At 66.4% G+C, this 55,391-nt stretch carries 55 protein-coding genes and 1 riboswitch (1 of these 56 running past the window's edge); of the genes, 37 read left to right on the plus strand and 18 right to left on the minus strand.

What is annotated here, in order from left to right; all coding sequences use genetic code 11:
• Positions 1–241 precede the first annotated feature (241 nt).
• Together GTW51_RS08955 and GTW51_RS08960 are read left to right on the plus strand one after the other, a co-directional pair.
• Complete coding sequence (locus GTW51_RS08955; RefSeq protein ID WP_163043584.1) at positions 242–739, plus strand: hypothetical protein; 498 nt, start codon at positions 242–244, stop codon at positions 737–739.
• A 224-nt stretch (positions 740–963) separates the two neighbouring features.
• Entirely contained in the window at positions 964–1,497 is a 534-nt protein-coding gene (locus tag GTW51_RS08960; RefSeq protein ID WP_163043585.1) for a hypothetical protein, read from the plus strand.
• A gap of 77 nt (positions 1,498–1,574) precedes the next feature.
• Here GTW51_RS08960 and GTW51_RS08965 read toward each other — a convergent pair whose 3' ends face one another.
• Both GTW51_RS08965 and GTW51_RS08970 read right to left on the minus strand, forming a co-directional pair.
• On the minus strand, positions 1,575–2,357 hold the full coding sequence (locus tag GTW51_RS08965) for an SDR family oxidoreductase (protein WP_163043586.1): 783 nt from the start codon (positions 2,355–2,357) through the stop codon (positions 1,575–1,577).
• Positions 2,357–2,680 (minus strand): nuclear transport factor 2 family protein, encoded by a 324-nt coding sequence (locus GTW51_RS08970; protein WP_163043587.1) that lies wholly within the window; start codon positions 2,678–2,680, stop codon positions 2,357–2,359. The genes GTW51_RS08965 and GTW51_RS08970 overlap by 1 nt, the downstream gene beginning before the upstream one ends.
• Before the next feature lie 69 nt (positions 2,681–2,749).
• Between GTW51_RS08970 and GTW51_RS08975 the strand changes: the two genes are divergently transcribed.
• From GTW51_RS08975 to GTW51_RS08985, 3 genes are all read left to right on the plus strand, one after another.
• On the plus strand, positions 2,750–3,121 hold the full coding sequence (locus tag GTW51_RS08975) for a winged helix-turn-helix transcriptional regulator (RefSeq protein WP_163043588.1): 372 nt from the start codon (positions 2,750–2,752) through the stop codon (positions 3,119–3,121).
• A 165-nt stretch (positions 3,122–3,286) separates the two neighbouring features.
• Positions 3,287–3,994: a L,D-transpeptidase gene (locus tag GTW51_RS08980; RefSeq protein WP_484463063.1), complete on the plus strand. Its 708-nt coding sequence runs from the start codon at positions 3,287–3,289 to the stop codon at positions 3,992–3,994.
• A gap of 342 nt (positions 3,995–4,336) precedes the next feature.
• Positions 4,337–5,017: a L,D-transpeptidase gene (locus GTW51_RS08985; protein WP_246232850.1), complete on the plus strand. Its 681-nt coding sequence runs from the start codon at positions 4,337–4,339 to the stop codon at positions 5,015–5,017.
• A 69-nt stretch (positions 5,018–5,086) separates the two neighbouring features.
• On the opposite strand, the gene GTW51_RS08990 is transcribed toward GTW51_RS08985, so the two are convergent.
• On the minus strand, positions 5,087–6,316 hold the full coding sequence (locus GTW51_RS08990; protein ID WP_163043589.1) for a metallochaperone AztD: 1,230 nt from the start codon (positions 6,314–6,316) through the stop codon (positions 5,087–5,089).
• A gap of 138 nt (positions 6,317–6,454) precedes the next feature.
• Positions 6,455–6,671, plus strand: a riboswitch (cobalamin riboswitch).
• 107 nt (positions 6,672–6,778) lie between these two features.
• Here GTW51_RS08990 and GTW51_RS08995 point away from each other — a divergent pair.
• Genes GTW51_RS08995 through GTW51_RS09005 form a run of 3 tightly spaced genes read left to right on the plus strand, consistent with a single transcriptional unit; the run spans position 6,779 to position 9,649 of the window.
• Positions 6,779–7,603, plus strand: a complete 825-nt coding sequence (locus GTW51_RS08995) for an ABC transporter ATP-binding protein (protein ID WP_163043590.1) — start codon at positions 6,779–6,781, stop codon at positions 7,601–7,603.
• Entirely contained in the window at positions 7,596–8,549 is a 954-nt protein-coding gene (locus GTW51_RS09000; protein WP_163043591.1) for an ABC transporter substrate-binding protein, read from the plus strand. The genes GTW51_RS08995 and GTW51_RS09000 overlap by 8 nt, the downstream gene beginning before the upstream one ends.
• Before the next feature lie 38 nt (positions 8,550–8,587).
• A complete protein-coding gene (locus tag GTW51_RS09005) occupies positions 8,588–9,649 on the plus strand; it encodes a FecCD family ABC transporter permease (protein ID WP_163043592.1) in 1,062 nt (353 codons plus the stop codon).
• Positions 9,650–9,658: 9 nt separating this feature from the next.
• Here GTW51_RS09005 and GTW51_RS09010 read toward each other — a convergent pair whose 3' ends face one another.
• Positions 9,659–10,324 carry a DUF502 domain-containing protein gene (locus GTW51_RS09010; protein WP_163043593.1) on the minus strand — a complete coding sequence of 222 codons (666 nt, stop codon included), beginning with the start codon at positions 10,322–10,324 and terminating at the stop codon, positions 9,659–9,661.
• Between the two features lie 188 nt (positions 10,325–10,512).
• Between GTW51_RS09010 and GTW51_RS09015 the strand changes: the two genes are divergently transcribed.
• Positions 10,513–10,812, plus strand: coding sequence for a hypothetical protein (locus tag GTW51_RS09015; protein WP_163043594.1), 300 nt, complete (start codon positions 10,513–10,515; stop codon positions 10,810–10,812).
• 45 nt (positions 10,813–10,857) lie between these two features.
• Here GTW51_RS09015 and GTW51_RS09020 read toward each other — a convergent pair whose 3' ends face one another.
• Together GTW51_RS09020 and chrA are read right to left on the minus strand one after the other, a co-directional pair.
• A complete protein-coding gene (locus GTW51_RS09020) occupies positions 10,858–11,793 on the minus strand; it encodes an FAD-dependent oxidoreductase (RefSeq protein WP_163043595.1) in 936 nt (311 codons plus the stop codon).
• 250 nt (positions 11,794–12,043) lie between these two features.
• On the minus strand, positions 12,044–13,267 hold the full coding sequence (chrA, locus tag GTW51_RS09025) for a chromate efflux transporter (RefSeq protein WP_163043596.1): 1,224 nt from the start codon (positions 13,265–13,267) through the stop codon (positions 12,044–12,046).
• 190 nt (positions 13,268–13,457) lie between these two features.
• Between chrA and GTW51_RS09030 the strand changes: the two genes are divergently transcribed.
• Together GTW51_RS09030 and GTW51_RS09035 are read left to right on the plus strand one after the other, a co-directional pair.
• The gene (locus GTW51_RS09030) at positions 13,458–13,883 is read left to right on the plus strand and encodes a hypothetical protein (protein WP_163043597.1); all 426 of its coding nucleotides are present in this window, start codon (positions 13,458–13,460) and stop codon (positions 13,881–13,883) included.
• A gap of 185 nt (positions 13,884–14,068) precedes the next feature.
• Positions 14,069–15,115: a histone deacetylase family protein gene (locus GTW51_RS09035; RefSeq protein WP_163043598.1), complete on the plus strand. Its 1,047-nt coding sequence runs from the start codon at positions 14,069–14,071 to the stop codon at positions 15,113–15,115.
• A gap of 76 nt (positions 15,116–15,191) precedes the next feature.
• Here GTW51_RS09035 and msrB read toward each other — a convergent pair whose 3' ends face one another.
• The 3 genes from msrB to GTW51_RS09050 form a co-directional block, all read right to left on the minus strand.
• Complete coding sequence (msrB, locus tag GTW51_RS09040; protein ID WP_163043599.1) at positions 15,192–15,599, minus strand: peptide-methionine (R)-S-oxide reductase MsrB; 408 nt, start codon at positions 15,597–15,599, stop codon at positions 15,192–15,194.
• A 176-nt stretch (positions 15,600–15,775) separates the two neighbouring features.
• Positions 15,776–16,423: a bifunctional nicotinamidase/pyrazinamidase gene (gene pncA, locus GTW51_RS09045; RefSeq protein ID WP_163043600.1), complete on the minus strand. Its 648-nt coding sequence runs from the start codon at positions 16,421–16,423 to the stop codon at positions 15,776–15,778.
• 85 nt (positions 16,424–16,508) lie between these two features.
• Positions 16,509–16,859 carry a hypothetical protein gene (locus tag GTW51_RS09050; protein WP_163043601.1) on the minus strand — a complete coding sequence of 117 codons (351 nt, stop codon included), beginning with the start codon at positions 16,857–16,859 and terminating at the stop codon, positions 16,509–16,511.
• 521 nt (positions 16,860–17,380) lie between these two features.
• On the opposite strand from GTW51_RS09050, the gene GTW51_RS09055 reads away from it, so the two are divergent.
• The 4 genes from GTW51_RS09055 (at position 17,381) to GTW51_RS09070 (ending at position 19,823) form a co-directional block, all read left to right on the plus strand.
• Positions 17,381–17,749 carry a hypothetical protein gene (locus tag GTW51_RS09055; RefSeq protein ID WP_163043602.1) on the plus strand — a complete coding sequence of 123 codons (369 nt, stop codon included), beginning with the start codon at positions 17,381–17,383 and terminating at the stop codon, positions 17,747–17,749.
• A 250-nt stretch (positions 17,750–17,999) separates the two neighbouring features.
• Positions 18,000–18,524, plus strand: a complete 525-nt coding sequence (locus GTW51_RS09060) for a hypothetical protein (protein ID WP_163043603.1) — start codon at positions 18,000–18,002, stop codon at positions 18,522–18,524.
• 353 nt (positions 18,525–18,877) lie between these two features.
• Positions 18,878–19,024, plus strand: coding sequence for an ABC transporter (locus tag GTW51_RS09065; protein WP_163043604.1), 147 nt, complete (start codon positions 18,878–18,880; stop codon positions 19,022–19,024).
• 151 nt (positions 19,025–19,175) lie between these two features.
• Positions 19,176–19,823: a DUF2291 domain-containing protein gene (locus tag GTW51_RS09070; protein ID WP_163043605.1), complete on the plus strand. Its 648-nt coding sequence runs from the start codon at positions 19,176–19,178 to the stop codon at positions 19,821–19,823.
• Between the two features lie 107 nt (positions 19,824–19,930).
• On the opposite strand, the gene GTW51_RS09075 is transcribed toward GTW51_RS09070, so the two are convergent.
• Positions 19,931–20,698, minus strand: coding sequence for a GntR family transcriptional regulator (locus GTW51_RS09075; RefSeq protein WP_163043606.1), 768 nt, complete (start codon positions 20,696–20,698; stop codon positions 19,931–19,933).
• Between the two features lie 92 nt (positions 20,699–20,790).
• Between GTW51_RS09075 and dctP the strand changes: the two genes are divergently transcribed.
• The 10 genes from dctP to GTW51_RS09125 all read left to right on the plus strand — a co-directional run bounded on the left by dctP (position 20,791) and on the right by GTW51_RS09125 (position 33,037).
• Positions 20,791–21,780 (plus strand): TRAP transporter substrate-binding protein DctP, encoded by a 990-nt coding sequence (gene dctP / locus GTW51_RS09080; RefSeq protein ID WP_163043607.1) that lies wholly within the window; start codon positions 20,791–20,793, stop codon positions 21,778–21,780.
• A 78-nt stretch (positions 21,781–21,858) separates the two neighbouring features.
• Positions 21,859–22,398, plus strand: coding sequence for a TRAP transporter small permease subunit (locus tag GTW51_RS09085; RefSeq protein ID WP_163043608.1), 540 nt, complete (start codon positions 21,859–21,861; stop codon positions 22,396–22,398).
• Between the two features lies 1 nt (position 22,399).
• Positions 22,400–23,725 carry a TRAP transporter large permease gene (locus tag GTW51_RS09090; protein WP_163043609.1) on the plus strand — a complete coding sequence of 442 codons (1,326 nt, stop codon included), beginning with the start codon at positions 22,400–22,402 and terminating at the stop codon, positions 23,723–23,725.
• Positions 23,725–25,077, plus strand: a complete 1,353-nt coding sequence (locus GTW51_RS09095) for a malonyl-CoA decarboxylase (protein ID WP_163043610.1) — start codon at positions 23,725–23,727, stop codon at positions 25,075–25,077. Before GTW51_RS09090 ends, GTW51_RS09095 begins: the two co-directional genes overlap by 1 nt.
• A complete protein-coding gene (locus GTW51_RS09100) occupies positions 25,074–26,603 on the plus strand; it encodes a malonate--CoA ligase (RefSeq protein ID WP_163043611.1) in 1,530 nt (509 codons plus the stop codon). The genes GTW51_RS09095 and GTW51_RS09100 overlap by 4 nt, the downstream gene beginning before the upstream one ends.
• A 168-nt stretch (positions 26,604–26,771) precedes the next feature.
• The gene (locus GTW51_RS09105) at positions 26,772–28,754 is read left to right on the plus strand and encodes a putative bifunctional diguanylate cyclase/phosphodiesterase (RefSeq protein WP_246232853.1); all 1,983 of its coding nucleotides are present in this window, start codon (positions 26,772–26,774) and stop codon (positions 28,752–28,754) included.
• 215 nt (positions 28,755–28,969) lie between these two features.
• A complete protein-coding gene (locus GTW51_RS09110) occupies positions 28,970–29,302 on the plus strand; it encodes a response regulator (protein ID WP_163043612.1) in 333 nt (110 codons plus the stop codon).
• A gap of 573 nt (positions 29,303–29,875) precedes the next feature.
• Positions 29,876–30,874: an ABC transporter substrate-binding protein gene (locus GTW51_RS09115; protein WP_163043613.1), complete on the plus strand. Its 999-nt coding sequence runs from the start codon at positions 29,876–29,878 to the stop codon at positions 30,872–30,874.
• Between the two features lie 215 nt (positions 30,875–31,089).
• Complete coding sequence (locus GTW51_RS09120) at positions 31,090–31,977, plus strand: ABC transporter permease (protein ID WP_203565988.1); 888 nt, start codon at positions 31,090–31,092, stop codon at positions 31,975–31,977.
• Positions 31,970–33,037, plus strand: coding sequence for a quaternary amine ABC transporter ATP-binding protein (locus GTW51_RS09125; protein ID WP_163043614.1), 1,068 nt, complete (start codon positions 31,970–31,972; stop codon positions 33,035–33,037). The genes GTW51_RS09120 and GTW51_RS09125 overlap by 8 nt, the downstream gene beginning before the upstream one ends.
• A gap of 24 nt (positions 33,038–33,061) precedes the next feature.
• On the opposite strand, the gene GTW51_RS09130 is transcribed toward GTW51_RS09125, so the two are convergent.
• The gene (locus GTW51_RS09130; protein ID WP_163043615.1) at positions 33,062–33,424 is read right to left on the minus strand and encodes a hypothetical protein; all 363 of its coding nucleotides are present in this window, start codon (positions 33,422–33,424) and stop codon (positions 33,062–33,064) included.
• Positions 33,425–33,520: 96 nt separating this feature from the next.
• Here GTW51_RS09130 and bmt point away from each other — a divergent pair, with 96 nt between their 5' ends.
• The gene (bmt, locus tag GTW51_RS09135) at positions 33,521–34,531 is read left to right on the plus strand and encodes a betaine--homocysteine S-methyltransferase (RefSeq protein ID WP_163043616.1); all 1,011 of its coding nucleotides are present in this window, start codon (positions 33,521–33,523) and stop codon (positions 34,529–34,531) included.
• Positions 34,532–34,652: 121 nt separating this feature from the next.
• Entirely contained in the window at positions 34,653–37,865 is a 3,213-nt protein-coding gene (locus GTW51_RS09140; RefSeq protein WP_203565989.1) for an EAL domain-containing protein, read from the plus strand.
• A gap of 21 nt (positions 37,866–37,886) precedes the next feature.
• Here GTW51_RS09140 and GTW51_RS09145 read toward each other — a convergent pair whose 3' ends face one another.
• Positions 37,887–39,446 carry an adenylate/guanylate cyclase domain-containing protein gene (locus GTW51_RS09145; protein ID WP_246232897.1) on the minus strand — a complete coding sequence of 520 codons (1,560 nt, stop codon included), beginning with the start codon at positions 39,444–39,446 and terminating at the stop codon, positions 37,887–37,889.
• A gap of 251 nt (positions 39,447–39,697) precedes the next feature.
• On the minus strand, positions 39,698–41,281 hold the full coding sequence (locus GTW51_RS09150) for a trimethylamine methyltransferase family protein (protein WP_163043618.1): 1,584 nt from the start codon (positions 41,279–41,281) through the stop codon (positions 39,698–39,700).
• 277 nt (positions 41,282–41,558) lie between these two features.
• Here GTW51_RS09150 and GTW51_RS09155 point away from each other — a divergent pair, with 277 nt between their 5' ends.
• Positions 41,559–42,248 (plus strand): corrinoid protein, encoded by a 690-nt coding sequence (locus tag GTW51_RS09155; RefSeq protein WP_163043619.1) that lies wholly within the window; start codon positions 41,559–41,561, stop codon positions 42,246–42,248.
• Between the two features lie 126 nt (positions 42,249–42,374).
• Here GTW51_RS09155 and GTW51_RS23535 read toward each other — a convergent pair whose 3' ends face one another.
• Complete coding sequence (locus tag GTW51_RS23535; RefSeq protein WP_203565990.1) at positions 42,375–42,521, minus strand: entericidin domain-containing protein; 147 nt, start codon at positions 42,519–42,521, stop codon at positions 42,375–42,377.
• A 90-nt stretch (positions 42,522–42,611) separates the two neighbouring features.
• Here GTW51_RS23535 and GTW51_RS09160 point away from each other — a divergent pair, with 90 nt between their 5' ends.
• The 9 genes from GTW51_RS09160 to GTW51_RS09200 all read left to right on the plus strand — a co-directional run bounded on the left by GTW51_RS09160 (position 42,612) and on the right by GTW51_RS09200 (position 50,835).
• Positions 42,612–43,244 (plus strand): DUF1638 domain-containing protein, encoded by a 633-nt coding sequence (locus GTW51_RS09160; RefSeq protein ID WP_163043620.1) that lies wholly within the window; start codon positions 42,612–42,614, stop codon positions 43,242–43,244.
• A 311-nt stretch (positions 43,245–43,555) separates the two neighbouring features.
• Positions 43,556–44,239 carry an exopolysaccharide biosynthesis protein gene (locus tag GTW51_RS09165; RefSeq protein WP_163043621.1) on the plus strand — a complete coding sequence of 228 codons (684 nt, stop codon included), beginning with the start codon at positions 43,556–43,558 and terminating at the stop codon, positions 44,237–44,239.
• Between the two features lie 100 nt (positions 44,240–44,339).
• Positions 44,340–44,639 (plus strand): virulence factor, encoded by a 300-nt coding sequence (locus tag GTW51_RS09170; RefSeq protein WP_163043622.1) that lies wholly within the window; start codon positions 44,340–44,342, stop codon positions 44,637–44,639.
• Entirely contained in the window at positions 44,636–45,517 is an 882-nt protein-coding gene (locus GTW51_RS09175; RefSeq protein ID WP_163043623.1) for a methylenetetrahydrofolate reductase, read from the plus strand. The genes GTW51_RS09170 and GTW51_RS09175 overlap by 4 nt, the downstream gene beginning before the upstream one ends.
• Before the next feature lie 37 nt (positions 45,518–45,554).
• Positions 45,555–46,499 carry a methyltetrahydrofolate cobalamin methyltransferase gene (locus GTW51_RS09180; protein WP_163043624.1) on the plus strand — a complete coding sequence of 315 codons (945 nt, stop codon included), beginning with the start codon at positions 45,555–45,557 and terminating at the stop codon, positions 46,497–46,499.
• A gap of 153 nt (positions 46,500–46,652) precedes the next feature.
• On the plus strand, positions 46,653–47,021 hold the full coding sequence (locus GTW51_RS09185; protein ID WP_163043625.1) for a hypothetical protein: 369 nt from the start codon (positions 46,653–46,655) through the stop codon (positions 47,019–47,021).
• Positions 47,022–47,052: 31 nt separating this feature from the next.
• Positions 47,053–49,137, plus strand: a complete 2,085-nt coding sequence (locus tag GTW51_RS09190) for an ASKHA domain-containing protein (RefSeq protein WP_163043626.1) — start codon at positions 47,053–47,055, stop codon at positions 49,135–49,137.
• Between the two features lie 165 nt (positions 49,138–49,302).
• Positions 49,303–49,668, plus strand: coding sequence for a DUF6481 family protein (locus GTW51_RS09195; RefSeq protein WP_163043627.1), 366 nt, complete (start codon positions 49,303–49,305; stop codon positions 49,666–49,668).
• Between the two features lie 228 nt (positions 49,669–49,896).
• A complete protein-coding gene (locus GTW51_RS09200) occupies positions 49,897–50,835 on the plus strand; it encodes a GlxA family transcriptional regulator (protein ID WP_425483236.1) in 939 nt (312 codons plus the stop codon).
• 31 nt (positions 50,836–50,866) lie between these two features.
• Here the strand turns inward: GTW51_RS09200 and GTW51_RS09205 are convergent, their stop codons facing one another.
• The 4 genes from GTW51_RS09205 to GTW51_RS09220 all read right to left on the minus strand — a co-directional run.
• Entirely contained in the window at positions 50,867–51,760 is an 894-nt protein-coding gene (locus GTW51_RS09205) for a DUF1194 domain-containing protein (RefSeq protein ID WP_246232858.1), read from the minus strand.
• Between the two features lie 118 nt (positions 51,761–51,878).
• On the minus strand, positions 51,879–54,392 hold the full coding sequence (locus tag GTW51_RS09210; RefSeq protein WP_163043629.1) for a GcvT family protein: 2,514 nt from the start codon (positions 54,390–54,392) through the stop codon (positions 51,879–51,881).
• Positions 54,393–54,519: 127 nt separating this feature from the next.
• On the minus strand, positions 54,520–55,275 hold the full coding sequence (locus GTW51_RS09215) for an FkbM family methyltransferase (protein ID WP_163043630.1): 756 nt from the start codon (positions 55,273–55,275) through the stop codon (positions 54,520–54,522).
• A gap of 9 nt (positions 55,276–55,284) precedes the next feature.
• Positions 55,285–55,391, minus strand: partial view of a hypothetical protein gene (locus tag GTW51_RS09220; RefSeq protein ID WP_163043631.1) — the 3' end only. It continues 1,111 nt past the right edge of the window; only the last 107 of its 1,218 coding nucleotides appear in the window; the start codon falls outside the window, past its right edge — the gene reads right to left on this strand; the stop codon is at positions 55,285–55,287.

A 55,391-nucleotide genomic window follows, 5' to 3' on the forward strand; every position in this document is an offset into this window, starting at 1 on the left:
GACTACGACGACATCGTCGCCCACTGCTGTGACGCTTGGAACAAGCTCGTCGATCAGCCCTGGAAAATCATCTCAATCGGAATGCGGGACTGGGCGCATGAGTTCTGATCAGCGCACGTTGGTATAAGCCGCAAAAATGAGCAAGCCCCCTCTCCGCCAGAGTGTCGCGGCACCCTCCCTCTGGCATCCTTCCCTTCCGTTCGACGTTCTACACCGAACCAACCGACGCGGGAGGACGGCGATGACGGAGACGGCGGAGAAGAGCGATCCCAAGCTCTGGGAAAAGGTGAAGGCGAAGGTCACGAAGGGGTCCAAGGGCGGCAAGCCGGGGCAGTGGTCGGCGCGCAAGGCGCAGCTGGCGACGCATGAATACCAGGCGGCCGGCGGCGGCTATGTCGGCGAAAAGGCCGACGACAACAGCCTGCAGCAATGGACCGACGAGGACTGGGGCACCAAGTCCGGGGCCGAGAGCGGCAAGAGCGGCGAGCGCTATCTGCCGAAGAAGGCCCGCGCGCATCTGAGCGACGCGGAATACCAGCGCACCAGCGACAAGAAGCAGCGCGACACAAAGAAGGGTCGCCAGTTCTCTGCCCAGCCGAAGGACATCGCGAAGAAGACCGCCCGGGATCGCGGCGGGGCTGCGAGCAAGGCCGATCTCTATGGCGAGGCCAAACGGCGCGACATCGCGGGACGCTCGAAGATGTCCAAGGCCGAGCTGGAGAAGGCGTTGCGCGCGTGACCTGCGGGCTGGCTGCCAGATCGTGTTCCCGTTTGCCCGAACGTCGATCCTGAGAACCCACCGTTACATATCTTAACGTCAAGGCCGAAAATCGACCGCAGATTCCGGGTAGCTATCCTCCATCGACAGAACGGGAGGGGCCCTTGAAGGGACGACTGACGATCAGCACGGCGAAGCATCCTGGCCGCCGGCTGGGGATCCAGACGCTGATATCGGGAACCGTCATGGTTGGCCTGACGCTTGCGGTGAACGTCGATCTCCCCTCACTGCTGTGGCCGCTGGGGGGAGAGATGCATGTGCCGGCCGTGTCGGGCGTTCCGGCCGAGCCCCGCTACGACAGGGATGAAGTCCCCGGCCGCGGCAATCTGAAGACCGCCAGCGTCATGGCTGCCGGAAAGGGTCAGCGCCTGCCAGCGCTGGCGAGTCAGGCGGCGGTTGCGCCATCGCCCAGCGGGCCGACCCGCCCCATCGTCGAGGCTTCGCTGCCCAGCGACGTCGTCCTGTTCGACCAATGCATGCCGTCATGCGAGTCGCAGGATCCGCTGCTGGCCGCCAACCGCGCTTTCCCGGACGCGACGCCTTCGCCTGCGGCTCCCGCCATCCAGATTACGCGATACGTCGAGGAGAAAGTGCAGGTGACCGCGACGCGAGGCGGGGAAACAGGCCTCGTCGAAGCCGTCTCCTCGCGCCTGGCCGCGGCCGGACAGGCTGGATTTCGTGTCGTCGCGGGCGGGCTGACTTCCCTGTCGCCCTGGTAGCTTGCCGAATGCCATACGGGCCGTGAACGAGACCGCCATGCATCGCCTGGTGGCGGGAAGTTCTCCGGAGCGGTGCGTCACACGGTCGGAACCGTGCCTCCGTCGATCACGTATTCCGTGCCGGTGATCGCGGCGGCGCGCGGCGATACCAGGAATGCAATGAGGTCCGCCACCTCGCCCGGCCTCGCGGGACGGCCCAGCGGAATGCCGCCCAGGCTGTCCATGATGATCTTCTGGCCGCCCTCGTAGTCGGTTCCGGCCTGGTCGGCGAGACGCTCCGCGAGCCGGACCGCGGCATCCGTCTCCACCCAGCCCGGCGAGACGCGGACGACGCGCACTCCCTTCGGCGTCACCTCTTTCGACAAGGCCTTGCTGTAGGTCGCCAGCGCGGCCTTGGCCGCCGCGTACGCCATGGTGGATTCCGGCAAGGGGAGTTCGTGCTGGATCGAGGTGACGTGGATCACAACGCCGTGGCCACGGTCCGTCATGCCGGGAACCAGGGCCCGGTCGAGCCGAACCGCCGCCATCAGGTTCTGGTCGAGTTCCCGCGTCCAGGTCGCGTCGTCGAGGGCTGAGAAGCCGCCGCCGGGCGCGCTCGAGCCGCCCACCACGTTGACGAGAATGTCGACGCCCCCCATCGTTGCCTCCGCGAATCCTGCGAGTTCGGCGCAGCCGGCGGGCGTCATCAGGTCGGCGGCCACGAAATGAACCGCTTCCGGCAGATCGTCCGGTTTCGACCGGGCGCTCGTTGCGACGCGGGCACCGGCGGCGATCAAGGCCAGGACGACGGCTCTGCCGACCCCCTTGGTCCCGCCGGTCACGACGGCACGATGACCGGCAAGGTCGATCCAGCCGGCCATCACTTGATCGCCAGCAAAGCGATCCGACCGTCGCGTAGCGTGAAGGCGTGGTCGAGCGTCACCGGACTTCCGGGAAACGCGCCTGTGACCTCCGCCGGCACGATCATCTCGTCGTTCCTGGTCTCGACGGAAAGCGGCCGTGACGTGAAGGGCGTGCGCTGCATCGTATCGAGACGCCAGGCCCGGATCGCGGCGATGCCTTCATGTTGCTTGCCTTCGTCGTGCACGACGGCATCTTCGGTGAAGATGGCGGCCAGTGCATCGAAATCAGCGTCCGGCGCACTCGCGAAATAGGCTTCGATGGGTTTCGGCAGGATCGTCATCAAGCTCTCCTTGGCGTCAGGCGCGACGCGCCTGTTGCGATGAAAAAGAAATCGCCATAAGCCAGTCCGATGACAAGTACGCACGAAGAAGTCGGGTACTTACCCCCGAGTAAGCCAGTCGAGCATACCCCCATTTCTGCCGCTTCCGGGGTCGAGGAAGTGATCCGGATGCTGGAGGGGCGCTGGAAGCTGGTGATCCTGTTTCACCTCTTCGGCGGCAAGCTCCTGCGGTTTTCCGATCTCGAGCGGGCCATCCCCGCGATCTCGCAGAAGATGCTGATCCAGCAGCTCCGCCAGATGGAGGCCGACGGCATTGTCACCCGGCTTGTCCACCACCAGGTCCCGCCGAAGGTCGAGTACGGGTTGACCGACTGGGGCCAGTCCCTGTGTCCGTCGCTCGATGCGCTGCTGAAATGGGCTGCTGCCCGACCAGGTAGCTGAGGCCTTTTGGCAACAAACAGTTGCCTCACCGACACGTGTCCGCCCTCGCCGCGACAATATTGGTAACGACTGACGGTCATGATCGCGGAACGACGAGTCGGGCTCACGCCCGACGACGCGACCGACATGGCGCCTTCGCCGCTTGCATTGCAGGAGACCTCTTCCTTGTCCTTCCCAAAAAGCGCCTTCTCCCGGCGCCATCTTTTGCTCGGCCTGTCGACCCTGGCGCTGTCGGGCTGCGTGAGCACGCCGCCTGCGGCGACCGTCGCGCCGACCCCGGCAGCGCCGCCGCCGACACCGCCACGCCCGATGATGTACGACGCGATGCCGAACGAGCAGTTCTTCGTTCCGGCGGTCGACGTCTCCAAGGTCGATCCGGCGTTCTGGCGCACCCAGGTGCCGAACACCACCAACGAGCCGCCCGGCACGCTGGTCGTCGATACGGACGCGAAGTACCTCTACTTCACCCAGGCCGACGGCTCGGCGATGCGCTACGGCATCGGCGTCGGCCGTGACGGGTTTTCCTGGTCGGGCCGTGCGCGCGTTCAGTACAAGCGCAAATGGCCGAAATGGACTCCGCCGGACGAGATGGTGGCGCGCCAGCCGGAGCTCCAGCCCTACTCGATCGCCAATGGCGGCATGCCGCCCAGCCTGACCAACCCGTTGAGCTCGCGGGCGCTGTACATCTTCCAGGACGGCAAGGACACGCTCTACCGCATTCACGGCACGCACCAGGAATGGTCGATCGGCCGCGCCGTCTCGTCGGGCTGCATCCGGATGCTCAACCAGGACGTCGCCGATCTTCATGATCGCGTGCCGGACGGCACGCCGATCGTCGTCCTGCCGTCCCGCGCGGCACCGATGGCCGTCTGATCGGAATTTGATGCAAGGCACGCCAGCGGGACGACCGTCGTGGTCGTCCCGCGAATGTACCGAGACGTCGTGCTGGCGCTGCGGAATGGCAAGCGAACCGTTGCATGGCGACAACATCGCGCGCCTCTTTGCGGTTTTCGGCACAGCTTTCCGTCACCCGGCGGCGACGATCTCGAATTCGACGATATCCTGACAGATCAGGGACCTGCGCTAGCCCAGCGTGAGCGCGCTGTCAGGCAACACTCATCCCGATGCGGGCCGCTGGCCACGCTGCATTCCGGGACCGACTCGCGAAACCCGCGGGTGAAAAGACCGACAGCGCCAAGGCGGAGCAGGAACGACATGATCGTCAACAACATCCATCGCGCCGGCCTCCTCGCCGTGACGCTGCTCATGCTCGGCGGCTGCTCGACCGTCACTGACGCGCCGCGTGCCATCCTCGGCTATGCCGCCCCTGGCCTCGTCGGCGATTCCCGCTACGCCGCGTTCGAAGACAATGGCCGCAATATTCCGGCGATCCCGGCCACGTTCCTCACCGACGAGAACGTCCGGCAGGTGGTCGATTTCTACGGCTCGGAAGCGCCCGGCACGATCGTCGTCGATCCGGCTGCGCATTTCCTCTATCTCGTCGGGGAAAACGGCAAGGCGCTGCGCTACCGCGTCGGTGTCGGCAAGGCCGGCTTCGCCTTTGCCGGCAATGCCACGGTCGCGCGCAAGGCCGAATGGCCCGGCTGGACGCCCACCGCCAACATGCTTCGCCGCGAGCCGGAGCGCTTCGGCCCCTATGCCGGCGGCCTCGAAGGCGGGCTCGGCAACCCGCTTGGCGCCCGTGCCCTCTATCTCTACCGCGGCGGCCGCGACACCTATTACCGCATCCACGGCACCAACGAGCCCTCGACCATCGGTCGCTCGGTGTCGTCCGGCTGTATCCGGATGTTCAACCAGGACGTCATCGATCTCGAGAGCCGCGTGCCCGTGGGCGCGACGGTGGTCGTGCGCAGCGCGGCAGGACCCGTCGCCTAGCGGCGCCTTCCGGCTCGGCTTTCTCAGATCACGGGGCCGAACCCGGCCTCGTGATCGCTCAACCTGGGTTCAGTGCGTCGCACCCGACCCGCCGACCGCGACGATCGTGTAGGGCACGCCCTCGACCGCGATGGTCCGCTCTTCCTCGAAATTGTCGCTCGACACGAGCCGCACCAACCCTTCGCGCGGATCGGTGATGGCGATGTGGTCCCCTGCGACGGCAAGGCGCGGACGCGGATCGCGCCAGTGGCCATCCATCGAATAGGGTTCCGTCACCCGCGCGCTCTTCTCGATCGTGCCCGAGACGACGTCCAGATGATGCAGCTGTCCGTCCTCGGTCAGGATGTAGGCGTCGCGCGGCTTGGCCGGATCGAGGGCGAAGTCGACGCGCCGGGTTGGCAGGTCGATTTTGCGGAATACCTCGTCCGCGCCCGGCTCGATCACCACGACGGCGCTCGGCCCGTAATTGCCGAGGAAGAACTGCATCGCGGTTCCGCCCTTGAGGGTCGACACGTTGCCCTCGCCGAGATCGGCCGTTGCGATGTGCTCGAGCGTCGGCGCTGCTGATCCACGCGATGGGGTCGCGACGACGATCCCGTCCTTGCAACCGAAGGCGAAGACCCGGGCCGACTGCGCCTGGCCGTGCACGCCGGGGCACGCGACGATTTCGCCGACCCGCTCACCCTCCGCATCGAGCACCATCAGCCCAACGCGCGGCGCTTCCGGATCCGCGCCGGGCACGGAGACCACGAGGAAATCGCCCATCGGCGCGGCGAGGCCATGATGCGCCGCTCCCGGCGTCAGGGTGCGCGGCTGGAACTTGCCATCCAGGAGTTGGCTCTCGGGAAAGAGCGTGATGTTGCCGCTCCCGTCGTCGAAGACCGCGATCGTGCCCGAGCCCTCGATCACATGCGCCGGCTTGACGCCTTCGATCGTGGTGGGCAGCAGCCTGGCGTCGCCGACGTCGATGTCGCCGTGGTCGCCATGGTCTTCGAACGAGATGCCCGTTGCGATGACTGCCACCTTGCCGGCATCACCCTGCACAGCGAAGATCGTGCGGCCACTGGCGCTTGGGTACAATGCCGGCGTCTGTTCGATCGCGAACTCCCCAGCGCTGGACCCGTCCTCGACTTCGACGGCGCGGACGACGCCGTCGACATGATCGCCGATGAACAGCCGGTAATGCGTCTCGGCGCCGCGGTCGTGGGCGTGGTCCTGCGCCGCAGCGCTCCCCATCGCCAAAGCGCCAAGAGCCGTCGCCCCGAACAGCAGTTTCGTCACGGATGTCAGACCGTTCATGTTCTCAATCTCCAGGCTGCAATGCCCATTTGTTACGGTATAACAATACAAATGACCAGCCCCGATCGAGCCGCTCGCGCTGAAAACGCTCTCCCAGAGGATGCCGAAACGGTGATTGACAGCCCGCCTCCGACCGCTCCATACCGTGCCGTCGAACGGTTCCCCGCCCGCCTTCGAGGCGGATGGGGATGAAAAGGGAATACGGTGCGACGTCCCTACAGGACGCAAATCCGTGGCTGCCCCCGCAACTGTGAGCGGATAGCTCCTTCGAGAACGCCACTGGCCGGAAGGCTGGGAAGGTTCGAAGGCGCCGTGACCCGCGAGCCAGGAGACCTGCCTTCGACACGAACGAAACCCGGCCGGGGTGCGCCGAGGGGGATGGAATGCTGACTATACCGAATCCTGTTTCGTGCATGGCGACCTCGTCGCCGGGCAGCGGATGGCTCGACGCGGGCCGCTGCCATGATGATCTCTAGGCACCTCCTCGGTGATCGCCCCGCCGCGCTGGCCGCTCGCGATCTCACCTGGGGCGTTGACCGGTCCGAGCCCATCATCTCGGGCATCTCGTTCGACGTGGCACCCGGCGAAACGCTGGCTGTCGTCGGCCCTAACGGCGCCGGCAAGTCGTCGCTGCTGCGTTGCCTCTATCGCTACCACCGCCCGACCACTGGAACGGCCTCGCTCGACGGCCAAGACCTGTGGAGCCTGTCGGCGCGCGACTGCGCCCGTCGTGTCGCCACCGTGCTGCAGGAGCCGGCGTCCGATTTCGGGCTGACCGTCGCCGAGATCATCGAGCTCGGTTTAACGCCGCATCGTCGATCGTGGGCCCGAACGGACTACGAACCCGTCGAGGACGCGCTGGCGCTGATGCAGCTGACGCATCTCGCCGGGCGCGATCTGGCGACCCTCTCCGGCGGCGAGAAGCAGCGCGTGATGGTGGCGCGGGCGCTGGTGCAGAAACCGGACCTGCTCATCCTCGACGAGCCGACCAACCATCTCGACATCCGCCATCAGCTCGAGGTGCTGGCGATGCTGCGCGCCCTGCCGGTGACCGTCGTGGTCTCAATCCACGACCTCGCCCTTGCCTCGTCGCACGCGGACAGTGTCCTCGTTCTTCACGCAGGGCGGATGGCTGCGTTCGGCGCGCCGCTCGACGTTTTGACGCCGGCAGCGATTAGCTCGACCTTTGCGGTCGGCACGAGCATCGACCGTCATCCCGTGACCGGGCAGCCGCGCTTTTCCTTCCACCTCAATGATCCAGAAACGGCAGGGGATACCTATGCTTGAACGCTCAGCCATCATCGCCGCGCTCGCATTCGGAGCGACCGGGGCTGCCGCCTCGGACTTTCCGGTCACCGTGGAGAGTTGCGGCAAGGCCTTGACCTTCGAGGCAGCCCCGGCCCGGGCGGTCTCGAACGACGTGAACCTCACCGAGATGATGCTGGTGCTCGGCCTGGACGACCGCATGGCCGGCTACACCGGCGTCTCCGGCTGGTACAAGCTCGACGAGGCTCTGCGCGATGCCGCCAAGGCGCTGCCGGAGCTCACGCCCGACTATCCCACCAAGGAAGTGCTCCTCGGCGCAGACGCCGATTTCTACTTCGCCGGCTGGAACTACGGCATGCGGGTCGGCGGCGAGGTCACGCCGGATACGCTGGCACCCTTCGAAATCCCCGTCTACGCACTCACCGAGAGCTGCATCCACATCATGGAGAAGCCAAAGGCGTCGATGGACGATCTCTATGTCGACCTCATCAATCTCGGTCGCATCTTCGGGGTCGAGGAGCGGGCAGCCTCGCTGGTCGACGGGTACAAGCAGGAACTGGAAAGCCTGGCCGCGAGCCTCCCTGACGATCGGATGCCACCGAAGGTATTCGTCTACGATTCGGGCGAGGACAAACCTTTCACGGCCGGCGGCTACGCGATGCCGACGGCGCTGATCGAGGCGGCGGGCGGCACCAACATCATGGCCGACGTCGAGACCAGCTGGGTCTCCATAGGCTGGGAGCCGGTCATCGAGCGCACGCCGGAAATCATCGTCATCGTCAATTACGGCGACGTCACCGCCGACCAGAAGATCGCCTTCATGAAGGGCAATCCGGCCTTTAGGGACATTCCCGCCGTCAGGAACGATCGCTTCGTCGTGCTGGAATATGTCGAGGCAACCCCCGGTCCCCGCAATATCGAGGCGGTGAAGAAGCTCGCCGCCTACTTCCGCCACCCGCAAGGATGACAGCGCGATCGTCGCTACGCCGGCTGCCGCCTCTGCCCATGTCCCACAAGCATCTCGTTCACGGTTCCCGACACGCCATCCTCCACCATCTGGGCTGGGTCGTCGCCGCTCTCTGCCTGCTGCTGCTCTGCGTCATGGCGCTGGCGGTCAGCATCGGTGCGGTCTCGATCCCCCTCGATGTCGTGTCCGGGGTCGTCGCCAACCGGCTGGTGCCGGATCTCGTCCCGGTCACCTGGTCGGCAGGGCGAGAGAATATCGTGTGGGAGGTTCGCCTTCCCCGCGTGATTCTCGGCGCGATCATCGGCGCCAGCCTGGCGCTGGTCGGCGCCGCCCTGCAATCGGTCACGCGCAACCCGCTGGCCGATCCGCATCTCCTCGGCATCTCGTCAGGCGCCGCGCTCGGCGCGATCATCGTGCTGCTGCACACCGGCCTGTTCCTCGGGCCGGTCACGGTACCGCTGTTCGCCTTCGCCGGCGCCCTGGCGACAACCGCGCTGGTCGTGGTCATCGCCAATACCGTCCAGGCGACGAATGCCAGCCGGCTGGTGCTGACCGGCGTCGCCGTCTCCTTCATCATAACTTCAGCAGGCAGCCTCGGGATCTTCCTGGGCGATCCCCGTGCCGCACACACGGTGATCTTCTGGATGCTGGGTGGCCTCGGTCTGGCCCAGTGGTCGCAACTGCCCTACCCGCTTGCCGCGCTCTTCCTCTGCGGTGCCTGGCTCCTGCTGCAGGCGAGCCAGTTCAACGCGATGACGCTCGGCGACGAATCGGCAACGACGCTCGGCGTTCCGGCGTCACGCTTCCGGATGGTGGTCTTCGTCGTCTGCGCGATACTCACCGGAACGGCCGTGGCGTTCTCGGGGGTCATCTCCTTCGTCGGGCTGATGATCCCGCATGTCGTACGGATGATCGTCGGCGGGGACTATCGCCGCGTCCTGCCGCTGACGGCGCTGGTGGGGGCCATCTTCCTGATCCTCGCCGACCTCGTCGCACGCTTGGTCATCCCGCCGCAGGACGTGCCGATCGGCATCATCACGGGCCTTGCCGGTGGCATCTTCTTCATCGCGCTGATGTGGCGGAACGCCCGGATGGGCTAGCGGTCGATGTCAGGGCAGCGTGGCGGGAGCCGCTTGGTTGCCGCTGAACGGGACCTGGTCCGGTGCCGTCGCACCGGCCGAGACGATGAACTGCATCGCCTCGTCGGCCGTCCAGTCGACATAGGTCAGATCGTCGACCGGCACGATCTCGATGAAGCCCGAGGTCGGGTTGGGCGCCGTCGGCACGTACACGGCGGCGAGCAGCCGCTCCGGGTCCCCGGCATCGGCGAAGGTCCGGGTGACGAAGCCGAGCGTGCGCATGCCGGAATTGGGGAAGCTGATCAGCACGACGCGCTGCATGTTGGCCTCGGTCGACTGGAACACCTCCAGCATCCGGCGGACGGAGCTGTAGAGACTGCGCACGAAGGGCAGCCGCTCGATCATCCGGTTGACCAAAGAGATGACCTTGCGTCCGATCACGGCCTGGGTCAGCGCGCCGAGGACGTAGAGCCCGACCAGGACGAGGGTCAGCGCCAGCACCGACTGGAAGACGTCGGCGCGCAGCAGATCGGCAAGCCACGGCGAATAGGATTGCGCCCAGAAGGCAAGCGCCAGCACCAGCGGCCGCCCGAAGCCGATGAGCGTCGTCAGGACCAGGTTGAGGATCCAGATCGTCACCACGACCGGGATCAGCGTCAGGATGCCGGCAATGACGTTGCGCTTGACTGATTCCACCGATGATCCCTCGCGAATTGCCGCAGCACAGCAAAGCCCGGACCGGTGCTCGCCGCAATGCCGCATGAGACGCCATCTGGCGACCGACACCGGCTTTCGGCCTTGGTGTGTCCCACTGGACGGCTTCCGAACAGACGCCAGTTCACCATGCGCCGCGTTCGCGGCCGACGTCCGGGAGGCGAAACGCCATGAACACCGCTAATCTTCAACTTGAAGGGCTCTACACGGCCATGCAGTCGGTCCTCTGCGCGCTGCGGGACAAGGACCTCATCACCGCCGACGAAATCGACCGGGCGCTGGCCGAAGCCGAAACCGTCGCGGGTACTGATCCGCGGCGTCCGACGGAACTGTCAGGCGCCAATCGCGAGGCCGTACTGTTTCCGATCCGCTATCTCAGGGTCGCCAACCGGCTCTGCGGCACGGGTCCGCTGCCGACCTTCAGCGAGGTTGCGACGCGGGTCGGGCGAGAGAATCGGCCGGGCGCCTGACCGGTCGCGAACTGCCAGCCGGGTTCGCCAACGGTGCGGGCCGACCTACTCGTCTTCGGTCGGGTACTCGCAGCGATTGTGGATGTGAGTCGCCGCGAACGCTGCCTGGCCCATGCCGACGACGATCTGGTCCAGGCCGATGACAACATCGCCGATGGCGTAGAGCCCTTTCACGCTGGTCTGGCAGTGCTCGTCGACCCACAGCGCCTTGCGCTCGTCGTGGCGGGCGCCGAGCGCCAGGGCGAGTTCCGAGCGGTAACGCAGGCCGAGCGCCGAATAGAGGATGTCGAAGTGCAACTCCTGCTGCGCCGTCCGCATTGCACCGATCGCGTCGCCCTCGTGGTCGAGCCCGACAACGGGTTCAGGGACGATCGTCACACCTTTCTCGCGTAGATCCTCTTCCTGGCCGGGCTCCAGGTCCAGCTGCTCGCCCAGCGTCAGCAGCGTGACGTCATCGCTGTAGGTGCGGCGGATGAAGATCGCCTCGCCGACGCCGCGATCGCCCCGCGCAATGACGGCGACGCGCTTGCCGATGGCCTCGTAGCCGTCGCAGATCGGGCAATAGCGCACGAGACCGCGGCGCACGGCATCCGGCACGTCCGGCAGGTCGGGCTCGACATCGACCGCGCCGGTGGCCAGGACGACACGCCGGGCGGCGACCTCGCGGGCTGCTCCGTTCGGCGACTCGATCGTCGCGCGGAAGCCGCCCTCCGACTTCCGGACGTCGGTAACGCGACCGGTCTCGGCGACGACGTCGTAGCGGGCGGCATGTTCGCGCTCGCGGGCGAGGATCTCCTTGCCGGAAATGCCGTGCGAGAAGAACGGGATGTTGTGGCTCTCGGGGATCCAGGCGGCGCGGCTCTCGCCGCCGTCGACGACGAGCACCGAGCGGCGGAAGCGCTTCAGATAAAGCGCCGCGGTCAGGCCGGCCGGGCCGCCCCCGACGATCAGGCAGTCCACGATGGCGGGATCGTCGCTCACGAGGCCTCTTTCAGCAAACGCCGGTTTCGCGGGGTGCGCGCCGGTCGATGGGTGCGAGATAGGGGTGCGACGAAACAATGTCGATCTGCCGGGACGGAAAGTCGATTACCAGCGACCAGGCATTGTGGGATGGACAAGCACCATGCGCCCGTCGATTGCCACCGGCGCGCTTCAGCGCGTTTGGCTCGACATTCCGCGTGTCGGTCCTGACCGTCCCATCGCCGTTCGCTCGTTGGTCCGCGAGGGCGCGTCAGAGGGCGACGAAACCGGCAACGCCCGCCGCGATGACCACCGCCCAGGCTGGCACCCGCCATGACGCCAGCAGCACGAACGCGACCGCGGCGATCGCCATCGTGCCCTTCGAGGTGACGCCCTCGGTGAAGACCGGGTCGTAGAGCGCGGCTGCGAGCAGCCCGACCACCGCCGCGTTCACTCCGGCCAGCGCCCGCTGCGACAGCGGTGCGCGCCGCAGCCGCTCCCAGAACCGCAGGGCGCCGACGATCAGCAGCGCCGACGGCAGGAAGATGGCGACGAGCGCGATGGCCGCGCCGGCGATTCCCGTCGGCGGCGCGTTCATGACTGCCCCGAGATAGGCCGCAAAGGAGAACAACGGGCCCGGCACCGCCTGCGCCGCGCCGTAGCCGGCGAGGAATGCGTCGCGGCTGACGAGGCCGGGATCGACGACTTCCGCCTGCAGCAGCGGCAGGACCACGTGGCCGCCGCCGAACACCAGCGCGCCGGCGCGGTAGAACCCGTCGAAAAGCGTCACGGCAGCGCTGCCGGTCGTCGCCGAGAGGACCGGCAGCAGAACGAGAAGCGCGGCGAACATCGCCAGAGCGCCGAACGCGGCGGCGCGGCTCACAGGCACTTCCAACCCGCCCGAATCCGACGTTCCCGGTGCAACGCCGCGCAGCCAAGCCAATCCGAGCACGGCGCCGAGGGCGATGACGAGCACTTGGCCCCCTGCGGACGGGATCAGCAGCGCCAGCACCATGCCGGCGACGGCGATGGCGGCGCGCTCGCGATCCGGCGTCAGGGTCCGCGCCATGCCCAGCACGGCGTGCGCCACGACGGCGACGGCGGCGGCCTTCAAGCCTTCGATCCAGCCCGAACCGCCATCCGCGCCGAGCGCCGAGGCGCCGTAGGCGAAGGCGACGAGCAGGATGGCCGATGGGAGCGTGAAGGCCGTCCAGGCAGCCAGGAGGCCGAGGTAGCCCGCTCGCTGCAACCCGATCGCCATGCCCACCTGGCTCGACGCCGGCCCCGGCAGGAACTGACAGAGCGCGACGAGATCGGCATAGGCCCGGTCGCCGAGCCATTGCCGGCGCACCACGAAGGCCTCGCGAAAATAGCCGATATGGGCGACCGGCCCGCCGAACGAGGTGAACCCCAGCACGAGGAAGACGCGAAAGACCTCGAGGGGCGAACCCGGACGACCTTGTCCGACGGCAGCGGCACGGTCGCTGGCACTCATGACCCGCATGCTCGGGTCAGCTCGCGCCGATTCCAAACGATCGATCCACCTGCCGTCATGATCACTCCCTCGCCTCGCCAGCACAAAAGCCGAGCACTTCCGTCGACGCAAGAGCGCGGACGGGTTGCTTGTAAGCGTCGCGGGAAGACGGCAGCATGACGATCTCCATAACCGGGATCGAGACCGGCCCATGAAGCGCACCCTTCTGCCTCTGATCGTCCTTCTCGCCTGGACCGCATCGGCCGAGGCAAGGTCCCGGGCCGCCGACTATCTGGTCGCCGAGCAGATTGCCGAAGCCTGCAATGGCGGCCGTGGCACGATCGAGCCCGCCGGCGTCATCGAGCGTGACCTCACCGGAGACGGCGCGGCGGACCTAATCATCGCGCACGAGGCGATCGCCTGCACCGGCGGCGGCCATACCGGGCGCAGCCTGTTCTGCGGGATGCAGGTCTGTTCGGTGCATTTCTACGTCCGGCGCGGGCCGCTGCTCCAGCCCGTGCTGGAGATGCTGGGCGGCGGCGTCGCCGTCGGCCCGGGCGACGTGCCCGACATCTCGATGTACGCCCATGGCGGCAGCGAAGGCTCCGTACGGTGGAACGGCCGGACCTTCGACTAGCGCCCATCGACGCAGGTCAGCGCTGCCGATGGCATCCCTCGCCGCTTGCCTGCCGGCCGGATCGGCTTGCCATGGATGGGCGACTCAACGACCGTATGGCGGCAAGACATTCGCGCTGGTCATCAGCGGCCGGCGGCCGTCGCGACCGGCGGTCCCGTCATCGGTATCCGCAAAGGCTGACCCGCATGCGCCTGTTCTTTTCGCCCGAGCAGCTCGCTCATCGCCCCACCCAATACGGCGTTCATGGAAAGCTGATCAAACCGCTGGAGAACCCCGAGCGCGGCGAGACGCTGATCGCTTCGCTGGCCGAACTCGGCCTCGTGGCAGAATTGCCGGCACCGATCGCGCGCGAGACCGTGACCGGTGTCCATGCCGACCACTATGTCGAATTCCTCGAATCGGCCTTCGAGCGGTTCCAGGCACTGCCGAATGCCGGGCCGGAAGTCCTGCCGAACGTCCACCCGTTCTATTCCGGCGCGACGCAGCTCGGTGCCCGGCCGCGGCCCCGCACGACGGGGATACTCGGCCAGGCCGGCTGGTACATCGGCGACCTCTCCTGCGCGATGACGGCGGGCACGTTCGGCGCGGCGCTCGCATCGGCAGCTTCCGCGGCGTCGGCGGCGCAGGCGGTGCTGGACGGTGAGACATCGGCCTTCGCGCTCAGCCGGCCGCCCGGTCACCACGCCTATCCGGACCGGGCCAACGGCTTCTGCTTTCTGAACAATGCCGCGATCGCCGCACAGCTTCTGCGCCAGCGCTATGCCCGCGTCGCCATCATCGACTTCGATACCCATCACGGCGACGGCACACAGGCGATCTTCTACGACCGCGATGACGTTTTCGTCGGCTCGACCCACACCGATCCGTCGGCCTACTACCCGCATTTCTTCGGCTACGCGGAAGAGCGCGGCGTCGGCGCAGGCGAAGGCTTCAACCTCAACCTGCCGCTGGGGCCTGGTTCAGGCGACGACGCCTTCGTTGCGGCGGTCGAGAAGCTCGCGGAAGCCGCCGAACGATTTGGCGCCGAGGCGTTAGTGCTCTCCGCCGGCTGGGACGCGCATCGCGACGACCCGCTGTCGAAGCTCGACGTCACCACGGCCGCCTACCCGCGCGTCGGGAAACTGCTGGCGAACATGAAATTGCCGACGGTGATCGTGCAGGAAGGCGGCTATTCGCTGGCGGCGGTCGCCGAGGCTGCGCCGGCGTTCGTCGCGGCGTTCCAGGAGGGCTAGGAAGCGCCCGTGACGCAACCTGCCGGCGTGCCGAGGGTAACGGGGGAGCGGCGGCTTTCGCCCCTCCCCGCACATCTCAGCCCTGGTCGGGCTCGAAGTCCATCGCCACGCCGTTGATGCAGTAGCGCAGACCCGTCGGCGGCGGGCCGTCGGGAAAGACGTGGCCCAGGTGGCTGCCGCAGCGGCTGCAATGGCATTCGGTGCGGACCATGCCGTGGCTGCGGTCCTCGGTGGTCTCGACGGCGCCGTCGACCGGCGTGTCGAAGCTCGGCCAGCCGGTGCCGCTCTCGAACTTGCGACCCCCGACAAAGAGCGGCTGGCCGCAACCGGCGCAGGTGAACATGCCCGGACGTTTCTCGTGCAGCAGCGCGCAAGACCCCGGGCGCTCGGTGCCGTGGCCGCGCATCACGGCATACTGCTCGGGCGTCAGTGCGGCACGCCACTCGGCGTCGGTGCGGGTGAAGGGGTAGGTCTTGGCATCCATGCTCGGCTCCTGGCTGGAACACCCACACCCTGGCGGCGCGGTGGAAAGACGGTCGGCACGCGGCTCGCTGGAGGCAGGGCGCGCCGATGTCGCGGCGAAGGGCCGCTTGGCGCTCATATAGGCAGGCACCTCGCCCGGCGCGAGGCCGGGGATCGCTCGGACTATCCCGCTACCGGTCAGCGCTGCGCGGGTGCGAGGAGCGCTTCGGTGTCCTTCCGCAAGACACCGGCGTCCCCCATTTCCCGCCACGCGCGATCCAGCGACCCCTCGAGGTCGATGGCGCGGCAGGCATCCTCGACGACGACCACCTCGAACCCGGCGGCGCGCCCGTCGAGCGCCGTCCAGGCAACGCAGAAATCGGTGGCGAGGCCGGCGACGAAGATCCGCGCGATGCCGCGCTCGCGCAGATAGCCGGCAAGGCCGGTCGGCGTCAGGCGATCCGCCTCCTGGAAGGCCGAGTAGCTGTCGACGCCGGCATGATGCCCCTTGCGCAGGATCATCTGCGCATCCGGAAGGACAAGTTCCGGGTGAAGCGCCGCGCCGCTCGTGTCCCTGACGCAATGGTCCGGCCACAGGACCTGTTGCCCGTAATGAAGGTCGATCGTCTCGAACGGATCTCTGGAATGCGTGGACGCGAACGAGGCGTGGCCCGGCGTATGCCAGTCCTGCGTCGCCACCACGACAGGAAACAACGGTGCCAGCGCGTTAATCAGCGGCACCACGGCATCCCCGTCCGGCACCGCAAGCGCGCCGCCGGCACAGAAATCGTTCTGGACGTCGACGACGAGCAGGGCGTCGTCAGCTTTGATGTCGAGTCTCGCCATAGCGCCACGATGGCACCGATCGCGCCATGGAGAAAGCACGCGTAGCAGACGCCGGGCCGAACATTCCGCCCGGCGTCCCTTGATGTCAGTCGAACGAAACGTCCGCCCGAAGATCGGGCACCGGGCGGTGTGTTACCTCGACGCGATCGCCGGTCCGGGCGATGACGACGTCGTTCGTGTGCTCGCCAAGCGAGGCCGGCACCGCGATCGTCACGCTCTGCCCGTCGGCCAAAGTGGAGACGACACGGATCGGCTCGCCGCTCTCTCCATGGGCAATCGTCGCGACGACACGGAAGCCGTCGGGCTCGACCGTGTAATAGGCAGCGCCGATTACGCCGCCAACGGCGATGCCGGTGCCGGCAAGCGGCTTGAGTTCGCCGGCGCCGGCGCTGGTCGCGACGATGGTCGCCAGGACTGCTGCAAGAATGGTCTTCATGGTGTGGTTCCTAAGATCCTGCGTGGACCTCCCGCAGCACAAGCTATGTCCGATTGCTGCACTGCACAACGACATGGCAGCCATGAGGATTTGCCGGCACGGAATTCCGGACCGCTTGCCGAGGAATATCGGCGCCGAACATCTCGACAGGCACCGCCGACACCGGGCGATCCGAAGTTCTCCAGCATCGAGGGTGACGCCTGCGACCCCGGCCTTTTCGCGGCCGCCGCTTTAACCTCGGGTTCTTTCCGCGCTCGAAGACGCAGCAGGAAGCGTGGAGGAACGTCCGCGAGATCCGGCTGCTCGACCCGACTAAGATGGCGACGCTGTTCCCGGACGCCGACCTTCGGATCGACAAGGTGGCGGGACTCTCCAAGTCTGTTATGGTTGTCGGGCGACCGGCTATGTAAAGGCTAACGACCTCCTGCCGGTATTTGGGAACCGACTGCTGCATAGCGATCCATCGGGAACGGATGCGGCATCCCGCTCCTTATCACCAGATGCCAGTACCGGAGAACATCATGAGCGCGTCTAAGCGTCAGCTAAACCGACTGCTCGGGACGAGCTTTGCCATGCTGCTTGCCACGACTCTCGGCGGTCTCGCCCAGGTGGCTGAGCGTGGCGCAGACGTCGAAAACCCTGCGGGACTTGTTGAGGTGTCGCTCGGCGACTGGGGCGTGAAGACGGCGCTGGCCAAAGATCTCTCCGTGGGCATCGCCGATGTCCCGCTCACCGTCGCAGTGCCGGCGGCCCTGGCTGCCGACGTATGCCCGGTCTCCGGCGAGGATCTCGAGCAGCAGGAAGTGATCAGCCCGACGCGGACCTGTGCGGCAAAAAGCCTGACGGACGGCCTGCGCGACGAAGTGCGGAAACAGGTCCAGCCCCAGTAGCAGGGTGCTCAGTGGCCCACACACGCTGCCTGCAGCGGACGGCCCGCGCAACCCATGCGCCACACCTTCGCCTGAATCCTCGCCTCTGAGGCTTGTTTCGCGCGCGATAGTCCCGCAACGGAACGCGCTGGCCTTCTGTGGACTTTCTTCTGCACCGGCGAATGCCGGCGGGCCCTAATTTTCGCCTCGGCGTGAGACCAGACCTTTCCGGCGCGACCTGTCGCGCGGAGGGCACTTGAAAGGCACTATCATGCGCATCGCCGCGACCCTGGCTGTCAGTCTCATCCTGTCGGGATGCGTTACCGGTGGAAACGATCTGGAAGACGCCTTGCGGCTGACAGAGGCGGAAGACGACGCGCATTGCCGAAGCTTGCTGATCACGCCGGGCGAGCTCGTTTACGCGCAGTGTCGGCTGGCAATGCGCAAGACCTACCTGAACAACTACAATTCCCGCAAAGCCCAGATTCAGCAGCAATACGGGTTCGTTTCCGCCGACCTCGACCAGGCGCTGCGGGCCGATGCGTTCTGCAATTACGACGAATCGGTGAAGGAGGCGGTCAATCCGGTCGCCGAGGATGTGGCCGCAGCGATTGCCTACGGAAACTGTGCCACGACGCGCGATGCGTTGCTCCAGGCTTTCCAGACCGCGACGGGCGCTGACGGCGTCGCCTTCTCCTTTGCAGAGCAGCCGCTGATCATCCAGCAGAACATCAGGGCGATCCGCGAAGCCCGACTCGTGATCAGCGGGCCGGGAGTAGCCGGAGCGTCTTTGTGACGGGACAGGCGATTGATTCTACTGGTCCCTTGCCTCTGGGAGCCGGATTCTCTCGCAACGTTGCACGATTTAACGAAGGTTGAGGCGTTCAGGTCATAACACGGCGATGGGGAAATGCCTTAGCGCCGGACGCCCGAACAACAGCGATTTCAAGGGCGTGCCCGTTTCCGCCAATTCGGCCGCAACCTTTTGTTTAGATTGAGGGGACGCTTCCCCCACGTTCCGGGTGTAGTGTGGCTTTTCGGCACTTGCCGCTATCGCCCAAAAGCAACAGGTTGCCGACGCACCGGCCGCAAACAGCGTCGGGAATTTGAACTGCGGCATCAACCGTCAGGCACTGATAGGTAGCTACTATGAAGAAAGTCATCATCGCATCGGTCGCGTGCTTCGCTCTCGCAAGCTTCGCCGGCTGCATGGGCAAGGGCATCGGCAAGGGCAAGGGCAAGGCCCCTGTCGCAGAGCCGATGGTCGTCGAAGAGACGTACGTCACCAAGGGCTAATGCCCTGGGTCACTTGGGGGGGGCAATTTCCGCTTCCCCCAAGTACCGCCTTATTTCAAGTCCATGACCCGCGGCGTCCCTACGCGCGTCGGGTGTCGTGACTCGGCACTGCCGAGATGGGGACTTAATTCCCCCTCCTGAGAGGCATATCATGTCCCTGTCCCTGATCCGGCTGGCCTTCGCGGCTGTCCTGGGAATCGCCCTTGCCGGCTGCACGTCGATCGCGTCGGACACGACGATGTCGGGGGCGCCGATTGCTTCGGCCTCCACCCTCGCGACGCCGGCAGCCTTCGCGCCGACCGATTACGCGACGGGAGCCTATGCGCAACAAGCCAAGCCCTATTTCGTAGAGTTTCGTGCCCGTTCCGCCATGAGCTACGGCCACACCTTCGCGGTGTTCGGCGTGCTCGACGAGAACGGCCGCGTCCCGACCGACGCCAATGGCGTGCTGATCCCGAGCATGACCGAGGTCACGGGGCTCCATCCGGCCTCGACCAGCAACGTGCCCTACACGATCGGCCACGTGCTGCCCGTCCCGTCCGAGACCGGACCGAGCGACGGCGATACCGAGAACGCCTACATGACGGCCCGCTACCGGATCGATCTGACCGAGGCGCAGTACCGCGATCTCGTGGCGTTCATCCGCAAGAAGCAGGGCAGCAGCCCGGTCTGGCATGCGGTCCTCTACAATTGCAGCGCCTATGTCGGCGATATCGCCAAGCACCTTGGCCTGCAGACTCCGAATTCGATGCTGTTTCCGAAGGAATACATCAACAAGCTCGAAGCGTTGAACAGCTGACGGCTCTGTCGCCGCTGGATTTCATCAGGTGGTGACATGCTGAAAAGCCAGGGGGTTCCGCCTCCTGGCTTTTTTCGTTTCGTGGGCGCTCTGGCTGAATGCGCTCCTCACCCACGCCGCGGGCCGTCGCGCTCGGCTACGCCGGCCACGAGATCGGCGAAGCGCTCGCCCTGAACGGCGATGTGATCGCGCAGTTCCCGCTCTGCCGCTTCCCCATCACCCGCCACGATCGCCGCGACGATCCGGCCATGCTCGGCCAGCGACTGGCGCATCCGTTGCGGCACCCGCAGCTGGAGGCGCCGATGCGCTTTCAGCCGATGATGCAGCCGCCGTGCCTCGGCCGCGAGGAACGCGTTGCCGCAAGCGTCGTAGACTGAATGATGGAAGCGCTCGTTCTCGTAGTAATAGGCATCCGGATCGCGCAGCTGCGCTGCCTGTTCGCAGGCATCGAGAGCCGTCAGGAGCGCATCAAGCGCAGCCCGCTCAGCCCTGCGGGCAGCCAGCCGGCCCGCCATGCCTTCCAGCTCGGCCATCACCTCGAACATCTCCACCAGCTCGGCAAGACCGATATGCCGGATGAAGGCGCCGCGATTGGGAATCTGCTCGATCAGGCCAGCCGAGGCCAGCTGATTGATAGCTTCGCGGATCGGGGTCCGTGACACCCCGAAGCGTTTGGCAAGCCCGGACTCGTCGAGACGCTCGCCGGCGTCCCGCGCGCCGATGACGATCTCCTGCTCGAGTGCGTCGCGAATATCGCTGGCGCGGGGCCGGGTTCCAGGCCGTTGGCTCTTTCGTCCCTCGAACGAGGCAGGGGCACTTCCTGACAACCCATCAAGGATGGCGACAGAAGTGATCGGGGCATCAGAGGAGGTCATCTGAATCGTATACAATCTGGTTGACATGGCATGCAAGAGTGTATTGGCTCGCCTGAATGCGCTGGGAGGCGCTTTCCAAGGGAGGAAAAACCATGAAATCGATACTGCTTTCGGCTGTCTGCACCCTGGCGATCACTGGCGGCGCGCTCGCCCAGGACGTGACGTTGCGGGCCTCGCACCAGTTCCCGGGCGGCAAGGGCGACGTCCGCGACGAGATGGTCCAGATGATCGCGCGCGACATCGAGGCGGCCAATGTGGGGCTGACGATGCAGGTGTTCCCGGGCGAGTCGCTGTTCAAGGCGAGCGACCAGTGGGGCGCCGTCACCAAGGGCCAGGTCGACATCACCGCCTTTCCGCTCGACTATGCCTCGGGCCGCCATCCGGAATTCTCCGCGACGCTGATGCCGGGCCTCGTCGGCAATCACGAGCGCGCTGCTCGCCTCAACGATTCGCCGTTCATGGATTCGATCAAGGAATCCATCGACAAGGCCGGCGCCATGGTTCTTTCCGACGCATGGCTCGCCGGCGGCTTCGTGTCGTCGAAGAACTGCATCACCACCCCCGAGAGTGCCAAGGGGCAGACGCTGCGCGCCGCCGGCCCGGCCTTCGAGCACATGCTTGTCGGCGCCGGCGCATCGATCTCCTCGATGCCGTCGTCCGAGATCTATACCGGCATGCAGCAGAACGTCCTGCAGGGTGCCAGTACGTCGTCCGGCTCGCTGGTCTCGTTCCGCATCTATGAAGTGGCCACGTGCCTCACGGCGCCCGGCGAGAACGCGCTCTGGTTCATGTACGAGCCGGTGATCATGTCGAAGCGCTCCTTCGAGCGCCTGACCAAGGAGCAGCAGGACGCGCTTGTCGCTGCCGGCGAGAAGGCCGAGGCGTATTTCGCCGAGGAAGCACCGAAGCTCGATGAAAAGCTCATCGAAGCCTACAAGGAGGCCGGCGTCGAGGTGGTCGAGATGTCCAAGGAAGACTACGACGCCTGGCTCGCCGTCGCCCAGGAGACCTCCTACAAGGAGTTCGCCGAGAAGGTGCCGAACGGCCAGAAGCTGATCGACGACGCGCTCGCCGTCGAGTGATCGGCCGTCCCGCAACGGACATGTTCGCGGGGGCCGTATCGTCGGTCCCCGCCCCTCGCCTCTTGCCTGGTACCTGACATGCGGTCCTTCATCGCCGCCGTTTCCGCCATTTCGCGGTTTCTCGGCCTCATCGCGGGCATTTTGCTGTTCACCGCGATCCTCTCGGTCACTCAGATGGTCTTCGTGCGCTACGTGCTCGTCCAGTCCACCGTCTGGCAGACCGAATACACGATCTACGCCATCGTCGCCGCGACGTTCCTGGGCGCCCCTTGGGTGCTGATCGAGCGTGGCCACGTCAATGTCGACCTCCTGCAGATGGCGGTCGGACAGCGCGTTCGACTCGTCCTGCAGATGCTGTCGGGCCTAGCCTCGATGGTCTTCGTCGGGCTGCTGGCCTACGCCGCCTGGTATCATTTCGAGGAAGCCTGGGTGAACGGCTGGACGACCGAGACGGTCTGGGCGCTGCCGCTCTGGATTCCCGTCCTGCCGATGCTAATCGGGATGGTCTGGCTGCTGGTGCAGTACGTCGCCGAGTTGGCGCGCCTCTGGCTCGACGGCCCCGATGCTGCACTCGGCGCGAAGGAAGCGCTGTTCTCAGACATCGCCAAGGGAGCGTGACATGAGCCCGACCGTTTCCGGCCTTGCCATGCTCGCGGGGCTGATGGTGCTGCTCGCCATCGGCACGCCCGTCGCCTTCTCCCTCGGCCTCGTCTCGATGGGCGCGTTGTTCGTCGTCTACGGGCCGTTCTTCCTGGAAACAATCGGCGAGCAGTTCCTCGGGGGCCTCGCCTCCTTCGGCCTCGTCGCCGTGCCGATGTTCATCCTGATGGGCGCGGCCGTCGCGTCCTCGCCCGCCGGCAAGGACCTCTACGAGGCACTGGACCGCTGGCTCAACCGCGTCCCGGGCGGGCTGGTCCTTTCCAATCTCGGCGCCTGCTCGATCTTCTCCGCCCTTTCGGGGTCCTCGCCCGCAACCTGTGCGGCGATCGGCAAGATGGGCATCCCCGAGATGCGCCAGCGCGGCTATCCGGCGGAAATCGCCGCCGGTTCGATCGCCGCCGGTGGCACGCTTGGCATCCTGATCCCACCGTCGGTGACGATGATCGTCTACGGCATCGCCACGGAGACCTCGATCGGACGGCTGTTCCTCGCCGGGGTCGGGCCGGGCATCATGCTCACTGCCCTGTTCATGGCCTGGACGATCTATTCCTGCCGTCGCCAAGGTCTCGGGCTGACCGAGCTCAGCCAGCGTTTCACCATGCGCGAGCGGTTCGCTGCGCTGCCGCGGGTCCTGCCGTTCCTGGCGATCATCGTCGCCGTGCTGTTCGTGCTCTATGGCGGCATCGCCACGCCCTCGGAGGCTGCCGGCGTCGGCGCGCTGTTCTGCCTGATCCTGGTCGCGGTGATCTACGGCATCTTCTCGAAGAGCTGGAAGTTTTCCCAGATGGGCGGGATCTTCCGCGACACGCTGAAGGAAAGCGTGATGATCATGCTGATCATCGGTGCGTCGGAACTGTTTGCCTTCGCCCTGTCGTCGCTGTTCATCACCCAGTCGATCGCCGCCTTCATCGCCGATCTCGACGTCAATCGCTGGGTGCTGATGGGGGTCATCAACCTCTTCCTGCTGGTAGCAGGGTTCTTCCTGCCGCCGGTGGCGGTGATCCTGATGACCGCGCCGATCCTGCTGCCGATCATCATGGGCGCCGGGTTCGATCCCTACTGGTTCGCGGTCATCCTGACGATCAACATGGAGATCGGCCTGATCACCCCGCCGGTCGGGCTCAACCTCTACGTCATCAACGGCATCGCGCCGGATATCTCACTCGGCCAGATCCTGCGGGGCTCCCTGCCCTATGTCGGATGCATGGTGTTTGGCATCGTGCTTCTGTGCTTGTTTCCCGACATCGCGCTCTTCCTGCCGAACCTCGTGATGGGCCCTTCGTAATGAGCCGGGTTTCGCTGCTCTCCGACCTTCTCTCGTCGATCGGGGCCCGGTCCTGGTTCCTCGGCGACGACGCGACGCGCCGCATCGCGCTGCCGGAGCTCGCCGGTCTCTGCCACCGGTTGGTCTCCTCGCGCGGCGAGGCGTCGGGTGTCCGGCTGGCCGCCGATATCCTCAAGGGCGTCCGCGCCCTCGACGACGCCGAGGCGGAACGGTTGTTCGCGATCCTGGCGGAAGAATTCGGGCCGGACGAGGCAGCATTGCGCGATGCCGCGGAAGCCTTTGCCAGTTCGCCTGGCCCGGCAACCCTGTCGACGCTCCAGCGTATCGCGGAACCACCGCGGCAGGAGCTTTTCCGGCGCCTGAACCTTGCTCCCGGTGGCACCGCGGAGATCGTCCGGCTGCGCGAGCGGCTGCTGCCGTTCCTGCGGCGCGACCGCGAACGGCTCGGCCCGGTCGAGGACGATCTGCGGCATCTGTTCCAGTCCTGGTTCAACCGCGGCTTCCTCTTGATGCGGCCGATCGACTGGAACACGCCCGCCAGCATCCTCGAAAAGATCATCCGCTACGAGGCGGTGCACGCCATTGCCACATGGGAAGAGCTCCGCCAGCGGCTGGCCCCGGCCGATCGCCGGTGCTTCGCCTTCTTCCACCCCTCGATCCCGGACGACCCGCTGATCTTCGTCGAGGTGGCACTCACGGCCGAGATCCCGGCGTCGATCGCCTCGGTTCTCGATCCCGCACGGCCGGTCCTCGCGCCCGACGCGGCACAGACGGCGGTGTTCTATTCGATCTCGAACTGCCACGCGGGTCTTGCCGGCGTCAGCTTCGGCTCCTTCCTGATCAAGCAGGTCGCCGAGGACCTCAAGGAAACCGTCCCGAGCCTCAAGACCTTCGTGACGCTGTCGCCGGTTCCGGGCTTCGCGGCCTGGCTCGCGGGGCTGTCGCCCGCCGGCATCGAGAAGCTTGAGGCAAACGAAAAGCAGGCGATCGCGATCGTCGGGGAATCCGACTGGACAGCCAGTCCGGCCAAGGTGGAAGCCGCCCGGCCCGGGCTCTTGTCGCTGGCAGCACGCTATTTCCTGCGGGCCAAGCGCCCGGACGGCCGCCCCGTCGATCCGGTGGCGCGTTTCCATCTAGGCAATGGCGCGATGCTCAACCGGATCATGCATGTCGGCGACATTTCCGCCGGCGGGCTCGCGCAGGCGCACGGGCTGATGGTCAATTATCTCTACGATCTTCCGCGGGTGGAGCAGCGGCATGAAGCCTTTGCGAGCGAGGCGGAGATCGCGGCGAGCCGGGCGGTGACGTCGCTGCTTCCCGGCCGCGGCAGTGCAATGAAGGACGTAGCATGACGAACCGCCTGTTCGATGGCCTGATGGAAGCCGGCCGCCGTGATCCGACGAAGCGCTTTGCCGTGCTGCCTGACGGGCGGAACTACACCTATGGCGACGTGGAAGCGGTCTCTGCGCGCTTCGCCAATGTCCTGATCGGTCTCGGCGTGAAGCCTGGCGACCGCGTGGCGGCGCAGGTCGAGAAGTCTATCGAAGCTTTGATGCTCTATCTCGGCACGGTCCGGGCCGGCGGCGTGTTCCTGCCGTTGAACACCGGCTACACGACCTCCGAGATCGCCTACTTCCTCGATGATGCCCGCCCGGCGGTGTTCGTCTGCAATCCGGCTGCGCGCGACGGGCTGGCACCGCTCGCGGAGAAGGCAGGGGCAAGGCTCGAGACGCTCGGCGTCTGGACGTCCGCCGACCGTTCCGCGGGGTCGCTCTTCGATGCCGCCCTCGCGGCACCGGAGAAATTCGAGAGCGTCGCGCGGGCCGGCAACGATCTCGCGGCCATCCTCTACACGTCGGGGACGACCGGCCGCTCCAAGGGCGCCATGCTGACGCATGACAACCTCCTGTCGAATGCCGCGGTGTTGCGCGACACCTGGCGCTTCACGGCGGACGACGTGCTGCTCCACGCTCTGCCGATCTTCCACACACATGGCCTTTTCGTCGCGTCCAACACCGTCCTGATCGTCGGGGCATCGACGATCTTCCTGCCGAAATTCGATGCCGAGCAGGTCTTCCACTATTTGCCGCAGGCGACGACCATGATGGGAGTCCCGACCTTCTACACGCGCCTCCTCGCCGACGAACGGCTGACCCGAGAGGCGACGGCCCACATGCGGCTGTTCGTATCGGGATCGGCGCCGCTGCTGGCGGAGACCCACCGGGAGTTCGAGGCACGCACCGGCCAGCGGATCCTCGAACGCTACGGCATGACCGAGACCAGCATGAGCACATCCAACCCTTATGAGGGCGAGCGACGGGCCGGGACCGTCGGCTTCCCGCTGCCGGGGGTCGCGCTTCGCGTAGTCGACGTCGAAACCGGTAATGAACTGCCCCAGGGCGAGATCGGGGTGATCGAGGTCAAGGGCCCGAACGTCTTCTCGGGCTACTGGCAGATGCCGGAAAAGACCGCGGCGGAATTTCGCGACGATGGCTATTTCATCACCGGCGATCTCGGCCTGGTCGATCCCGATGGCTACGTGACGATCGTCGGTCGCGGCAAGGATCTGGTGATCTCCGGCGGCTTCAACATCTATCCGAAGGAAGTCGAACTCGCGCTGGACGAATTGCCCGGCGTGGTCGAGAGCGCCGTCATCGGCGTGCCGCATCCCGACTTCGGCGAGGGCGTGGTCGGTGTCGTGGTCGCCAGGGGCGCACTGCGCGAGGAAGAACTGACCGCTGCGCTGAAAGAGCGGCTGGCGCGTTTCAAGCAGCCCAAGCGCATCGTCTTCGTCGACGAACTACCCCGCAACACCATGGGCAAAGTGCAGAAGAACGTCCTGCGCGAGCGCTTCGCCGATTTGCTGTCGAAGTCCTGAGAGGACGCGGGGAGTCGGGGAGTCGCCTGTCGCCACCGCACCGGGACATGCGCAGTACCAGACGTGCGCCGGACCCGCTTGGTGATCTGACCGTTCTGCAACCCGGAGCCGAAGGAATGTTTACCTTCTCCGCGTAGCGTCGCAACACGCAACAGTGCGACGAGGGCAATGCTGCTCAACACAATCAGGCGATACTGGGCAACAGTCTGCGGCGGCGTCGCGATTACCGGCTTCGTGATCATGAGCATTCTGTGGCTGGGCAGCGCGTCGGTCGGGGAGCTCGTCGAAGCGGAAATGCGCGCGCGCGGCGCCAATTTCACGCGTCTGCTTCTCGGCTCGCAAGGGCAGGTCGACGCCTTCCTGACAGGCATCGCCCGCGATCCGGACGCCGAGGCGACGATCCGCAAGGTCGCAAGCCTCGCCGACATCGAAAGCTTCGCGATCTTCAGCCGACAGGGAGAGGAAGTCTTCCGCTCCCGGTCCGACCGCTACGAGTGGCTCCTGCGCGATCGGCCCGGCGGCATCCGCTCCGGCGACCGCCTGTCTCCCGCGTTGCTGGAGAGACCTGGCGAATGGCAGGTGGTGCATGACGAGGGCCGGGCCAACTCGTCCGTCGTCGCGCCGTTGATCCGGGGCGATACGACGATCGGCTACGTCTCCGTCGTCGCCGACATGGGAGAGAGCCGTGCCGCCTATGCCGGCACGCTCGGCCGCACCTCGGCTCTGGTCGCCTTTGTCCTATGTCTGGCGACAGGCGTTCCTTTCCTGCTGTATCTGCGTCGCAAGTGGAAGATTTCCGAGGCCGACGAGCGGATCCAGTTTCTCGCCAATCATGACGCCCTCACCCACCTCCTCAACCGCCGCCGGATGCAGGAGGAGACCGACCGGGTGATGGCGACGGCCCGCGCGACCCGCGAGCGGGTGGCGTATCTCTACATCGATCTCGACGAGCTCTCGGAGATCAACAACAGTCTCGGCCAGGGCTGCGGCGACGAACTCCTGCGTACCGTCGCCACCCGCCTTGCCGCCGCGGTAGACGATGGCGACCTCGTTGCGCGCATCGGCGCCGACGATTTTGCCGTTCTGCACCGCCGCTGCAGCGACGCCGCCGCGATCGCGAGCTTCGCGCGGCGCCTGACCGATACCGTCTGCGAGCCGGTACAACTGGGCGGACAGACAGTTCTGCCGCGCATTTCGATCGGCTGCGCCCTCGCCCCACAAGACGGGCGAATCCATTCCGAGATCGTCAAGCACGCGGAAATCGCGCATCTCCACCACAAGCCGGACAAGGGCCGGAGCCTGGTCTTCTTCGATCCGTCCATGGACGACGAGATGGCCCGCCGCCGCCAGATCGAGGCGCTGGTGCGCGAAGCGGTCGAGAAGGACAGTTTCGAGTTGTTCTACCAGCCGATCGTCAATGGCGATGGCTCGAAGCTGCTTGGCTTCGAAGCGCTGATCCGGCTGGGCGACGCGCAGGGCGGCTACATCTCGCCGACTTTGTTCGTCCCGATCGCCGAGACGCGCGGCTACATCAAGGCGATCGGCAGCTGGGTCATCAAGGAAGCCGCGCGCCAGATCGCCCTGTGGCCGGAGCCGCTGTTCGTCTCGGTCAACCTCAGCGCCGTGCAGTTTCGCGACGGCGACCTCGTCGAGATCGTCCAGTCGACCCTGCAGGAAGCCGGCATCCCGGGCCGCCGCCTCGAAATCGAGGTGGTGGAGTCGCTGCTGCTGGAGCGCTCGGAGGATGTGCTCGAACAGCTCGGGCAGCTGAAGGCCCTCGGCATATCCATCGACATGGACGATTTCGGAACCGGCTACTCGTCGCTGAGCTATCTCTGGCGGTTCCCCTTCGACAAGTTGAAGATCGACCAGTCGTTCATGGTGGCGCTGACGAATGGCGAGCCCAACGTGCCGCAGATCCTCGAGACGATCGTCGCCATGGCCCATACGATGCAGATGAAGGTGACCACCGAGGGCATCGAGACCGAGGCCCAGGTCGACCTGATGAAGCGCCTCGGCTGCGACCAGCTTCAAGGCTATCTCTTCGGCAAGCCGATGCCGGCAGAGCGTGTCGCTTCGGAAATCCTCACCCGCTTCCGGATGGGCGAGCCAGAGGACGCACGGCCGGCGCGCAGCGCCAAGGCCAGCTAGCCGTTCCCATCCGTCGCTCTGTCGTGACGACAGACGAGCCGCAACAGCCAATTCACCGCCAGGCAACAGCGTCCTTGTCTCGTATTTGGTTGTCTTCACCAACCATCCGACGACGCCATGGTTAGTCTTTTGTTCAGATAAATCATTGAAATCTCGCGTTTTCTGCAACCGCGAACGCGCAGCGCGCATTGACCCGAAAATCGAAGGGTCCGGTCATGAAAATTCTGATCGTCGAAGACGAGCCGATCATCGCCATCGATCTGGAAGAGATCGTGCTGAGCCAAATCCGTGCGGCGCAGGTCCTGGTAGCGGATTCGATCGCAACGGCGCTTCCCTGGCTGGATGCCGGAATCGACTTCGCGTTGCTGGACATCACGCTGGGCACGAAGGGCGAGACCTCCCTGCCGGTGGCGCAGCGCCTGCTGCAGGATCGCGTGCCGTTCTGCTTCGTCTCCAGCGGCGTCAATGAATTGCCGGCGCTCTTCGGCTCGGTGCCGAAGGTGTCGAAACCCTTCCGACCCGAACAGGTCGCCGAAGTGCTCCCGTAACGCATCTGCTTAGCTGCGCTGATCGCAGCGCGCCGAGGGCGCCGACCGGCGTTGACGCAGTATCGAATGACGAGAGATAGGACGGCAGGAAGGAGGTCCGGTACGCACGACCTGATCCGGTCTCGCCTTCCTGCCGTGCCTCGATTCTTAGCCGCAACCCGTTACCGAGCCGTTAGCTCGGCCGGACCCGCGAGAAAAAGTCGCGCGACCCGATCGCCGTGTCAGGTGCCGCTCCGCGAGGCGTCCTCGTGTCCACGGCACGGAATTATTTGGCCCTTTAATCCCTTTGGCGACAGGCATCACGGTCCTTGGCGCTACTGCCGTTGCACCTCAGCGCGCTGGCTGTTCTCGCCGGGTCCGGAGACTGCTCCGTCCCAGCTCGACCGTGCGCCGCAGGCAGAAATTTGTTGGAATCGTGGCCGGCACGGGCTAGCCTTCGCCTTCAGTTCCGAGAAAACGCGCTGTCTTTCCTAGGATGGTTGCGAAGGTTTTGGCTCGCGTCGGCGGTTCGGTCGATGCGCGGTGGCAACTCCTGTCGCCGAGGTCCCTAGAAACTCGAGATCAGGAAATCTGATGAAATCACTTATGACGTCCACCTTTCTGGCAGCCGCTCTGTTTGGCTTTGCACCCACGGCATCGGCGCAAGACAACTGCGAGATCACCATTTCCAACATGAACTGGGCATCCGCCGAGGTCATGGCCGAAATCGACCGGTTTGTCATATCCGAGGGCTTCGACTGCGCGGCCCGCCTGTTGCCCGGCGACACGATGCCGACCTTCGCGTCGATGACGGAGAAGCAGGAGCCGGACGTGGCGCCCGAGATGTGGGTGAACCAGTTCCGCGAGCAGATCGACGCGGCCGCCGAGGAAGGCACCATCGAGTTCGCGGCAGAGGTGCTGAGCGACGGCGGCGAAGAAGGCTGGTGGGTCCCTCAGTATTTTGCCGAGGCGAATCCCGAGATCAAGACGGTCGGCGACGCGCTGGCCCATCCGGACCTTTTCCCCTCGCGCGAGGATCCGAACAAGGGCGCCGTCCATGGCTGCCCGGCGGGCTGGGGTTGCCAGATCACCACGGCCAATCTCTTCAGGGCCTATGACGCGGAAGACAAGGGCTTCGTGCTCGTCGACACCGGTTCTGCCGCCGGCCTCGATGGCTCGATTGCTCGTGCCTACGAGAACAAGGAGCCATGGCTCGGCTATTACTGGGCGCCGACCGCCATCCTCGGCAAGTACCCGATGGTGAAGCTCGCCTTCGACGCCGAGCACGATCCGGAAGAGTGGCAGCGCTGCACCACGGTCGCCGACTGCCCGGATCCGAAGATCAACGCCTGGACCAAGTCCGAGGTGTTCACGGTGGTGACGCCGCGCGTCGCCGAACTGTCGCCGGGAATCGTCGAATATCTCGAGAACCGCTCCTGGAGCAACGAGACCGTCAACAAGCTGCTGGCCTGGAAGGAAGACAACCAGGCCACCGGCGAAGACACCGCGCTGTACTTCCTCGAGAACAACGAGTCAGTCTGGTCTGACTGGGTTTCGCCCGAGACCGCCGAAAAGATCAAGGCTGCCCTCTGATACGGCCGTGACCGGCAACGGTGTCGGCCCGGCGCGACCGCAGGTCGCATGGGCGGACACCGTGCCCGGCCGAGATCTCCATCACGGCCGCGGCGTCGCCGCGGCCGTTTGCATTCGAGGAGCATGCGTCGGGACTGTCGGCGCCGGCCAGCAACGCGGCTTGAGCTCCCTTCTTGTGCGAACCCCGCTCGACCGACGATAAGGAGCCCTGTCGCTTGGACTGGCTGACCGAATTCCCCCAGATCGCAGGCCGTGACCTGCGGCTGATGTCCCGCACCATCGACCAGCACTACCGCGCCTTCTCGCGCGCCTATGGCGATACGATCGAGGCAATGTTCCGTCCCTTGCTCGACTTCTTGCTGTGGTTCGAGCGGCTCCTGCTCGGCACGCCCTGGTTCATCGTCCTCGGCGTCATCGTTCTGATCGTCTGGCTCGCCAGCCGCTCGTCCAAAATCACCATCGGTAGCGCCATCGCCCTCACCCTGATCGGCGTGTTCGGGATGTGGGAGGACACGATGCGGACGCTGTCGATCATCGTCGTCTGCACTTTGATGTCGATCGTCGTCGGCCTGCCGATCGGCATCCTGATGTCGCGCTCGAACCGCGTGCAGGCGGTGATCAACCCGGTCCTCGACGTGATGCAGACGATGCCGTCCTTCGTCTATCTGATCCCGATCGTCATGCTGCTCGGCATTGGCCTGATCCCAGGTCTGATCGTCGTGGTGATCTACGCGATGCCGCCAATCATCCGGCTGACCAATCTGGGGATCCGGCTGGTCGACAAGGAAGTGCTGGAAGCGGCCAACGCCTTCGGCTCGTCGACCTGGCAGCGCCTCCTCCAGGTGCAGCTGCCGCTGGCGCTGCCGACCATCATGGCCGGCATCAACCAGACCATCATGATGGCGCTGGCCATGGTCGTCGTCGCCTCGCTGATCGGCGTGCGCGGTCTCGGCCAGCCGGTGCTGCAGGCGATCACCAACCAGTATTTCACCCAAGGCGTTCTGAACGGTCTCGCAATCGTCGCCATCGCCATCATCTTCGACCGCGCCAGCCAGGCCTACGGCAAGCGTCTCCAGCGTCACCGGGAGGCCGCACATGGCTGAGGTCGCCATCCAGATCCGCAATCTCTACAAGATCTTCGGGCCCGACGACAAAGCGCTGGTCGCCAAGGTCCGGGACGGCATGACGAAGACAGAACTCCTGAACGAGCACTCGCATGTGCTCGGGCTCAAGGACATCAACATCGACATGCCGGCCGGTGCCATCCAGGTGGTGATGGGCCTGTCCGGCTCCGGCAAGTCGACGCTGATCCGCCACATCAACCGGCTGATCGAGCCCTCGGCGGGCGAAGTCCTGATCGGCGGCGAGGATGTCGTGGCGATGTCGACGCGCCGGCTGCGCGAACTGCGCCGGCACGAGATTTCCATGGTATTCCAGCGCTTCGGGCTGTTGCCGCACAAGACGGTGATCGACAACGTCGCCTACGGCTTGAAAGTGATGGGCAAATCCGCCGCCGAGCAGCGCGCCGGCGCGACGCGCTGGATCGACCGCGTCGGACTGAAGGGCTACGAGGACAATTATCCCGCGCAGCTGTCCGGCGGGATGCAGCAACGCGTCGGTCTTGCCAGGGCGCTGGCCACGGATGCCGACGTGCTCCTGATGGACGAGGCGTTCTCGGCGCTCGACCCGCTGATCCGCACCGACATGCAGATGGTGCTCCTGGATCTGCAGCAGGAACTCAAGAAGACCATCGTCTTCATCACCCATGATCTCGACGAGGCGCTGCGGCTGGGCGATCGTATCGCCATCCTCAGGGACGGTGAGATCGTCCAGCAGGGGACGGGCCAGGAGATCGTCCTGAACCCCGCCGACGACTACATCTCGTCCTTCGTGCGCGAGGTGAATCGCGGCCGGGTGATCCAGGTCGAGACGGTGATGGAGAAGCTGCCGGCGGACGGCGCCCCGCTGGAAGACGGAAGCCTGTCGATCCGCAAGGGGACGATCCTCGAGGAGGCGGCGCGGCGGATGAGCGCGCATGGCGGCATCAACGCCCGGGTGGAGGACCAGGCGGGAAAGCCGCTCGGCACGCTGACGATGCGCGGCCTGATGGCGGCGATGGTGACGCCGGTCGGCAAGGATGGGCTGCAGTCCGACATGCTGTAGCGAGTCGGCCTGCCGGTTTGGCGGTCAGGCAGCCCGGTGCTGGTGTTCTTGTGCCGCTTGGCCGGCGAAGAGCCGCTCGTAGCATTGCGCCAAAAGATCGAGGTCCACCGGCGCCTGCCGGATCAAGGCGAGTTCGATCGTGGCACGGTCGTAACCCTCCTCGAAGAGTGCGGCGATCGCCGCACAGACCATGCCTTCCTCGTCGAGCCGCTTGGGTGCGCGCTGAAACATCGCCGTCTCCCCGTATCCAGGCATGCGCCCTGGCCCCGCCGGGCCGTTCTCGCGAATGCGCAGCCAGCTAATTTCTACCCCGCCGGGCTTGGCCAGGGCTTGCGCGCGAGCCAGTCCGGCAGCAACGAGCGGAACGCGGGATGGCGACATGATCATGTCGCCGCCAGACTTTCGCTGTGGAAAAGCCCGTGGCAGGGTCGTGATCGTCTCGCCTGACGAGCCCTGCCAGACCGCACTCCGGAGCCGCACGCCATGACCGATCTTCTCAGCCGGCTCCTTGCGGAAAAGGGCGTCCTCCTCGCCGACGGCGCGACGGGCACCAATCTGTTCGAGGTCGGCCTCGAATCCGGCGAAGCGCCGGAGATGTGGCTGGAGACCCATCCGGACCGGATCGAGGCGCTGCATCAGGCCTTCGTCGACAATGGCGCCGACATCATCCTGACCTGCTCCTTCGGGGCCAACAGGCATCGACTGAAGCTGCACCAGGCCGAGGACCGCGTCCACGAGATCAACCGGATCGCTGCCGAACTCGCCCGCTCCGTCGCCGATCGCGCAGGCCGACCGGTCGTGGTGGCAGGCTCCGTCGGGCCCACCGGCGAGCTGCTGGTGCCGCTCGGCGCGCTGATCTACGAGGACGCCGTCACCGCGTTCCGCGAGCAGGTGGAGGGGCTGAAGGCGGGCGGCGTCGACGTCATCTGGATCGAGACGATGTCGGCCGCCGACGAGGTCCGGGCTGCCGCAGAAGCCGCGATCGCGTGCGGCATGCCCTATACGGTCACCGGCTCCTTCGACAGCGCCGGCCGCACGATGATGGGCATCCACCCTAAGGAGTTCTACAAGGCGCTCGACGGCCTCTCCGAGGCGCCGCTGGCGATCGGGGCCAATTGCGGGGTCGGCGCATCCGACATGCTGGCGACGGGCCTCGAATTCGAGACGGCCGGCGCCTCGCTGCTGCTCAAGGCGAACTGCGGCATCCCCCGCTTCGTCGAGGGCAAGACCGTCTACTCCGGAACCCCGGAACAGATGGCGGAATATACGCGCCTCTCCATCGATCTCGGCGCCCAGATCATCGGCGGCTGCTGCGGGACGTCGCCGCATCATCTGGGCGCCATGCGCGCGGCAATCGACACGCATCATCGGCGCGAACGACCGACGGTGGAGGCGATCGTCGCTGCCGTCGGCCCGCTGGTGAACAAGCCGGCGTCCGAACTGGCGGAACCACGGGCTTCCACCGGCGGCCGCCGCGGCCGCGCGCGGGATTGAACTGCGGCGACCCGGACCGCATCGCCTACCCTATGGGCAGTTGCCATCTCCGCCGATCTTTCAGCCATATTTAATAGGTTCACCTTCAACTGTTGTCTTGCACCGCAGCAGGATATGAACAGTGCGACTTCCAGCGTTTCTTTGTCTCGGCCTCGTCCTGCCCTCCGCGGCAACGGCCAACGCGACGGCAGCGTCCGCCGCGCCGCAGGAACCCGATGCCTTCGTCTGGGTGCTGGTGGCCGCCAGTTTGGTCCTCCTGATGCAGGTCGGGTTCCTGCTGCTCGAAGCCGGCCTCGTGCGCTCGAAGAACTCCGTCAACGTCGCGCAGAAGAACCTTCTCGACCTGCTGTTCTCGATCATCGCCTTCGCACTGGTCGGCTTCATGATCGCCTTCGGCGTCGACAGCGGCTACGGCTTCGGCCTCGATGCCCGCTTCGCCGGCCTCTGGGATCTTGAGCCTGCCGAATACGCCTTCTTTGCCTTCCAGGTGATGTTCTGCGGCACGGCGGCGACCATCGTCTCGGGGGCCGCCGCGGAGCGGCTGCGCCTCGGGACCTATGTCATCTGCTCGGTCGTCGTGGCGGCGCTCATCTACCCGGTCTTCGCCCACTGGGCCTGGGGCAGCGCGCTGGCGCCGAGCGCATCGGCCTTCCTGTCGAACATCGGCTTCATCGACTTCGCCGGCTCGACCGTCGTCCACAGCACCGGCGCCTGGGTCTCTCTCGCCGCCTGCCTGGTGCTAGGGCCGCGCATAGGCCGCTTCGAGGCAGATGGCAGGGTCCGCCGTATTCCCGGCCACAGCGCGGTGCTGGCGACGGTGGGCGCGATGGTGATCTTCGTTGGCTGGATCGGCTTCAATGGCGGCTCCACCATCGTCCCGACCACGGCCATCGCCCATATCGTCGCGAACACCGTGCTGGCCGCCGGTGCCGGCGGCGTCGCCGGCTATTTCCTTGCCCTTCGGCATGACGGGCTGGTCCTGCCGGAGAAGCCGATCTGCGGGCTGCTCGGCGGCCTGGTCGCCATCACCGCGGGATGCCATCTCCTCAACGCCACGGGCGCCATGGTCGTCGGCGCCGCCGGCGGGCTGATCGCCGTCTGGGGGAACCGGTTCATCGAACGGCGCTGCCGGATCGACGATGCGGTCGGCGCGATCGGCGTGCACGGCTTTGCCGGCGTTCTCGGCACGCTGGGCCTCGCCCTCCTGGCACCGCTTGACCAGATCGCGGCCGGCGGGCGCCTCTCACAGCTCACCATCCAGGCGGCCGGGGCGGGCCTGAACTTCATCTGGGCGTTCCCCCTCGCCTATCTGTTGTTCCGCGTCCTCGACCGGATCACGCCGATCCGGGTTTCGGCGGGCGACGAGGAGCGCGGCCTCAACCAGTCCGAGCACGCAACCAGCCTCGGCCTCGGAACCATGGAAACGGCGCTACGCCAGATCCTCGACGGCCACGCCGACATCAGCCACCGCATCCCCATCGAGACCGGCGACGACGCCGAACTGACGACGCGCCTGTTCAATGCCTTCCTCGACAAGGTCGAGGACGGCGAACTTGCCCGGCGCGCCAGCGAGGACGTGCTGCGCGCCTCGCAGGAAGCGGAACGCCTGTCGGCCATGGCCGGGGCGGTATTCGAAGGCATCGCGGTCACCGTCGCCGGACGGATCATCGACGCCAATGTCGCCTTCGAGCGGCTCACCGGCCTGTCGGGGCGGGAGCTGATCAGGCGCACCATGGAGGATGTCGTCGCCGAGGCGGACGTCGAGACGCTCGCCCGGGCGCTCGCGACGCGCGAAGTCACGCCGCTGGAGCTTCGGCTGCGGCGTGCCGACGGGGTGGAGATTCCGGTGGAGATCCGCTCGCGCACGATCATCTTCCGCGGCGAGGAGACGCGGGTCAGCGCCTTCGTCGACCTGCGCGAACGCAAGGAGGCGGAGGAGCGCATCCGCTTCACGGCGCAGCACGATGCCCTGACCGGATTGCCCAACCGCCTCCTGTACCAGCAGTTCTTCGAGGAGACGCTGGCGGAGGTGCGCAAGGGCAACCGCGTCGCCGCCCTGATTGCCGTCGACCTCGACCGGTTCAAGGACATCAATGATCTCTACGGCCATCCGGCCGGCGATGCGGTCATCCGCGCCTCGGCGAAGAGGCTGCAGACGCTGTTCGGCAAGGCGGGCTTCGTCGCGCGCCTCGGCGGCGACGAATTCGGCGTCATCCTGCCGGACGTCGCCTTCGCCAACCAGGTTGCGGATTTCGCCTTCCGGATCGTGCACGAGCTGGGCGCGCCGATCGATGCCGGCAACGGCGTCAGGATCCGTCCCGGCGCCAGCGTCGGCTTTGCCCTCGCCCCGCGCGACGGCATCGAGCCGGGCACGGTCATCTCCCGCGCCGATGTCGCGCTCTACCACGCCAAGCGCAGCGGCCGGAACAACTACGCCGGCTTCGAAAGCGGCATGGACGCCGAGCTGCGCATGCGGCGTATCCTCGAATCCGACCTCGGCAACGCCGTCGCCCGCAACGAGCTGTATCTGTGCTTCCAGCCGCGGATCGTGCTGGGCGAGGAGCGGATCGGCAGCTACGAGGCGCTGGTTCGATGGCAGCATCCGGAGCGCGGCCTGATCAGCCCCGCCACCTTCATTCCCATCGCCGAACAGGCCGGCAAGATCGGCGAGATCGGCGAATGGGTGCTGCGCGAAGCCTGCCGGCAGTCGCTGGCGCTGCTGGACGGCGCGGCGATCAGCGTCAATGTCAGCGCCTATCAGCTGCGCAATCGCAATTTCGTCGAGACGACGCTGGCCATCCTGGAGGAGGTCGGCTTCCCGCCGACACGGCTGGAGCTGGAGCTGACGGAGAGCATCCTGATCGAGGACCGCGACCGCGCGCTCGGCGTCCTGAGAGCGTTGAAGCGACACGGCATCAAGGTCGCGCTCGACGATTTCGGCACCGGCTATTCCTCGCTCAGCTACCTGCGGACCTTCCCGTTCGACTCGATCAAGATCGACCAGTCGTTCATCCGCAACCTGTCGATCGACGAGAGCTCCCTGGCGATTGCCGATGCCGTCATCGAACTCGGTCGGGCGCTCGATCTGACCATCGTCGCCGAAGGTGTCGAGACTGAGGAGCAGCTGGCGATCCTGGCAGGGCGGCGCTGCGACGAGATCCAGGGTTATCTGTTCGCCCATCCCCTGCCCGCCAGCGAAGTCATGCGGCAGATCCCAGCGAGCATCGCCGCCCAGATCGCCAGGACGAGGCTCCGGCCGCAGGGCGGCGGCACGCGCCGGCTCGAAGGCAGGGATCGGCGGTCGTCCGCTCGTCGGGCGCGCGAGCTGTCCTGATCGGGCGGCGGACGCCGCTTATCAGGAAACGACGGGCTGGTGCCGCCGCAGTGCTGCGACGGCCTGCGTCAGCACGCCTTCGATCCGGGTCCGTTCGGCGTCGGTCAGCCGCTCGACATCGAGGAAGATCCGCGCGCCGTCGGTGAATTCGTTGATGACGCTGGGCATCGCCTCGGGCGCCTCGTCGTGGATGCCCTCGACGACGTAGGGGATCACCTCGCGGCTGATGCCCTTGAGCGAGATCGGTGCCAGCGCCCTCGCCCGCACCGAGTCCTCGACCAGCGCGAAGGTCTCATAGCTCATGACGATACCGCCGGGCTCGGCGATCTGTTCGAGCCGGGCGGCAAGGTTCGCCTCGGCGCCGATGATCGTGTAGTCCATGCGATCGACGCTGCCGAAATTACCGACATTGCAGAAGCCGGTATTGATGCCCATCCGCGCCTGGAACGGCTTCTCGATGCCGCGGCGGCGCCACTCGGCGTTGAGCCCGACCATTCGGCGCTGCATGGCGATGGCCATGGCGAGGCACGCCCGCGCGTCCTCCCGCGTGCCTTGAGTCTCGGGGTCGCCGAAGAAGGCGAGGATCGCGTCGCCGATGAACTTGTCGACCGTCGCGCCGTATTCGTGGGCGATCTTCGACATCTCGGTGAAATACTCATTCAGGAGCTGCGTCAGCTCCTCCGGCTGCAGCCGTTCGGACGTGACGGTGAAGTCCTTGATGTCGGAGAAGAAGATCGTCAGCTTCTTGCGCTCGGTGGAGATCACCACGTCGCGCTCGCCGCTGAAGATGCTGCGGTAGACCTGCGGCGACAGATATTTCGAGATCTTCATCGAGACAGCCGCCAGGAAGGTGTTGGCCTCCTCGAGGTCGGCGTTCATCCGGCCGAAGGCCCGCGCCTGGCGCCATTGCATGGCGGCGAAGCCGATGCCGAAGATACCGGCGCCAACGAAATAGGACAGCAGGTACTTGAACGAGAAGAGGTTGGCGGCGATCGGCTGCTGCACCTCGATCTCCTGGATGCCCCGCACGTCGCCGACGTTCCAGTCGCGTTTCGGGCTCTCCGGATGGCTGTTGTGGCAGGCAACGCAGGCCTCGCCCATGACCACCGGCGCGGCGAGGCGGATGCGGCGGTCGAGCATCGTCCCGTCGATGGCGGTGATCAGCGGCCGGTCCGCGCCCTCGGTGCGGAAGGTCTGCAGCGCCTGTTTCTCGAAATCGTCCAGCCGGTGCGGTTCGCGCGCCGCGAAGACGAGGTCGGAAACGAAGCGATAGCGCATGTTGTCTCCCTGGTGCCCGACGACGTCGCCGAGCTCGAGGGATAGCGTCGCGGGGATCGGGATGGCGCCGGGTATATCGGCGTAGTTATGCGCCGCGATGGTCTGGCCGCCCGGATTGGCGAGGACCCGCCCGACGACGTTGCGGGCATAGTAGGTGCGGATGTCGGTGATCATCGCGTTCAGGCTGTTGGCCTGCGCATTCAGCGCCGTGTCGGAGAGATGGCGAAGGTCGAGCCAGACGGCGACGGGCAGCAGCACCAGGGCCAAGGCGACGGCAGCGGCGAACCAGATCGGCCGGGCCATGAAATAACGAAACAACGACCCCATCGACCGACCCCGCGAGACGAATTCAGTCGATATAAGCCCAAGTCGGGTCTGCTGTCAGTTGCAGGGCCGCCGCTGTCCCCACGAGTTCATGTCAAAAGACATCTGTCGCCGGCCTGGCAGCGATACTATTCGTCCTGTGTGCTGCGCCAGACGGCACGGTGAATCGTGTCGGCCACGCGGCCGGCGGACGATGCTTCCCCTTTGGCGGCCGGATCCGCCTCTCCCTTTCAGGCAAAGGCGTCCGGTTCGGACTCCTTGCGACGGGCGACGAAGGCAGCCAGCGCTTCGGCGATGGCGGGATCGAGCGGTGGCGGGGCATAGGCATCGAGCCACCGCCGGCACAGCGTGTTGGCGCGGGACTCGGCCCGCTGGCCGCCCTCGGCGCTCCATTGCTCGAACGAATTGTTGTCGGCGATGGTCGAGCGATAGAACGCCGTCTGGAAGTTGTCCTGGGTGTGCTGGCAGCCGAGATAGTGACTGCCCGGGCCGACCTCGCGGATCGCCGACATGGCCTGGCCGTTCTCCGAGAGATCGACGCCCCGCATCAGCGCCTGCATGGCGCCGAGCTGATCGCAGTCCATGACGAATTTCTCGTAGCAGGCTGCAAGCCCTCCCTCGAGCCAGCCGGCGGCATGCAGCACGAAATTCGTGCCCGCCATCAGCGTCGAGTTGAGCGTGTTGGCGCTCTCATAGGCCGCCTGCGCGTCCGGAACCTTCGACGCGCAGAGCGAGCCGCCGGTGCGGAAGGGCAAGCCCAGCCGCCGCGCCAACTGCGCTGCGCCGAAGGAGACCAGCGACGGCTCGGGCGTGCCGAAGGTCGGGGCGCCCGACTGCATCGAGATCGACGAGGCGAAGGTGCCGAAGACCACCGGCGCGCCCGGCCGGCAGAGCTGGGTGAAGGCGGCGCCCGCGAGCACCTCGGCGAGAACCTGAGTCAGCGTACCGGCGACGGTCACCGGGCTCATCGCGCCGGCGAGGATGAAGGGCGTGACGATGCAGGCCTGGTTGGCGCGGGCATAGACCTTCAGCGCACCCAGCATCGTGCCGTCGAAGGTCATTGGCGAATTGGCGTTGATCAGGTTGATGACGACGCAGTTCTGGTCGACGAATTCCTCGCCGAACAGGATGCGGCACATCGCGACCGTGTCTTCCGCCCGCTCCGGCGCGGTGACCGAGCCCATGAACGGCTTGTCCGACAGCGTCATGTGGGCATGCACCATGTCGAGGTGCCGCTTGTTCACGGCGACGTCGACGGGCTCGCATACGGTGCCGCCCGAGTGATGGATTGCCGGCGCCATGTAGGCGAGCTTCACGAAATTGCGGAAATCCTCGATCGTCGCATAGCGGCGTACCCCGTCGAGGTCGCGGACGAAGGGTGGGCCGTAGACCGGCGCGAAGACGGTGGCGTTGCCGCCGATCTCGACGGAGTTTTCCGGATTGCGGGCATGCTGGACGAAGCTCCTCGGCGCGGTCTTCAGAAGTTCGCGGCAGAGCCCCTTCGGGAAGCGCACGCGCTCGCCGCTGACATCGGCGCCGGCCGCCCGCCACATCGCAAGCGCCTCGGGATCGTCGCGGAACTCGATGCCGATCTCCTCGAGGACGATGTCGGCATTGGCCTCGATCAGCGCGGCGCCGGCTTCGTCGAGAACTTCGTAGACCGGCAGGGCGCGGCGGATATAGGCGAGCTTCTGGCCCGAGCCGGTCTGGACGCGCGCCGCGCGCCGCGCCGACGCACCGCCGCCGGCACCCCGGCTGCGCCGGCTGCCTTCGCTGGCCGCAACCTCGGCGGTCTCGACGGTTTCGTTGTCCATGGTACTGCCTCCCGGCGCTCGCCGATGCCGCGGACACGCTCGTGCCGCACGTTCCGCGCGCCGAGAATACCAGAAGTCGGGGCCGGCCCCGCCGTCCCGGTTGCGAATTCTGGTGACGCGGCAAGGACAGTGCGGCACGCGGCGCCGGCCGAGGCGTCACGTCGCTTTCCGCGTTCTCCATGTCGCTCGGACGGTATGCGATCTCAACGCCTTGCCCTAAGCTCCCTCTAATCGAGGCGATGCATCATGCAGCCTGCCCGCTCGAGGAACAGCCGTCATGGCGGACGACGACATCATCCTGGCCGAACTCTCCGACGAGGACCTCGTCGCGCAGATGAAGGACGACCTCTATGACGGGATGAAGGAAGAGATCGAGGAGGGAACGCGGCTGCTGCTCGATCGCGGCTGGACCCCCTACGATGTCCTGACCAAGTCACTGGTCGCCGGCATGCAGATCGTCGGCGAGGATTTCCGTGACGGCATCCTGTTCGTGCCCGAGGTGCTTCTCTCGGCGAATGCCATGAAGGCCGGCATGGCTATCCTGCGGCCGCTGCTGGTGGAGACCGGTGCGCCTAAGCAGGGCAAGATGGTGATCGGCACGGTCAAGGGCGACATCCACGACATCGGCAAGAACCTCGTCGGGATGATGATGGAGGGTGCCGGATTCGAGGTCGTCGACCTCGGCATCAACATCGACGTCGACAAGTATCTCGCCGCGATCGAGGAGCACCAGCCGGAACTGCTCGGCATGTCGGCGCTGCTCACCACCACCATGCCCTACATGAAAGTGGTCATCGACACGCTGGTCCAGAAAGGAATTCGGGAGAAGGTGATCGTTCTGGTCGGCGGCGCGCCGCTCAACGAGGACTTCGCCAACCAGGTCGGAGCTGATGCCTATTGCCGCGACGCGGCAGTGACGGTGGAAACCGCCAGGAGCCTCATCGAGCGGCGGCACAACCAGCTGTGATCGAAGCGAGGACGCCGTTACCTGCACGTGGCGGCAGCGTCGCCCCGGCCTTTTCCGGCGCCCCGACAAAGAAAAGGCGCGGCGGCCGTTCGGCCCCGCGCCCAATCCTGGAAGAATGATGCAGGCTTATCGCGCCACGTCGTTGACGGCTGCGCCCGTCGCATCAACGGTGTTGCCTACGTCACGGCCGACGCCGCGGACCGTGTTGGCGCAAGCGGAGAGCATCAGGGCTCCGGCCAGGATCGTGGTCACTACTGCGAGGCGGTTGGTCATGATCAACTCTCCGTTGGAACAATGTGACGAAAAAACGTTCGGCCGGCTGACAGGTTCCCGCGAGGTCGGCGTTTTTCGTTCAAGCTGCTTATGGACGCTTTGGTGACGGGTGCAACCAATATCGGCGGGGAGCCTCTGACCGTCATCGCTTGCGGCGCGATCGCCCGCGAGATCGGCGCCGTGGTGGCAGCCAACCGTCTCGACCACGTCACCCTCACCTGCCTGCCGGCGATCCTGCACAATGCGCCGCAGAAGATCGTCCCGGCAGTCGAGGCGGCGATCGCGGCGGCGCGGGGACGCGGGTGCCAGCGGATCTTCGTCGCCTATGCCGACTGCGGGACAGGCGGCGCCCTCGACGCGCTTTGCCAGCGCGAGAAGGTGGCGCGCATTCCCGGCCCGCACTGCTACGCCTTCTTCCGCGGCAACCGGCAATTCGCCGAGGAGGCCGATGCGCATCTGACGACCTTCTGGCTGACCGACTTCCTCGCCCGGCAGTTCGACGCCTTCGTTGCCAGGCCGTTCAAGCTGGATCGGCATCCCGAGATGGTCGGCATGCTGTTCGGCAATTACGAGCGGGTCGTGTATCTGGCGCAGACGGACGACGCCGTGCTGGACCGTCGGGCCCGCGCCATCGCCGCGCGGCTTGGCCTTGCCTACGAGCGCCGGCTGGTCGGCTACGGCGATCTCACCCCGGCGCTTGTCGACGCCGCCGCAGGCGGATAGGGCGACGCCTCGTCGACCGGACCTGTTGCAAGTTGCGGCCGTGACGCGCTTCGGGTCTTGCGACCCGATCCAGCGATGCGAGTGTGTCCTAAGTCACATTGCGGGAAGAAGCTCATTGGCTTAAATCGAACCGCTTTCCGGAACGCGGCGAAAAGTCGAGCTGGCGGCGCCATAGAGGATGTCACGTCTTGATATCCCGGCGGCAACGCTGACTTAACTGCCCATCGGGCATAGTCGTCTCCCAGATGGGCAAAAGGCGGAGCATCGGGCATGGGGCCCGGCTTCCGGTACGGGACTTTGAATTCGTCACCATGTCCTCCCCTGAAGCCTCAGCTCCCCGAGCCGCCCGTGCGCCGACCGCGGCTTTCGCGCGCCTGCGCGAATCGCTCCGACGCCGGAGGGGCAAGCGCCAACGCCGCATCTCTGCGATCCTGCGGGCCTACAGCCATCGCGACCGGGATATTCCGACGATCGGCGATTTGTCCGAGGCTTTCGACGCACGCTCCTTCGGCGCGTTCTTCATCGTCTTCGGCGGGGCCAACCTCATTCCGCTGCCGCCCGGCACGTCGCTGGTGTTCGGCGTGCCGCTGCTGCTCTTCACCATCCAGCTCGCGATCGGCCGGCATCGCCTGTGGTTGCCCCAGCGGGTGCGGAACATCCGCCTGAAGCCGGAGACCATGAGCATGCTGGTCGTGCGGCTGGGTCCCTATCTGCGCAAGGTCGAGCGCCTGGCGCGCCACCGCGCCTGGCCGGAGCCGGAGTGGGTCGTCCTGTCGGCGATCGGCTGGTTCTCCTTCGTGATGGCTCTCCTGGTGGCGATCCCCTTTCCGCTGACCAACATGTTCCCCGGCGTGTCGATCGCGCTTGCAGGGGTCGCCATCACGGCCCGGGACGGGCTCTGGCTGATCGCCTCGGTCGTCGTCGGAATCGGCGCGGCGCTCTTCCTCGCCGGCGTTTACGGCGCGGCGCTCTTCGCCTTCCTGCAGCTGTTCTGAGACGCCGACCGCCGCATGTCGCAAAGCCGCCGTGTCCCGTCGCGACCGGCACAACCTTGCCTCAACGACGCGTCCACATTGTTCGCCACGGAGGATCCCGATGGCGGAATTGCAGGTCGTCTACTGGCGTGACATCCCGGCCCAGGTGATCGTGCGGCAGGGCCGCAAGGCGGCCAGGCGCGAGCTGCCGAAACGGTTCATCGAGGCAGTCGACATGTGCGCGATGAGCGTCGGGGCCAAGGATTCCGACGCCTATCTGGCGGAATGGCGCCGGGCGAGCACCGAGCGGGACGCCGACGATCTCGAAAGCGAGGCCGAGCGCGCCGCCGCCGAAATCGACGCCACCTACAACAGGGAGCGGCTTCGCTCGCTCATCGACAATGCGGGGCGCGAGCCATGAGCCTGTCGCTGCCGCAGACGCGGGACGTCATCGACGCCTCGATCGAAGTCGCGCCGAAACAGGCGATGCGCTCGACGGATCTGCCCGGCCTGTTCCCCGCCGGCACCCGCGTCTACCTGACCGATGTCGGCATCGACAGCGTCAGAGACTTCGTCGCCGCCACACGGCGGATTGCTGATCTCGGCTATGTCCCGGTGCCGCACATCCCCGCGCGCCGGATCCGGTCGCGCGAGGAGCTGCTGACCCGGATCCGCGCCTATGCCGAAGAGGCCGGGGTCACCGACGTGCTGGTGATCGGCGGCGGCCTCGACCGACCGGCCGGACCCTACACCTCGTCGATGGAAATCCTCGAAAGCGGCCTGCTCGATCGCCACGGCATCAGCGAAATCGGCGTTGCCGGCCATCCGGAGGGCTCGCCCGAGTTCTCGCTCGCCACGGCCGAGGCCGCGCTTCGTCTGAAGCGCGATTTCTGCGAGCGCACCGGCGCAAGGATGCGAATCGTCACGCAGTTCGGCTTTGACGCCGACGTCTACATCGACTGGGCGATGGCGGTGCGCGATAGCGGCATCGGCCTGCCGATCCATATCGGCGTCGCCGGGCCGGCCTCGATCACGACGCTGATCCGCTATGCCGCCCTCTGCGGCGTCGGCAGTTCGGTGACGTTCCTGAAAAAGCGCACCGGTGCGCTGGCGGCGCTCGCCGCCCACCATTCGCCCGAGTCCGTCGTCGGGCCGATCGAGCAGCACTGGCGGCAGACGCCGGAATCGCCGGTCCGGCAGATCCACGTCTTCCCGTTCGGTGGCTTGGCCCAGTCGGCGGCCTGGCTGCGCGAGCGCGGCTCCTGGCCCGGCAGCGCCGCGGAGCGGGCGCTGGGGTGAGACCGACGATGTTGACCATCCGTCCCCGGAGACGTCCATGACCCGCACCATCGTCGCCTCCGCCCGCCGGGAGATCGTCATCGGCTTCGACGAGCCGTTCTGCGTCATCGGCGAACGGATCAACCCGACCGGCCGCAAGAAGCTCGCCGCCGAGATGGTGGCCGGCAATTTCGAGACGGTGACCAGCGACGTGCTGCAGCAGGTCGCTGCGGGCGCCACCATGCTCGACGTCAATGCCGGGGTCACCGCCGTCGACCCCAATGCCTCCGAACCGCCGCTGCTGCTCGAGACGATCCGGCTGGTCCAGAGCCTCACCGACCTGCCGATCTCGATCGACTCTTCGGTATCGCTGGCGATCAAGGCGGCGCTCGAGATTGCCGAGGGCCGGCCGCTGGTCAATTCGGTCACCGGCGAATTGGAGAAGCTCGAAGCCATCCTGCCATTGATCAGGCAATACGACGTGCCGGTCGTGGCGATCTCCAACGACGAGAACGGCATTTCGGAAGATCCGGACGTCCGCTTCGAGGTCGCGCGAAGGATCGTCCGCCATGCGGCCGACTACGGCATCAAGCCCTGTGACATCGTCGTCGACCCGCTGGTGATGCCGATCGGCGCGATGGGCACCGCCGGGCGGCAGGTCTTCGCGCTCGTGCGGCGGTTGCGCGAGGAGCTCGGCGTCAACACGATCTGCGGCGCCTCCAACATCTCATTCGGCCTGCCGCATCGCCATGGCATCAACGCCGCCTTCCTGCCGATGGCGATCGCCGCCGGGATGACCTCGGCGATCATGAACCCCTGCCGGCCGCAGGAAATGGAAGCGGTGCGCGCCGCCAACGTGCTGATGGGCAACGACCCGTCCTGCATGGGCTGGATCCACAGCTATCGCGACGCCGTGCCTTCGGCGGGGATGGCGGCTGCGGCTCCTGCCACTTCGACCGGACGCCGGCGCGGTGGCCGCGAAGCGCGACGGCCCACAGCGTGACCATGAATCATCGACTGGTTCGGCCGCGCGGAGACGCCGTCCCGTCTGACGGCGCGGTTTCTTTCTCGCAGATGCGAAATAAACTTGCCGTGGCACCAACTATCTCGCCAGCCTTAGCGTTTATGAGGGACAGGTCCACAAGGAATGCCCTCGATGATTCGCCGCCACCCCTTTCCCGCCGTCTTTGCCCACGCGCCCAAGACGGCAGCGGAAATGACCACGCTGATGATCATGTCGCCGTTTGTCATCGGCACGCGCCTGACGCAGTTCTGGGCGTCCGCCGCCTCGCCGCAGGCCAGCGACCGCGAAGAGGCGGCCCAGATGGTCAGCGAGAAGATGCAGGCCGTCGGCGAATCGCTGATGGCGATGAACCTCGCCGCGGTCGAGGCGGTGACCAAGGCCACGCTGGCCGCCGCGACCGGATCGTATTCGAACGACAATCATGGCGACGCCATCTTCTCGGCCGGGCTGAAGCCCTATTCGCAGCGCGTCCGGGCGAACCGCAAACGCCTGTCGCGCTAACCCTGCTCGCGCCTTCGTTCCGGAACCACCGATGAGCGGCGAGACTGATCCCCTCGTCCTGTTCATGCCGTCCGGCCGGCGCGGCCGCTTCGCGCGCGGCACGTCGCTGATCGCTGCCGCCCGCTCGCTCGGCGTCCATGTCGAAAGCGTCTGCGGCGGACGCGGCATCTGCGGCCGATGCCAGGTCGAGATCGTCGAAGGTGCCTTTGCCAAGCACCAGATCGTCTCGGCCGCCGATCATCTGTCGCCGGTCTCGGCGACGGAAATCCGCTACGCGGAGAAGCGCGTCCTGAAGCCCGGCCGGCGGCTGTCCTGCGCCACATCGATCGAGGGCGACCTCGTCGTCGACCTGCCATCGGACATGGCGGTGAACACGGCGGTCGTGCGCAAGGCGGTCGACACGCGGGTCTTCCCGCGCGACCCGGCGATCCGCCTGCTCCTTGTCGAGGTGCCCGAGCCGGACATGCACGCCCCGCTCGGCGATCTCGACCGGGTGTTCGCGGCGCTGGAGAGTGACTGGGGCCTCGCCCGGCCGACGGTCGAACACTCGATCCTGCCGCTGCTGCAGAAGGCGTTGCGCGAGGGCCCGTGGCAGGTGACCTGTGCCATCGCGCATGACCATGAGGAAGATCGCCCGCATCTGATGGCGATCTATCCGGGCCTGAAGAACGAGGCCTACGGGATCGCCGTCGACATCGGCTCGACAACCATCGCGCTGTCCCTCTCCTCGCTGCTTTCCGGCGCGACCATCGCCGCCACCGGCGCCCCCAATCCGCAGATCCGCTTCGGTGAGGACCTGATGAGCCGGGTCTCCTACGTCATGATGAACCCGGGCGGACGGGCCGAGATGACGCGCGCCGTCCGCGAGACCGTGCAGGCGATGATCGAGACCGTTGCCACCGAGGCCAATGTCTCGACGGGCGACATCATGGACTGTGTCTTCGTCGGCAATCCGGTGATGCACCATCTGTTTCTCGGCATCGACCCGACCGAGCTCGGTCAGGCGCCGTTCGCGCTGGCCCTCTCGGGCGCCCTGGCACTGCCTGCGGCCGATCTCGACCTGAGCCTGCATCCTGTGGCCCGTGCCTATCTGCTGCCGTGCATCGCCGGCCATGTCGGCGCTGACGCCGCGGCGGCGACGCTGTCGGAGGGCCCGCACCGCCAGGACGAGATGATGCTCCTCGTCGATGTCGGGACCAATGCCGAAATCGTGCTCGGCAACCGCCACCGGCTGCTGGCCGCCTCTTCGCCCACCGGCCCGGCCTTCGAGGGCGCCGAGATTTCCTGCGGCCAGCGCGCCGCACCGGGCGCGATCGAACGGGTGCGGATCGACCCGGTCACGCTGGAGCCGCGCTTTAAGGTGATCGGCATCGACATCTGGTCCGACGATCCGGGCTTTGCCGAAGCGGCAGCGGCGCTCGGCGTGACCGGCATATGCGGTTCCGGCATCGTCGAGGTGGTGGCCGAGTTGTTCCTCACCGGCATCGTCACCGAGGATGGCGTCATCGACGGTTCGCTGGCGGCCCGATCGCCCCGGATCGTGCAGAGCGGGCGGACGTTCGCCTATGTCCTGCACGAGACGCCGCAGCGAACGCTGACCATCCTGCAGACCGATATCCGCGCCATCCAGCTGGCCAAGGCGGCGCTGTATGCAGGGATCAAGCTGCTGATCGACCGTTTCTCGCAGCCCGGCGGCCCGGCCGTGCAGATCGATCGGATCGCGCTGGCCGGCGCGTTCGGCTCGTTCATCGAGCCGCGCTACGCGATGGTGCTCGGGCTCGTTCCCGACTGCGATCTCGAGCGGTGCCAGGCGGTCGGCAACGCCGCCGGCGCCGGTGCCCGCATGGCGCTGCTCAATCGCGCCTATCGCCGCGAAATCGAAGCGACGGTCAGCCGCATCGAGAAGATCGAGACGGCGCTGGAGCCGGCCTTCCAGGATCATTTCGTCGCGGCCATGGCCTTCCCGAACAAGCGCGACGCCTTTCCTTCGCTTGCTCTTGTGCAGGCGCTGCCGAACCGGGACGCAAGCGGCATGCTGTTGCCCGGCCAGGGTGCTTCGGCGTCCGGCACGCCGGATCGCGGGCGCCGCGGCGGCCGGGCGGGTCGCTCGACCTGAAGCGGCGCCGGATGAATTTTGCGTTCGGCGAGTGCCCTGATCGCGCATCCCGCCCGTTGCGTCTTGGCGCAAACAGGCTTATCCAACCCCATCCCGCTTGACAGAAGGCGAATAACGAACCGAGCCAGCCCGATGCTGCGCCGTCGTCGCCACCCATGAGGACCGATGAAGCCGATCGACAGCGATTTCGCCGACCGCCGCAAGACCGCCAACGAGGCCAAGCAGGCGCTCCTTGACAAGGCCAAGGCACGTCTCAACAGCCCTGAGGCCGAAAAGGCCCGCGAGGAGCGCGCAGCCGTCGTTGCCGCGCGCGAGGAGCGCCAGGCGCAGAAGCGCGCGGAAGACGAGCAGAAGCAGCGCGAGGAAGAGGCTCGCGAGGTTGAGCGGGAAGCCGTCCGCCAGGCCGAGGAAGAAGCCAAGAAGGCCGACCAGAATCGCCTGATCGACCAGATGGTTTCCGACGAAGCGGCCCGGAAGGCCGAGCGCGACGCCAAATACGCCAGCCGCAAGGCACGCCAGGGCAAGAAATAGCCCCGCACGCCCTGTCTTCCCGTTCGGCGCCGCAATCCGGCTTGCGCGGCGCCGGCTTTGCCGCCAATTTCGGGTGGCCGGTCGGTTCCGGCATGGTCGGGATGCGGAGCTGGATCGGCAATGGTGAGGGCCAACGGGTCCGTGGTGTTGGAGCGTCCGCCTCGATCCGTCGAGCCTGACGCCGCGCCGAAACGCACGATAATCTTCCTGCTCGTGCCCAATTTCTCGATGATCGCCTTCGCGACGGCGATCGAGCCGTTGCGGATCGCCAACCGCATCGTCGGCCGAGAGATTTACCGGTGGCGCCTGGCGTCGCAGGACGGGCGGCCGGTGCGGGCCTCGAATGGTGTCGAGGTGGCGGTCTCCACCTCCGTCGAGGACGAACGCCGTGCGCTGCCTGGGGAGCGGCGGCCCTCGATGGTGTTCGCCTGCTCCGGCATCCTGGTTGAAGATTTCAGCGACCGAAGCACCCTCTCCTATCTGCGTGAAGCGCATCAGCGCGGCATTTCCGTCGGCGGCCTGTGCACGGCCGCGTGGATCCTCGCCCGCGCCGGCCTTCTCGCCGACCGGCGCTGCGCGATCCACTGGGAGAACCTGCCCGGCTTCGCCGAGGCGTTTCCCCGCGCCGACGTCTATGCCGACCTCTTCGAGATCGACCACAACATCTACACATGCGCCGGCGGCACCGCCTCGCTCGACATGATGCTGGCGCTGATCGGCCACGACCTCGGCGACGAGGTGGTGAACCGGGTCTGCGAGCAGGCGCTGACCGACCGCGTGCGCAGCGCCCACGACCGACAACGGCTGCCACTGCGGGCAAGGCTCGGCATTCAGCACGGTAAGGTGCTGCGGGTGATCGAGATCATGGAGGCCAATCTCTCCGACCCGCTTTCGCTGGTGGAGATCGCCCGGCATGTCGGGCTTTCGCGCAGGCAGGTGGAACGGTTGTTCGACAAGGAGATGGGGCGCTCGCCGGCGCGCTATTACCTGGAGATCCGGCTCGATCGCGCTCGCCATCTGCTGGTGCAGTCGCAACTGCCGATCGTCGAGATTGCCGTCGCCTGCGGCTTCGTCTCGGCCTCGCACTTCTCCAAATGCTACCGTGAACTCTACGACCGCTCGCCGCAGCAGGAGCGCGCGGCCCGCGCCGCCCTGACGCCGGCCTGAGTAACGGCGCAACCAGGCTCTCCGGCCGCTTTTACTGGTATCCGTCCATCCAGCGCTGCTGGCGGTCCTGCCACATGCGCTCGCCGACCATGCAGTCGACGCCGCTGCCCTGCGTCCGCATCACCTGCGCCTCGTCCTCCGCCTCGACGTCCCAGTCGCCGGCGAGTTCCATCACCAGCTTGCGACGGACCGCCTCGGGAAACTGCGACCAGTCGTTGACCGGGATCATGAAGGCGCCGGGGCCACCGATGACGCAATTCTCGTAATAGCGGTCGAGATCGGGGATTGAACCCCAGGAGGCATAGCTGCCGGAGGTCATCAGTGGCAGGCCGTTGATCGTCACCCCTCGCCGGACAGCATTGTCGCGGGCTTCGACGACCGGCCGGCCCTGGTTGTTCGGGCCATCGCCGGAGATGTCGATTACCCGCCGCAGGCCGTCGAAGCCGTTGCGGTCGAACAGCGGCACGGCGAAATCGATCGCGGCGGCAACGGACGTGCGGCGCTCGCGCTCCGGCTCCTCGGTCTGCAGCCGGTAGGCGAAGCCGTCTGCCGTCTCGCGCGAGTCGATCAGCGTCCAGGGCACCACCACGGACTGCGAGAAGCTGCCAGCCCATTCAATATAGGAGACGGCGACGCGTCCATGGCCGCCGTTCATGATCGCCTTCTGGACGTCCTCGCTGCGGAAGGCTGCGGCGTAACCGGCGCGCTGGATCTCCTGCTCGCCGCGATCCATCGACCAGGAGACGTCGACCGCCAGCACCAGTTCGACATCGACCTTGATGCCGCTTCTGGTCGCCGGCGCCTGGGTCGCGCCGAGATCGCCGAGGCCGCGCTGTTGGGCAACGGCGGGCCGCACCATGTCGATCGTCGCGGCGGCGGCGAAGGCGATCGACAGGGCTGCGAAACTGCGAATCCCATGGCGCATTGCAAAAAGGTCCTGCCGAAACGCAGGCGGTGCAATTCACAAAACCGTCACTGAACCGTATTGACCACCGGGAGACGCCGGATGCTCCCAGTCTGTGGACAACTGCCGCGAGGGCCGATCAGGCTTTTAGGCGGTCGTTGTCCGGATCGAACGGGCTCTCGCCAATCACCGTCGCCGGGTAGAGCCGACCGAGGATCCTGATCTCGAGACGCGTGCCCTCCGCCGCACGGGTCGGCTCCAGCATCGCCAGCGCCAGGCTCTTGCCGACCCGCCAGCCGTAGCCGCCGTTGGTCGCGCGTCCGACCAGGGCGCCATCGGCATAGATCGGCTCCGACCCGCGGGCGTCGACATCCTCGACGTCGTGGATTTCCAGCGTCGCGAACGACCAGCGCAGCCCCGCCTCCCGCGCCCGCACGACCGCGTCGCGACCGATGAAATCGCCCTTGTTCGGGTGAACGAACCTCTCAAGCCCCGACTCGAAGGCGTTGTATTCGATGGAGAGTTCGCGCGGCAGCTGGCGGTAGGACTTCTCCAGCGCCATGGCGTTCATCGCCCTGATGCCGAACGGTCTGATGCCGAACTCCGCCCCCGCCGCCATCAGCGCATCGTAGAGGGCGTTCTGCATGCCGATGGGGTGGTGCAGCTCCCAGCCGAGCTCGCCGACGAAGTTGACCCGCAGCGCATGCGCGCTCGCGGCGCCGACAGCGATCGCCTTGCCCGTCAGCCAGGGAAAGGCGGCGTTGGAAAGGTCGGAGCGAGTCAGCTTGGCTAGCACGTCGCGGGCGCGCGGACCGGCGAGCACCAGCACGCCGAGCTGCTCGGTCAGGGGTTTCAAAGTGACCGAGCCGTCGGAGGGCAGAAGCCGGCGCAGATTGTCGTGGTCGATCCGCTCGTAGCCGCCGGCCGAAACCAGGTAGAAGCGGCCCGGCGCCCATTCGTAGACGGTGAACTCGGCGCGCACGCCGCCGGTCTCTGTGAGAAGATGGCAGAGCGCAACGCGCCCGCGTGCCTTGGGGATGCGGTTGGCGAGGATCGAATCGAGAAAGGCGCGGGCGCCGGGGCCAGAAACCTCCATCTTGGCGAAGGCGGTGAGGTCGAGCAGGCCGACGCCTTCCGTCACCGCCCTCACCTCGTTGCCCACGTGCTCGAAATAATTCGAGCGCCGAAACGACCATTTCTCGCGGATGACGCCGTTCTCGTCGGCGGGCGCGTGATTCTCGTTGGTCAGCACGTCGGCGCCGAGGTCGAGTTCCTGCCGCGAGACGGATGTCCCCTCCGGCGCGAACCAGTTGGCGCGCTCCCAGCCGTAGACCGAGCCGAAGACGGCGCCGAGCGCCTTCTGCCGATCATACGAGGGCGAGGTCTTCAGCGGCCGCGCGGCGGCACGCTCCTCGTCGGGATAATGCGTGGTGAAGACGTTGGCGTAGGCTTCCTCGTTCTTTTCGATGAGGTAGCCTTCGGTGGCGTAGGGGCCGAAGCGGCGCGGGTCGACGCCGACCATGTCGACGGTCGGCTCGCCGTCGACGATCCATTCGGCGAGCTGCCAGCCGGCGCCGCCGGCGGCGGTGATGCCGAAGGAATGGCCCTCGTTCAGCCAGAAGCCTTTCAGGCCCGGCGCCGGGCCGACGATCGGCGAGCCGTCGGGCGTATAGGCGATGGCGCCGTTATAAACCTTCTTGATGCCGACCTCGCCGAACGCCGGGACGCGGGCGATCGCGGTCTCGATATGCGGCATCAGCCGGTCGAGATCCTCCTGGAAGAGCTCGTATTCCGACGCGTCGTCCGGACCGTCGACGTAGCAGCAGGGCGCGCCCTTCTCGTAGGGGCCGAGCAGCAGGCCGCCATTCTCCTCGCGCATGTACCATGCCGAGTCGCTCTCGCGCAGCACGCCCATCTCCGGCAAGCCCTGGCGCCGGCGCTCGACGATCGCCGGATGCGGCTCTGTGACGATGTACTGGTGCTCGACCGGGATCACCGGCACGTCGAGGCCAACCATGCGGCCGGTGCGGCGGGCGAAGTTGCCGGTCGCCGAGACGACGTGCTCGCAGACGACGATGCCCTTGTCCGTCGTCACCGACCATTCGCCGGATTCCAGCTGCTCGATCGCCGTTACTGCCGTGTTCCGGTAGATCTTGGCGCCGAAATCGCGGGCGCCCTTGGCCAGCGCCTGCGTCAGGTCGGCCGGCTGGATGTAGCCGTCGTCCGGGTGCTGGATCGCGCCGAGAATGCCGTCGGTCTCGCAGAGCGGCCAGACTTCCTTCAGCTCGTCCGGCGTCAGCATCTTTACCTTGACGCCGATCGTCTCGGCGATGCCGGCATAGTACTGGAACTCGTCCCAGCGGTCTTTCGTGCGGGCAAGGCGGATGTTGGTAACGTTGGAGAAGCCGACATTCATGCCGGTCTTTTCCTGCAGCTCGCGATAGAAGCGCACCGAGTAGCGGTGCAGCTGGCCGACGGAGTAGCTCATGTTGAAGAGCGGCAGAAGTCCTGCGGCATGCCAGGTGGAGCCGGAGGTCAGCTCCTTGCGCTCGACCAGGATGCTGTCGCTCCAGCCCTTCTTCGCCAGATGGTAGAGTGTCGACACGCCGACCACCCCGCCCCCAATCACCACCGCCCGCGCGCGTGATTCCATCGCCTGCAACTCCCCGCCTCTTCGCAGGCGCGAGCTTAGCGCGGCGCCGCGAATGACGCGGTACTCATTTGCGACACGCGGGCAGCCGGCGGCGACCTCACCCGCCTGCCGATGCGATCAGTGCCGGTCAGGCGAAGGCCCAGACATCCTCGCCGTAGAAGCCGACGCTGTAGCCGGCGGTCTTCAGCTTGACGACGACCTGGCCGATCTCGGCGGCCGGCAATGCGCCGATCTCCACCTTGATCATGCCGGGGCGATAGCGGGCGATGTCGAACTGGTCGAACACCACCCAGTCGGCGCCCTCGCAGTCGACCAGGAAGGCGTCGATATGGTCCAGCCGATTGCGGTCGAGGACGGTCTGCAGCGGCTCCGACGGCACGCTGATGTCCTTCAGGTGGTGCGCGAAGGTCGAGAAGTTCGCGTCCTCCTTGCCCCAGGCATCCTTGCCGGACATCAGGTTGGTATCGGTGACGGAGGAGCAGCCGATGAATTCGATCGGCAGCGTTCCGGCCTCCAGCGCCTCCGCCTCGAAGGTGCGGATGGCGATTGTCCCCGACTCGCGGGTGATCGCCACCGGCTCGATGACGAAGCGCTCGGTGTCCGGGTAGTTCTTGCGCAGGCGCTGCTGGTTGTAGGGTATCGGCTCCACCAGCACGGCCCGGGCATTGGGGATGCGATGCAGCCATGGCGTCACGTCGTCGAAGAGGACGCCGTCGCAGGCGCCGACATTGACCATGACGAAGGGCCGGCCCCTCCCGAGGCGGGCGCGCATGGCCGCCTTGGCGAGATAGCGCGTGCCGAGCAGCGCCGGCGCGCGGTCGAGAAGACCTGCCGGGAGCCCCAGGGAGACGGCAATGCGTGCGGCATGCGACAGGCGGGACATGGCGATTTCTCAGTTGTGCCGGCGAACGGGCGGCGTGAAGGCGGCATTGGAAGTGGCGAAATCCGGCTTCCAGGCTTCGAGCAGGATCATCAGGAACGGCGCGACGAAGATGAAGT

It is taken from the genome of Aurantimonas aggregata, assembly GCF_010500835.1.
GTDB lineage: Bacteria > Pseudomonadota > Alphaproteobacteria > Rhizobiales > Rhizobiaceae > Aurantimonas > Aurantimonas aggregata.

What these genes read in the sequence shown, in the direction of transcription:
- GTW51_RS09055 (WP_163043602.1), top strand. Translation starts at nt 17,381, where the DNA reads ATGAGCGCGTCTAAGCGTCAGCTAAACCGACTGCTCGGGACGAGCTTT.
- GTW51_RS09155 (WP_163043619.1), top strand. Translation starts at nt 41,559, where the DNA reads ATGGCGGACGACGACATCATCCTGGCCGAACTCTCCGACGAGGACCTC.
- GTW51_RS08985 (WP_246232850.1), top strand. Translation starts at nt 4,337, where the DNA reads ATGATCGTCAACAACATCCATCGCGCCGGCCTCCTCGCCGTGACGCTG.
- GTW51_RS08965 (WP_163043586.1), bottom strand. Translation starts at nt 2,357, where the DNA reads ATGGCCGGCTGGATCGACCTTGCCGGTCATCGTGCCGTCGTGACCGGC.
- GTW51_RS09130 (WP_163043615.1), bottom strand. Translation starts at nt 33,424, where the DNA reads ATGATCATGTCGCCATCCCGCGTTCCGCTCGTTGCTGCCGGACTGGCT.
- GTW51_RS08995 (WP_163043590.1), top strand. Translation starts at nt 6,779, where the DNA reads ATGATGATCTCTAGGCACCTCCTCGGTGATCGCCCCGCCGCGCTGGCC.
- GTW51_RS09100 (WP_163043611.1), top strand. Translation starts at nt 25,074, where the DNA reads ATGACGAACCGCCTGTTCGATGGCCTGATGGAAGCCGGCCGCCGTGAT.
- bmt (WP_163043616.1), top strand. Translation starts at nt 33,521, where the DNA reads ATGACCGATCTTCTCAGCCGGCTCCTTGCGGAAAAGGGCGTCCTCCTC.
- GTW51_RS09065 (WP_163043604.1), top strand. Translation starts at nt 18,878, where the DNA reads ATGAAGAAAGTCATCATCGCATCGGTCGCGTGCTTCGCTCTCGCAAGC.
- GTW51_RS09030 (WP_163043597.1), top strand. Translation starts at nt 13,458, where the DNA reads ATGAAGCGCACCCTTCTGCCTCTGATCGTCCTTCTCGCCTGGACCGCA.
- GTW51_RS09075 (WP_163043606.1), bottom strand. Translation starts at nt 20,698, where the DNA reads ATGACCTCCTCTGATGCCCCGATCACTTCTGTCGCCATCCTTGATGGG.
- dctP (WP_163043607.1), top strand. Translation starts at nt 20,791, where the DNA reads ATGAAATCGATACTGCTTTCGGCTGTCTGCACCCTGGCGATCACTGGC.
- GTW51_RS23535 (WP_203565990.1), bottom strand. Translation starts at nt 42,521, where the DNA reads ATGACCAACCGCCTCGCAGTAGTGACCACGATCCTGGCCGGAGCCCTG.
- GTW51_RS09110 (WP_163043612.1), top strand. Translation starts at nt 28,970, where the DNA reads ATGAAAATTCTGATCGTCGAAGACGAGCCGATCATCGCCATCGATCTG.
- GTW51_RS09115 (WP_163043613.1), top strand. Translation starts at nt 29,876, where the DNA reads ATGAAATCACTTATGACGTCCACCTTTCTGGCAGCCGCTCTGTTTGGC.
- GTW51_RS09180 (WP_163043624.1), top strand. Translation starts at nt 45,555, where the DNA reads ATGACCCGCACCATCGTCGCCTCCGCCCGCCGGGAGATCGTCATCGGC.
- GTW51_RS09165 (WP_163043621.1), top strand. Translation starts at nt 43,556, where the DNA reads ATGTCCTCCCCTGAAGCCTCAGCTCCCCGAGCCGCCCGTGCGCCGACC.
- GTW51_RS09070 (WP_163043605.1), top strand. Translation starts at nt 19,176, where the DNA reads ATGTCCCTGTCCCTGATCCGGCTGGCCTTCGCGGCTGTCCTGGGAATC.
- GTW51_RS09170 (WP_163043622.1), top strand. Translation starts at nt 44,340, where the DNA reads ATGGCGGAATTGCAGGTCGTCTACTGGCGTGACATCCCGGCCCAGGTG.
- GTW51_RS09125 (WP_163043614.1), top strand. Translation starts at nt 31,970, where the DNA reads ATGGCTGAGGTCGCCATCCAGATCCGCAATCTCTACAAGATCTTCGGG.
- GTW51_RS09150 (WP_163043618.1), bottom strand. Translation starts at nt 41,281, where the DNA reads ATGGACAACGAAACCGTCGAGACCGCCGAGGTTGCGGCCAGCGAAGGC.
- GTW51_RS09210 (WP_163043629.1), bottom strand. Translation starts at nt 54,392, where the DNA reads ATGGAATCACGCGCGCGGGCGGTGGTGATTGGGGGCGGGGTGGTCGGC.
- GTW51_RS08970 (WP_163043587.1), bottom strand. Translation starts at nt 2,680, where the DNA reads ATGACGATCCTGCCGAAACCCATCGAAGCCTATTTCGCGAGTGCGCCG.
- GTW51_RS09085 (WP_163043608.1), top strand. Translation starts at nt 21,859, where the DNA reads ATGCGGTCCTTCATCGCCGCCGTTTCCGCCATTTCGCGGTTTCTCGGC.
- GTW51_RS09000 (WP_163043591.1), top strand. Translation starts at nt 7,596, where the DNA reads ATGCTTGAACGCTCAGCCATCATCGCCGCGCTCGCATTCGGAGCGACC.
- pncA (WP_163043600.1), bottom strand. Translation starts at nt 16,423, where the DNA reads ATGGCGAGACTCGACATCAAAGCTGACGACGCCCTGCTCGTCGTCGAC.
- GTW51_RS09090 (WP_163043609.1), top strand. Translation starts at nt 22,400, where the DNA reads ATGAGCCCGACCGTTTCCGGCCTTGCCATGCTCGCGGGGCTGATGGTG.
- GTW51_RS09200 (WP_425483236.1), top strand. Translation starts at nt 49,897, where the DNA reads ATGATCGCCTTCGCGACGGCGATCGAGCCGTTGCGGATCGCCAACCGC.
- GTW51_RS08955 (WP_163043584.1), top strand. Translation starts at nt 242, where the DNA reads ATGACGGAGACGGCGGAGAAGAGCGATCCCAAGCTCTGGGAAAAGGTG.
- GTW51_RS09095 (WP_163043610.1), top strand. Translation starts at nt 23,725, where the DNA reads ATGAGCCGGGTTTCGCTGCTCTCCGACCTTCTCTCGTCGATCGGGGCC.
- GTW51_RS09185 (WP_163043625.1), top strand. Translation starts at nt 46,653, where the DNA reads ATGATTCGCCGCCACCCCTTTCCCGCCGTCTTTGCCCACGCGCCCAAG.
- GTW51_RS09050 (WP_163043601.1), bottom strand. Translation starts at nt 16,859, where the DNA reads ATGAAGACCATTCTTGCAGCAGTCCTGGCGACCATCGTCGCGACCAGC.
- GTW51_RS09060 (WP_163043603.1), top strand. Translation starts at nt 18,000, where the DNA reads ATGCGCATCGCCGCGACCCTGGCTGTCAGTCTCATCCTGTCGGGATGC.
- GTW51_RS09035 (WP_163043598.1), top strand. Translation starts at nt 14,069, where the DNA reads ATGCGCCTGTTCTTTTCGCCCGAGCAGCTCGCTCATCGCCCCACCCAA.
- GTW51_RS09015 (WP_163043594.1), top strand. Translation starts at nt 10,513, where the DNA reads ATGAACACCGCTAATCTTCAACTTGAAGGGCTCTACACGGCCATGCAG.
- GTW51_RS08960 (WP_163043585.1), top strand. Translation starts at nt 964, where the DNA reads ATGGTTGGCCTGACGCTTGCGGTGAACGTCGATCTCCCCTCACTGCTG.
- GTW51_RS09190 (WP_163043626.1), top strand. Translation starts at nt 47,053, where the DNA reads ATGAGCGGCGAGACTGATCCCCTCGTCCTGTTCATGCCGTCCGGCCGG.
- GTW51_RS08990 (WP_163043589.1), bottom strand. Translation starts at nt 6,316, where the DNA reads ATGAACGGTCTGACATCCGTGACGAAACTGCTGTTCGGGGCGACGGCT.
- GTW51_RS09160 (WP_163043620.1), top strand. Translation starts at nt 42,612, where the DNA reads ATGGACGCTTTGGTGACGGGTGCAACCAATATCGGCGGGGAGCCTCTG.
- GTW51_RS08975 (WP_163043588.1), top strand. Translation starts at nt 2,750, where the DNA reads ATGACAAGTACGCACGAAGAAGTCGGGTACTTACCCCCGAGTAAGCCA.
- chrA (WP_163043596.1), bottom strand. Translation starts at nt 13,267, where the DNA reads ATGAGTGCCAGCGACCGTGCCGCTGCCGTCGGACAAGGTCGTCCGGGT.
- GTW51_RS09105 (WP_246232853.1), top strand. Translation starts at nt 26,772, where the DNA reads ATGCTGCTCAACACAATCAGGCGATACTGGGCAACAGTCTGCGGCGGC.
- GTW51_RS09175 (WP_163043623.1), top strand. Translation starts at nt 44,636, where the DNA reads ATGAGCCTGTCGCTGCCGCAGACGCGGGACGTCATCGACGCCTCGATC.
- GTW51_RS09205 (WP_246232858.1), bottom strand. Translation starts at nt 51,760, where the DNA reads ATGCGCCATGGGATTCGCAGTTTCGCAGCCCTGTCGATCGCCTTCGCC.
- GTW51_RS09005 (WP_163043592.1), top strand. Translation starts at nt 8,588, where the DNA reads ATGTCCCACAAGCATCTCGTTCACGGTTCCCGACACGCCATCCTCCAC.
- GTW51_RS09195 (WP_163043627.1), top strand. Translation starts at nt 49,303, where the DNA reads ATGAAGCCGATCGACAGCGATTTCGCCGACCGCCGCAAGACCGCCAAC.
- GTW51_RS09215 (WP_163043630.1), bottom strand. Translation starts at nt 55,275, where the DNA reads ATGTCCCGCCTGTCGCATGCCGCACGCATTGCCGTCTCCCTGGGGCTC.
- msrB (WP_163043599.1), bottom strand. Translation starts at nt 15,599, where the DNA reads ATGGATGCCAAGACCTACCCCTTCACCCGCACCGACGCCGAGTGGCGT.
- GTW51_RS09145 (WP_246232897.1), bottom strand. Translation starts at nt 39,446, where the DNA reads ATGGCCCGGCCGATCTGGTTCGCCGCTGCCGTCGCCTTGGCCCTGGTG.